The sequence below is a fragment of the Paraburkholderia sp. 31.1 genome, from assembly GCF_014397645.1.
Lineage (GTDB): Bacteria > Pseudomonadota > Gammaproteobacteria > Burkholderiales > Burkholderiaceae > Paraburkholderia > Paraburkholderia tuberum.
Genome location: NZ_VZQN01000029.1, coordinates 57,672 through 108,429, shown reverse-complemented (window position 1 = coordinate 108,429; position 50,758 = coordinate 57,672). Strand labels below are relative to the sequence as shown.

Genomic DNA, 50,758 nt, shown 5'->3' with positions numbered 1-50,758 from the left:
TTGAGCAGATCGCGCGGAAAAGCGCGCCCGGTCTGACGACGGTAGTGGTGCTCGACAACGCCTCGATCCATCACAACATCGATCAGGAAACAATCGACCGATGGTTTCTCGAACATCGCATGGTGCTCTTCTATCTGCCGCCCTACAGCCCCGAACTGAATCTCATCGAAATCCTCTGGAAGCACGCCAAGCATCACTGGCGCCGCTTCGTCACTTGGACCAAGGAAACCATCGATGCCGAGGTCAAAAAACTGCTCGACGGATTCGGCTCAGATTTTCAAATCAGATTTTCGTGAACACTTAAAGCAGATCAGGTTCGCACCGCCGGCAACCTGGCCGGTCGCCGACACCGGATCGTAGCCAGGCGTGTCCATGAACACGAGACCGCGCGCCCTAACCGGCTGGGCGTATTCGTACACCTCGACCAGGTTCGTGGAGCCTGCCTTTGCGATGCCGCCCAACGATTTCTCGAGGACGGTCGTCAAACCGCCGGCCTTATTGCCCGCCGACGGATTGTTGTTGATCTGCGCCCCTTGCCGCTGCGCGTATGCTTCCCACCACCTGATGCGATCGACCAGTTTCTGTCCCACTTGGGGCGTTACCGCGCGGCGGGTCAATAAGTGCTCGGCGCCATAAATCTCCGGCGTCTCCGAGAGAATCGCGGTACCGCCGTGCCGCACGAGCAAATCGACGGCTGCACCCAGCACAGGATTGGCCGTGACGCCCGAATATCCGTCCGACCCACCGCATTGAAGGCCAATGGTGAGATGACTTGCCGAAACCGTTTCCCGCTTAACGTCATTCGCGTCGGGCAACATCTGCCGAACCAGTTCGATACCTTTTGCAATAGTCAGGGTCGTGCCACCGGTGTCCTGAATCGTGAAGGTTCGCAAGCGGTCGTGTTCCCTGAGCCCCTGGGTTTCGAGCAGCCGCGAAATCTGATTCGTTTCACAGCCCAGGCCGATAACCAGCACGCCCGCGAAGTTGGGATGGCACGCATAGCCGCCAAGTGTGCGCTGGAGGATCGCGAGGCCGTCGCCTTCGGAGTCAATAGCGCAACCCGAACCATGGGTGAGCGCGACGACGCCATCGACGTTCGGAAACGCGGCCAACGCTTCAGGATGAATGTCACGGCGGAAATAGTCGGAAATGGCTCGCGCGACCGTGGCGGAGCAGTTCACCGAGGTAAGGATGCCGATGTAATTGCGCGTTGCCACGCGGCCGTCTTCACGCACAATGCCGCGAAATGTCGCCGATTCAGTTGATGGGACAGCGGCACGTACGCCCTGACTGAATGCGTAGTCACGGGCGAATTCGCCCATCGCGAGATTATGGGTGTGAACGTGCTGCCCCGCGCGGATCGGCTGACTCGCAAAGCCGATGATCTGGCCATAACGGTGCACCGCTTCACCTTCACCGATGTCGCGTGTCGCCACTTTGTGACCGGGCGGGATCAATCCCGAGACCGTCACCGCTTCCTCATCCAGCACCGTGCCGGACATGAGCTGATCGAGGGCGATGACGACATCGTCAGCGGGATTGAGTCGAATGACGCGACCCGGTCTGACCGCGGTCGATGCGACAGACTTGCCCGCAACAGGGGACGACATGGAACTACTCCTTCGTTTCTCAATGCGTAACGACGGTTTCAGGATCGGCTGCACGACGTCGCATTACGCGCGGTGCAGCCGTGTTCAAACGACGTTTCAGCCAGCGCTCCACGGCGTCTTGCAGCGCGTGTACTCGAGTTGATAGAGCGTGGAGTCCGGCGCAACCGCGGCGGCCCCTGGCAAAGCAGTGAGCCCGGCAAGGAAAGCGTCCACTGTTGTGCGGACATAGTCGGCACGGCATCCTTCGATCATCACGATCCATGTCGGCACCTGGGTGCCTTCCGAACGCGCCTTCTTCTCAGCAGTTTCGACCTTGCTGACGGCCTCATCGGCCAGACACAGGTGCACGCCCGTGATCCCGGGCCGGTCGGCGAGCGGCGGCAAGACCCGTTGACGCAATCCCTTCACGACATCGGCCCGCGCCGCGGAAGGCACGTCGAAGCGCACCGTCATGAGATTGACTCCCTGCCCAACACCTTCCGAATACGCCACATGGCAGATCGAGCGGGCCACGCTGCGAAACGAGGCGACGACCTGCTTCGTCCACGGCGTCGGCGAATTGAGCCGAAGCAGGTAGTCCTGCGCGCCGAGCACCTCCACGGTGTCGGCTTCATACAGATTGAAGTACTCGGGGCCCGCATCCAGCGCAATGTAGCGCCGCCCGCGCCTGAACCCCGGAATCCCGGCGCGTTCCGGCATGTGCTCGCGGTTGTGCCACTCGTAGAATTCATCCTTCGCTTCCGGCAGCAGGTCATGCCAGATTGCGACGACGCCCGTTCCAGCAAGGCTCATATCTCCTCCTTCTACAGATCGAATCGTTTTATCGTGCCAACGGATATTCGCCACGGCCCCATGCCGTGCCAAGCGAATCCGCATACCGCACGACCTTCTGGCTCTGCTCGCCGAGTCCGCTGCCGCCGAGGGTCATGGTGTCGCCCGCTTTCAGAAAGACGGGCGGCTTCTGACCGAGGCCGACACCGGGAGGCGTCCCGGTAATAATGACGTCGCCAGCCATCAGTGGCATGAAGCGGCTGAGATACGCCACGATATGCGCGACGTTAAAGATCATCGTGCGTGTGTTGCCCGTCTGACGACGTGTGCCGTTGACGTCGAGCCACAGGTCGAGCACCTGCGGGTCGGGCACTTCATCGCGCGTTACGAGCCACGGGCCGAGCGGCGCAAAAGAGAAGCCGCTTTTGCCCTTGGTCCACTGGCCTTCGCGTTCGAGCTGATACGCGCGTTCGGAAACGTCATTGGCAAGGCAGTAACCCGCCACATGATCGAGCGCGGTGGCTTCATCGATCTGCCAGGCGGGTTTGCCGATCACCACGCCCAGTTCAACCTCCCAATCCAGCTTTTGCGCGTCTGCCGCCAAGATAACGGGATCGTTCGGACCGCTGATCGAACCCGTATGCTTGTTGAACACGACAGGTTCCCGCGGGATGGGCGTATCGGTTTCAGCGGCATGGTCGGTGTAGTTCAGACCAATGCACACGAGGTTACGGACATTGCCGATACAGGCGCCCAGGCGCGTGCCCGCTTCCACGACGGGCAGGCGATTCAGATCGAGTTCGCTCAGCTTCGCAAGGGCCGCAGCCGAAACAGTCGTTCCGTCGATGTCGTCGACGATGCCGGTCAGATCGCGGATCGCGCCGCTTGAATCGATGACACCGGGATGCTCCTGACCAGGCTGGCCGAAACGGACGAGACGCATTTGAAGACTCCTATCAAGACAAAAAAAGTATCGGCAACGTGCCGAGATCACCGAAGCCGATATGCAACTCACTGCCGATCGGCAACTCGAGCACGCCCGCGTAAGAGCCCGTGATCACCGCCTGGCCGGCATGCAATCCAAGGCCGCGGACGCGGAGAAAATTGACGAGCCACACGATCGGCGCGAGCACGCTGCGATCAGGGTGGCAGCCAGAAAAACTGACCGTGTCGTGTCCGGCGCGAGTCACACTGACGGTGAATTGGACCGGGAGATCGGCCGGCGTCGCGCCCTCGCGCAATTGAACGCGCGGCCCCATGACAAGACCGGCGTTGAACAGACCGTCTGCCAGCAATTCAGGAAACGTCAGCGATTCTGGATGCGCATAGCGACTGCCCAGCAGTTCGAGCGCGAGGTGAACATTCCCGAGAGCGTCGAGCACCTCGGCTTCGCCATAGGCTTCGCGCCGTGGCGGCAGATCGCGAGCCAGCAAACAGGCCAGTTCGGGTTCTGCCCTTACAGAAGACTGCGCAAGCCCGGCGCGAGTGCAGCATTGGGCGCCTCGATGGATAACGGCGTCATAGATTGGCGCAGCGATGAGTTTGCCCCCCGGCGGCAGCGCGCATTTCCAGGCGCCGGCCTGCCAACCGAGCTGATCGCCCACCTGTTGCTGGATCGCGAAACCCTCATCCAGATTTTGGGGACGCAGTTCGACGGGAAGGCGCTCCGCGAACGTGCCTCGCTGGCGCGCCGTGACGAGAAGGCGTGCTGCCTGCTCATCCAGCGCGGCGAGTCGCCCGACAGCCTGATCTGCATCCGGCGTGCTCATGCCGCCTCACTCGCATGCGCACCGACGCTCTGGCGCGGCCATACGGCACCCAGCTTCGCGGACGCTTGCTGCAATAGCGCGTAAAAGGCCTCGTAACGCTCCGGCTGAACCCGTGTGACCGGCCCGGCAATGCTCATGGTGCCGACCACCGCACCGTCAGGCAGCGCACGCACCAGCACCGCCAATGCGACGACACCCGGCTCGGCCTCTTCGACGACAAGGCCATAGCCACGCTGCCTGGTCCGCTCCAACTCCGGAATCAGCTGCTCGACGCTGGTAATGGCCTTCGGCGTCCATGCGCCCGCGGCGGACGCTTTTCCGAGTCCACCACGCAGGGCGTATTCGATCGCCTGGTCGTTCGGCATTCCAGCCAGCCACGCCTTGCCAACCGATGTGGCATGCAAGACGATGGGACTATGCATGGACGGCGAATACATCAGGCCCGGTGCCGCGCCCTGGGACGCTGCCAGCCACGCGAGTGTTCCTTCGTTGACCACCGTCAGCCGGACCAGCTCGCGGCACTGACCCGCGACCTCATCGAGGATCGGCTGCACCAGACCCGGCAGACCAAGCCCATGCAGGTACCGCTGACCGAGCAGGGACAGCTTCAAGGTCAGACGGTACTGGGAGGTCTGTTCATCCTGTTCCGCCCAGCCCTGCTCGCACAGTTGCGCGAGTACGCGATGCGCGGGGCCCTTCTCCAGCCCGAGTTCGGCGGCGATATCGGAGATGCGCATCCAGCGCGCCTCACGTGCGAGCAACTCGATCGCCTGCAGCGACCGGTCAACTGCTCCCTTGACAACTCTCATAATTGACGTAACATGATTCTTAATGGAACGGTGTTACAACAATAGACAAACAGCACCGGAAAGTCAATCACGATGGAGACAAGCATGAATCGGAACACCCGGGTTAAGCCTCACGGCAAGCGCCAGTCGAAGATCGCCGCGGCCAGCGGCTGGATCGGCTCGGCGCTGGAGTACTACGACTTCTTCATTTACGCGACTGCGGCGTCGCTGGTGTTCCCGCAGCTCTTCTTTCCGTCTGATAATCCAACGGTCGCCATCATCGCCTCACTGGCAACCTTCGGTGTCGGCTATATCGCCCGCCCGGTGGGCGCCGTCGTCCTCGGCCACTGGGGCGACCGCCACGGCCGCAAGACGGTGCTGCTCCTCTGCATGTTCCTCATGGGCTTTTCAACGATGGCCGTCGGGGTCCTGCCAACCTATAAGCAGGTCGGCATCTGGGCGCCGGTGCTGCTCGTGGTTCTTCGCCTCATCCAGGGCTTCGCGGTCGCCGGGGAGCTCTCCGGCGCCAGTTCAATGATTCTCGAGCACGCACCGTTCGGCCGGCGCGGCTACTTCGCGAGCTTTACCCTCCAGGGGGTGCAGGCCGGACAGCTCATGGCGGCAGCGATCTTCCTGCCTCTCGCGCATTTCATGCCCAGGGACCAGTTCACCTCCTGGGGCTGGCGGATTCCGTTCCTGCTCAGCATTGTCGTTCTCATCGCGGGCTACGTCATTCGCCGCAAAGTCGATGAGACCCCGGCGTTCGCCGAGGAGCGCGTGCACGGCGAAATTCCCGCCTCGCCAGTCGTCGAAGTGCTCCGGCAGAGCTGGGACGATGTCGTGCGCGTGGTTTGCATGGCGCTTACCGCCGTAATCGCCCTTGTCGCCGCGGTCTTCGGCACCGCCTACGCGGTTCAGCCGGCGTACGGCATCGGCTTCCCTCCCGGCATGTATCTGTGGATCCCTGTTCTGGGCAATATCTGCGCAGTGATCCTGATTCCCTTCGTCGGCAACCTCTCAGACAGGATTGGTCGCAGGCCGCCAGTCCTTGTCGGCACCCTCAGCGCCGGACTGCTCTCGTTCGTGTATCTGTACGCTATCAGCATCCATAACGTGTGGCTGGCGATGGTTCTCTCGGTGCTCATGTGGGGCATCGCCTATCAGGGCTTCAACGGCGTATTCCCGAGCCTGTTCTCCGAACTGTTCCACACGCGCGTGCGCGTGTCCGGGATGGCCATTGGACAGAACGTCGGGACGACGCTTTCCGCGCTGCTCCCGGCATTCTTCGTCGCGGTCGCGCCCCCCGGCTCCGCCAATATTCCACTGAAGATCGGAGCCCTGACATTCGGCATCTGTGTCGTGGCCGCGATCGCCGCCTTTACCACGCGCGAGACGTACCGGGTCCGGCTCCACGATCTCGGCGACCGCAACGCGGTCCCTGTACCCAAAGGCGAATACGATCGTCTGCGCGCCGAGATGTTGCGTGAGGCGACCGGAACAGCCGGCTCACAGGATCTGACGAACCAACTGCGCTCGTAGCCGAAAGCAAGGGCCATATCGGCAGCGACCGCCCGGCGCAACTTACGCTGTTCGGACGAGCCGGGCAGGAACACGCGGCCGCGGCACTCGCCAATATCTGATGCCACACAGGAGAAAGACACATGCACAACCAAGGTACGCCACGTTACGATGGCCCGCGCGAACTCGCGCAATCCCTGACTCCGTTCGCACGTGTGAGCGCATCCGCAGCGGTCTGGAACAAGGAAGGGCTGCGCGCGGACTCCGAGTATCGCGACCTCGGACTCGCCGCGGTGACCAACGGTCGCATCGGCGCCAAGCACATTCGCGCACTGACCCCGTTCACCGACGCCACGGGCTGGCATTGGCACGACATGACTGCGCACTATCTGTATGTGCTGCGCGGATCGGTGACGTTCCGTTTCGCCGGCGTCGAGGGCGATGTGACTCTCAACGCCGGGGACGACCTCTCGCAACCCGCCGGCGTTCCGCACAATGTGATCTGGCGCTCCGATGACCTTGAAGTCATCGAGATTAACGAGCCCGCTGTCTACGGAACATGGGATCTCGCCGAAGCCCCGGCACCCTGGAAGTGAGCAGTAAGCTATGACTGCACCTTCCGTCAACATCGGACATGAGGCCGCAATGCATCCACATATCACGGGAAGAACGCGACTTTACGGGTTAGTGGGCGATCCGCTGACGGCAGCCAGGTCGCCGCAACTGCTGAACCAGCTTTTTATCGAACAGCGCGCGGACGCGGTCTGCGTTCCGTTTTGGGTCAAGGCGGAAGACCTGTCCGCATTCGTCGCCGGCGCACGAGCGTTACGCAATCTTTCCGGCCTGCTGGTCACAATGCCTCATAAGCAACGGATGCTGGATTTTGTCGACGAACTCCATCCCACTGCTTCCAGGGTCGGCGCACTCAACGTGATACGTTGCAACGAAGATGGACGCTGGGTCGGCGCCATATTCGATGGCGTGGGCTGTGTGCTTGGCATGCAATGGGAAGGCAATCATCCGGCGAATAAGTCCGTTCTTCTCGTCGGTGCCGGAGGCGCGGGCAGGGCTATCGCATTTGCAGTCGCGGCGGCGGGCGCCCGAACGTTAACCATATCCGACGTCGACGAGCAGCGGGCTGGCGAGCTCGCGGAATCCGTTGCTGCCGAAACCGGTTGCATCACGCATTCCGGACCTCCCGACCCGCACGGTTTCGAAGTCGTGATCAATGCCACACCGCTCGGCATGAACGCGAATGACGCCATGCCGGTAAATCCCGAGCGGCTCGCACCCGGCACCATCGTCGTAGACATCATCAATGCGCCAGAGCCGACGCAGCTTCGCCGCGCCGCGCATGCGCGCGGCTGTCGTACCCAGGACGGGGGGCCGATGCATGAAGGGCAGGCAGTGCATGCCCTACGCTTCCTTGGGTTCGATTACCACCCTGCTGGCAGGTCAGCACCAGACGACGGCGTGCTTTTCGCGCCTGCAACGAACGCAAGTCGTTAATGCCCTAACGCCTCTGGGAAAGCGCCCGGAATCGACAGTTTTACCAGTTTGAATGGAGGGAAGATGCGATGAACAGTTTCAACGTTTCCACATTGGTATGTGCGGCCAGCTTTAATGCGCGCATCGCGCAAGCACGGAGTCGATTCGTCGACGGTGCGAAGGGAGAACACGCATGAAAGTCGCATTGCTGGAGGCCAGCCATTGGCATGTCCCACTCTATCTCGATGCGCTCGAGGCGCCCGGTATCCAGGTGGTAGCCGTTTCAGATGCGGAGCAAGTAAAAGGACAGGCAATTGCCGCGCGCTTTGGGAGCACGTTGTACTCGTCGGCGTATGAATTGCTCGAACGCGAGGATGTCGATTTCGCGTTTGTGTTTGGGCGGCATTCCGAAATGCCGACGCTCGCGGAGGCGGTGATCGAACGAAAAATTCCGTTCGCGCTGGAGAAACCCTGCGGCGTAAACATGTCGCAGGTCACGCGGCTGCGCAAACTGACCGAGGAAGCCAATCTTTATTGCGCCGTACCGTTGATCTTCCGGATGAGCGAGTTGCTCGGCGCACTGGAAGATGCGGAGGATTGCATACCGTCGGACTTTAACTACATGTCTTTCCGTTTCATTGTAGGTGCGCCTGGTCGTTACGAAGCTGCAGGCGCAGGTTGGGCACTCGATCCTGTGTTTTCCGGAGGCGGATCCACGATCAATGTCGCAACCCACTTCATCGATCTCTTCAGATTACTGACCGGCAAAGAAGTCGCGCGAGTCTCCGCCACCATGAACTCCCGAACGCATCGAGGCGCCGTCGAGGACTACTCGTTGCTGACAATGCAAACCGAAGACGGCGTGATCGGGCTCGTGGAGACCGGATACAGCTTTCCCAGTACTCAAGACGAGCAGCGCGAATTCTCCTTCACCCTTTCATCCGATCGCATGTACGCAAAATCGGGCCCCGACCGGATCGAGATTCGGGACCGGAACAATCTTGCCGCCGGCACTCGTAGTCGCCGTCTCCAGTTAGAGACCGACATTTACTATCCACTGTTCGTCAAGCGAGTGCTTGGTGAATGCCGCACAGGTGCAAGGCCGATCGCGTCCTTGCGCGACGCCGAGGCGATGATGCAGGTCATGGATGCGGCCTACGCTTCTGCTCGGCAGGGGGGTGCGCTTCAGACTCTTGAACCGATTTCCGGGTAATCCAGGCCATCGGATTGCGTCGCACGCCTATGCCGCTAACGAGATATTGCAATTTGGCCGATTATCCTGCACCGAAGGAAGGCGACTGGATCGCGCGAGACTTCCGTTTCCACACCGGGGAGGTGATGCCGGAGGTGCGGCTACACTACCGAACCATCGGCGACCCGTCCGGCGAGCCGGTCCTGGTCCTGCACGGCACGACGGGCACAGGCGCCAGCATGCTGACGCCCGCGTTCGCGGGAGAGCTGTTCGGGCCCGGACAGCCGCTTGATGCCAACAATTATTTCATCGTCCTCCCGGACGGAATTGGAGCCGGCGGATCGTCCAGGCCGTCGGACGGGCTGCGCACGCGGTTCCCGGCTTACAACTACGACGACATGGTGCTCGCGCAGTACAGGCTCCTGACCGAGGGCCTGGGCATCAGGCACTTGCGCCTGCTGATCGGCAACTCGATGGGCGGCATGCACGCGTGGATCTGGGCGGTGCGATATCCGGACTTCATGGACGCGCTGGTGCCAATGGCGTCGCAACCGACCGAGATGTCGGGCCGCAACTGGATGCTGCGCCGCATGCTCACCGAGATGGTCCGCGACGACCCGGAGTACCTGGATGGCAATTACGCCAGCCCGCCCCGCTCCTTACGCATTGCCAGCGCGTTCTTCGCGCTGGCCACCAACGGCGGAACGCTGGCCTACCAGAAAGCAGCTCCGACAATGGAGTTGGCCGACAATTTCTTGGACACCCTGTTGGCCCAGCCTTTCACGTTGGATGCCAACGACTTCTTATATCAATGGGGTGCCTCGCGCGGCTATAACCCGGCACCCGGCCTGGAGCAGATCCGGGCTATGGTGCTCGCCATCAACGCGGCCGATGACGAACGCTATCCGCCCGAGACCGGTCTGATGGAGCACGCGATGCAGCATGTGCGCCACGGCCGGCTGCTTTTGATCCCTGCCAGCGAGGATACGTGCGGCCACGGTACCAACGGCCTGGCGCGTTTTTACAAAGCCGAGTTGCAGGAACTGCTGCAATCAGCCCCACGCCGCGCCTCCAGGTGATGCTGACCGGACAATACGGCGCCCCTTCGTCCGGCGCCTCGCTATTGAGCTGGACCTACACAACATGTCTTTCGAGCAACGACCATGTTCCGTTCGGCGATGGGCTGTTGCTGTCGCCGTGCGGCAGCGGGATGTGACGCATACGCTGCCCTCGCGTCCGCCTTGAGCGTCCGCCCGATGGTGTTGTCGCTGCGGTGCTCGTTTCTGCCGCTCGTGGATCAAGCGAACTGGCGCCAAGGCCCGTTGCGCCACAGAGGCGCAGCGGGACGAATGGAAGCGTCCCGCGAATGGATTTACGCCGGAGGGATTCCAGCATCTCGCGTTCAGGTTCATCGTTGGCCCGATAGCTCGGTATGAGCGCGGCGGGTGCAGTTGGATGCTGGATAAACGGCACGCAGGTGGAGGGTCCACGTTGAATGTCGGGGTTCATTTCATTGACCTGATCTCATCCCTCACAAACAGCCCCATCACCCACGTCTCGGCGCAGATGCGAACGTATCGACCTGATGTGACCGTCGAGGAGCAAGCCGTGTTCACGTGCCGAAACGCTGCGGGACAAATCGGCGTGGTTGAAACGGGTTACCTGTTTCCATCAACAGCGGAGGATCAGCGAGACTTCGCGTTTTCCATCTCGCATACCTCCTCCTACGTCCGGGGTTATGCCGACCAGCTTTACATCAAAGCGCGGGGCCAACAGCAAGGGCGCGCCACGAAGGTGGAGTACAACACGGACGAGTTTTATTCGGTGTTCTTAAAGCGCAGCTGGGCCGATCTGGCGAATGGTTGTCCTCCCGTTGCAGGGTTGCGGGAGGCCGAGCATGCGATCGCTGTCGTCGAGGCAGGATACCGCTCTGTAGCCAACGGCGGCGCACCAGAACCGGTCGACAATGCCTTCCAGGACCGTTGCCGCCTAACGGCTCTACCCGCCGCTACGCCTTGCGACGAGTTGTTGTGCGAGTCAAATTTCAACGCAGACCTTAACTCCGCCGCCAAGGGGCCGCTCTTCGCCGCTTGCGGAAGACCGCACCACGCGCGCCCGCCCTCGCCTCTCGACATTTGCCGATCCTGAACCTCTCGACGGATGCGATTGTTCTGGTTGGCAAGACGGTTGTTCACTTCGACGCGCCGGGGATGGTTGGCGGCCCATTGCCCCGCTTGCGCAGTCGATGCGATGGCGAGTGTCGCGGCCATTGCGACGACGACACTGCCAATCAAGGTTTTGCGGCGCGCGGCAATCGAAACTCGCGAAGCGATCGCTGCATTCGTCGTGGCGCGCGAAGTAGTATTCTCGCAATGCACGCGGTCGACCGATCATCTGACTTGAGGAGCCGGGCCAATGGAAAGCATCGACACACTCGTCGTGGCGGCATTCGCTTTTGTCGCCAGCCACTTTCTCCTGTCCCATCCGCTGCGGGCGGGTATGGTCCGGGCAATCGGCGAACGGGGTGCCATGGGCGTCTATTCGCTGATTGCGATACTGACGTTCGGCTGGATGGTCGTGGCTTACGACAGGACGCCCGTCTCCGCGCCGCTATGGCCGGCAGGCAACGCGCTGTGGGCAGTTGTGACCGTGCTCATGCTGATCGCATCGATCCTTCTGATGGGCTCCCTGATCCGCAACCCGGCGTTGCCCACCGGCGGCCGGCCCATCGCGTTTCCCGACGCGGCGCGCGGCGTGTACGCAGTGACCCGTCACCCGATGATGTGGTCGTTCGCGCTTTGGGGACTGTGCCATATCGCCGTGTTCCCGGTCACCCGGAACATCGTGCTTGCCGGGGCGATCATCATCCTCGCGCTGGTCGGTGCCGCGCTACAGGACCGCAAGAAACGGCGGCTGCAACCCGATCTGTGGCCCGCATGGGAATCGAAGACGAGCTATCTGCCGTTCGCGGCGATCGCCGCCGGCCGCGCGCGGCTGGGCGGGTTCGGCATGCACGCGCTGGTGGGCGGCGTCGTTTTCTGGCTCGTCGCGACGTGGGCTCATATCCCGCTCTCCGGTTGGCCGGCGGGCATCTGGCGCTGGCTCTAGCCGCACGGTTCCACGAGATTTGTTCTCGTGGCGCAAGACTCTTTGTCCACGGTGTGTGTTCGAATTCGCGGCGGATGCGCCTACAGTGCCCTCCATCGGGTCCATCGATTCGAACGGCCAGCAGGCCAGATCAATCACACTGTGAGACAAACCATGAGCACTTCCAAAGTCGTCATCGTCACCGGCGCATCGCAAGGCATCGGCGCTGAAACCGTCAAAGCCTTCCGCGCGCAGGGTCATCGCGTCGTCGCCACGGCTCGTTCCATCGCACCGGCCGTCGAGGCCGACTATGTCGCCGTGGCGGGCGACATCGGCGACGCCGCTACCGCCCGCCGCGTCGTCGACGCTGCCATCGAGCACTTCGGACGCGTCGATACGCTCGTCAACAACGCGGGCATCTTCATCGCGAAGCCGTTCACGCAGTACACCGCCGAAGACTACGCGGCGATCCTGAACGTCAACCTGAACGGCTTCTTTTACATTACCCAGTACGCGATCGACGCGATGCAGAAGCACGGCAGCGGTCACGTGGTCAGCATTACCACGACGCTCGCCGAAAAGGCGAACAGCAAGGTTCCGTCGGTGCTCGCGTCGTTGACGAAGGGCGGCCTGAATGCCGCGACGCGTTCGCTCGCCATCGAATATGCGCGCGCCGGTATCCGCGCCAACGCGGTGTCGCCCGGCATCATCAAGTCGCCGATGCATCCCGCCGAATCACACGCGACGCTCGCCGGGATGCATCCGGTCGGGCGCATGGGCGACATGAGCGACATCGTCAATGCGATCCTCTATCTCCACTCGGCACCGTTCGTGACCGGCGAGATCCTGCATGTGGACGGCGGCCAGAGCGCAGGCCAGTAAGTGGTCTGGCGTCACCCGCACTCGCCCGGCAAGCCGACCCACACCGCACCCATGACGCGATTCATCGTCAGTGCGGGTGTCCGCACATTGCGCGCATGATCTGATTCGCGCGCTCGACGCCCCTCTCAAGGAGCCCACCATGTCCGTCCAACAGAAACTCGCAGAACTCGGTCTCGAACTGCCCTCTCCTGCGCAACCGCTGGGCAGCTATACGGCTGTCAGCGAAGCCGGAAACCTGCTTTTCATCTCGGGACAGGTGCCGCTGTCCGACGGCAAAATGTTCTATTCGGGGCGTGTCGGCGAGAACCTGACGCTCGAAGAGGGCCGCAAGGCTGCCCAACTCGCCGCGCTCAACGTACTCGCGCAGATCTCGCATCATCTCGGCGGTTTCGAGCGCCTGCATCACATCGTTCGCGTCGAGGGGCACGTCAGTTCCGCCGATGGATTCTACGGGCAGCCCGCCGTGGTCGACGGCGCTTCGGATCTGTTCGCTGCCGTGCTCGGCGACAAAGCGGGACATGCGCGTTCAGCGTTCTCGCATAGCCAGGGTCCCGCCGACGCCGCTGTCGTGATCGTCGTCATCGCCGAAATCCTGCCCGCCTGATCGACGCGCGCCAGGCGTGACGCACGCCCTTCCCGCTTGGCGGCGCGGGCCTCGAAACGCCTCCAAACGTGCTTGCCGCCAGCCTCCCGCTGATCGCGAGACGGGATGAAAGGCCCGGTGATCATCTCCGCATAGCTTTGTCCCGGCCCGACCATGGGAAACACATCGGCGTTCTGGTCGATCATGACTTCGAGGAACGCCGGTCCGGCGAATTCAATGAACGCCCTGAGTTTCTGTTCCAGTTCAGCGAGCGATTCGTCGGCGCGGCGGTCGGTTACGACGAAGCGGCTTCGGATGGCGGCGGCAATCGCGCCGCGGCCCATGCCTGGCGTCAGCGATCCGCCCGCCGCGATCCGCGCGCGGGCGTCGTTGGAGTCACCACTCCTTGACGGCCACCTCGTAGTTGTCGTCGTAGAACGCGACGAGAAATTCCTCGGGCATCAGCCACGAGTCGACGCTCACGCTTTGCGTGCCAACGTCGACCGCGACTTTCGCGTCGGGATCGACCGACTTCATCGCATGCTCGAGCCTGGTAACATCATCTGCACGGATTTCAGTTTTCATCGAGAACTTCATGTTTCACCTCACCAGTCATCTACGTTCGAACCAGGCGGCGGCTCGCGATCAATCCGGGCTCGCCTGGACCTCGACCACCGTCCCACGAGGCGTGCCGATCCAGTGAATCGCGGCGGCGAGACTGCCGAGCGCGATACCGAACGCGACGATGCCCGTCCAGCCATAGCGTGTCATCAACCAGCCGCTGACCGTCGCGCCGACAGCACCGCCGAAAAAGGTGGCCGTCATATAAAGACTATTGATACGGCCCTGCGCTTTCGGATCGACCGCGAACGCGCGCGTCTGGTTCGATACGAGACCGGACTGCACGCCGATATCGAGCACGATCACGCCCACGATCAACAGCGTCAGCGAGCTCGCCGCGCCCGACAGCAGCAGATACGCGAGCGTGACGATGCCGATGCTAGCGCCGATCACCTTGCGGAACCCGACCCGATCGGTCGCATTGCCGCCCAGTGAAGCGGCGAACGCGCCGGCCGCGCCGATCACGCCGAAGCCGCCGGCCCATGCGCTGCCGAGATGCCACGGTCCGCTCGCGAGAAGCGCGGCGAGATTGACCCAGAACCCGTTGAAGCAGGCCCACAGCAGGGCCTGGATCAGCATCGATTCGCGGATCGGCCGATTGTCCCGCGCGAGCGGCCACAGCGAAGCGAGCAGGCGCCCATAGGAGAGATTCGTCGACGGCACGCCGCGCGGCAGCAGCGCCGCGGCCGCGATCCAGACCGGCACCATGAAGGCCGCTTCGGCGACGTACACCGCGCGCCATCCATACGCCGTACCGATCACGCCGGCGATGGTACGGCCGCTCAGGATGCCGACCATGATCCCGCTCACGACGGTGCCGACGTTGCGCCCGCGCTCGCTCGGCAACGACATCACGGCGGCGAACGGCACCAGCTGCTGCGGAACGCAGCTCACGATGCCGAGGCCGAACGACGCCGCGACGAGCGCCCAGATGCCGGGCGCGACGGCCCCCGCGACGCCGAACGCGCAGGCGAGCGCGATCTGGATCAGCACCAGCTTGCGGCGATCGAACCGGTCGCCGAGCGGCAGCAGCAACGCGAGCCCGCTCGAAAAACCGAGCAGTGCCGCGGCGGCGACGAGATCGACCGTCGTCACGTCGACGCGCAGACCCGCGGCGATCAGCGGAAGGATCGGCTGCGTGCAGTAAATGTTGGTGATCACCGCGCCGGCGATGATCGCCATCATGACGATCTTGCCGCGCGATGCGAATGCGGGCGTGGCGGCACTATCGGCTGAATGGGTTGAATCGCGCATGACAAGCTCCTTGTTGTTCGTTCGCTCCGGTATTCGCAGCGACATGCCGCGATCCGGTTCCAGTATTGAACGGCGGGCGGCACATTGCCCGTTATCCGCCGTAGGTCGACTCCCATCCCCCTCCCAGCGCTTTACAGAGCGTGATCAGATTGGTCGCGGCGGTGGCTTTGCTCTTCTGCAGATTGCTCTGCGCTTCGAGCAATTGCCGCTGCACGTTCAGCACGTCGAGATAGTCGAGCGCGCCCGCCTTGTAGCGTTCCCGCGCAACGGCCAGCGCGCGCTCGTTCATGCTGACGGCCGTGGCGAGCCGATCGCGGCGGCGTTGTTCGGCGTCGTAGGTGACGAGCGAATCGTCGACTTCCCGCCACGCGCGCAGCACCGTCTGCCGGTAGACGATGGCGGCTTCCTGTTGTTGTGCTTCACGCAGTTGCAGCGTGCCCTTCAGACGGCCTCCCTCGAATATCGGCAACGTAATCGAAGGCCCGACGACGAACTGCCCGGACGCCCAGCTGGCGAGATTCGACAGTTGAAGACTCTGAAACCCCGCGCTGCCGTTCAGCGTGATGCGTGGATAGAAATCGGCCTTCGCGACGCCGACGGTCGCGGTTGCCGCATGCAGGTCCGCCTCCGCCTTGCGGATATCGGGCCGGCGCTGCACGAGCTCGGACGGGAAGCCGATCGGCACCTGCGCGGGCAGCACCGGCACCTCGCGCGGTTCGGCAAGCGTCTGCCGCAGCGCACCGGGTTCCTGCCCGAGCAGCAGCCCGATCGCGTTGATCGTGGTCTCGCAGTGCGACTCCAGCGTCGGAATCAGGCTTTCGATGTTTTCCACCTGTGCGGCAGCGTTCGACACGTCGAGATCGGTCGTGACGCCTTCATGCGCGCGAACCCGCGTGAGCTTCAGCACATCGTTGGCGATGTCGAGGTTCTGTCTCGCGATCTGCAGCAGATCCTGCGTGTCGCGCAGTTCGATATAGTCGCGCGCCAGTTCCGCGCGCGCTCTCAACAGCACCGCGTTGCGGTCCTCGTATGAGGCCTGGGACAGCGCGCTCGCCGCTTCGACGCTGCGTCGCACGTGCCCCCACAGATCGATCTCCCACGACGCATCGAACCCGGCCTGATACAGGTTATAGGCGGGCGAGCCCGCCGAGCCGGGCAACGGAGCCACGCCCAGCGGCGCGCTGCCGGAAGCCGATTGCGGTTGGCTTTGCGTCGGCGTGACGCCGAGCAGCGACAGGATGCCGTTCTGGCTGCCGCGTTCGCGGTTGTACGAGGCGGCGCCGTCGAGCGTCGGGTATTCGGCGGCGCCGGCAACGCGCCGCTCGGCCCGGCTTTGCAGCAAACGCGCGGAGGCCGCGGCCACGTCGAGGTTGGCGTCGGCCAGCTGCTTTTCCAGCTGGTTCAGTACCGGATCGTTGAACAGCGTCCACCAATCCGGACCGAACTGGGATTCCACCGCCCGGCTCGGCGACTGCGCGGTTTGCGTACGCTCGAAGACCTGCGGCGTGGCCGTCTGTGGACGTTCGAAATTCGGACCCACCGTGCATGCCGTCAGCGCGACACAGGTCAGAAGCGCCGCGACGATCGCGCGCGCAGAGTAGTTGCTCGTGTTCATTCTCTTTGCGCTCCCTCGGCCGTCGCTTCGCCGCTGTGGCCCACCACGACGTCCGCTTCGACCGAGAGCCCCACGCTCAATGCCGCTGCACTCGCCTGGCCGCGATCGATCGTGATCTTGACGGGCACCCGCTGCACGACCTTCGTGAAGTTGCCGGTGGCGTTGTCGGGCGCGATCGGCGCAAAGCTCACGCCGGTCGCCGGCGCGAGGCTATCGACACGGCCGCGGATCACGATGCCGGGCAGGCTATCCACCGTCACGCGTACGCCTTCGCCCGGTCGCATATTGGTGATCTGGCTCTCCTGGAAGTTGGCGACCACGTACGCGTCCGACAGCGGCACGATCGCCAGGACTGGCGCGCCGGGCGTCACGAATGCGCCGACCCGCGCCGAACGGCGGCCGACCTTGCCGTCGACGGGTGCGCGGATCTCCGTGTACGACAGGTTGAGCTTCGCCTGCTCGAGCGCCGCCTCGGCGTGTTCCAGCGCGCCCGCGGCCTTGTCGCGCTGCGTGCGCAGCACGTCCAGATTCTGCTCGGTGGCCAGCAACGCCGCCTGGTCGTGCGACTGCTGCGCAAGCTGCTGCGCGAGCGTGCTCGAAGCGCGTTGTTGTTCCTGCGCCGTCCCCGCGCCGGCGTCGGACAGGTTCTGGTAGCGCGACGCGTTGGCCCGCGCAAAACCGATCGATGCGTCGTCGGCGCGCAGCGTCGCGCGCGCCTGCTCCACCAGCGACGGCTGACGCGCAATTTCCGCATCGAAGTTCGCCACCGATGCCTTCGCCGCGACCACTTCCGCCTCGGCGCTCATCAACGCCGCGCGAAAGTCGCGGTCATCGATGCGCACGAGCAGTTGGCCCGCTTTCACGTCCTCATTGTCATTGACCAGTACGTCCGTGATCTGACCCGGGATGCGCGGCGCGACGAGCGTGAAGTCCGCGGTGACGTAGGCGTCGTTGGTGGACTCGGTATTCGGGCTCGCGAGCAGCCTCGTGCCGCCCCATGCAGCGAGGCCGACGACGCCGATGACCGCGGCAGCACGAAAGATCTTCAATGGGGATGGCATAGTCGATGACATCGGAATCGTTCCTCAATGCGAAGCAGGCGGCGTCGTGCTCCACGGCGGATAGATGCGCACCGGCAGCACTGGAACCAGCAGAAGAAGCGCAACGGCGACACACGCCATCACGCGGTACAGATCGGCGGAAGTCAGAACGACCGCCTGTTCGTGGATCCGGTGCGCGAGCTGACCCAGACCGTAGTTCGCGTCGACGCCCTGATTCGCTATCAGTGGGCGGTTGCCCAGCTGGTCGACCAGCATGCTCGAATGGAAATGCTCGCGCGCCGTCCCCACACCTTCGATGAGCCCGCTTGCCACCGCCGCGGAAAACGTCTTCAGGGAATTGAACATCGCCGAAGCAAACGGACCCTCGGTGGGCGGCAGCCCCGTCGTCACGCCCATCAGGATCGACATGATCACCATCGGCTGCGCGACGATCTGCAACGATTGCAGCAGGTAGAAATTGTCGCGAATCCACTCGGTCGTGATGAAGCTTCCCATCGCGCAGGTCACGAACATCAGCGCGAGACCCGTGGCGATTACCCAGCGGTGATCGGCGCGGCGCGTGTTCAGCAAAGCGGCCGTCAGCGGCAGCGTGATCAACAGCGGCACGGCCAGAAACAACGACAGCGGCGCGGTCTGCAGCGGGCGGTACGTATGGACTATCGCGAGATACTGGGCCGGTATTGCCGCCATGCCCACCAGCAGGATCACGGTGCCGAGCAAGGTCGATAGTCCATGCGTGAAATTCCTGCGCGCAAGCAGTTGAAGCTTGAAAAACGGCACCGGCTGACACCATTCGTTGACGAGAAATGCAACGAGCAGCGGCACCCCCGCGCCGAACATCACGCAAATGAACCCCGAATCGAACCAGTCGAGACGATCGCCCTGCAAAAGACCGGTCACCAGCATCGCGACGGCGGGAAATCCGGTCACGAAGCCGATCCAGTCGAACGAGCGAAACCGCTCGAGCTTCATCGGGTCCGCGGGAAGCCCCCGCTGAATCGCGATGCAGCACAGCACGCCGAGCGGAACGATCTGCCAGAACGCCATGCGCCAGCTGACGAACTCCGTCCACACCGCGGCGAGCGGCGTGCCCAGGGCCGGCCCGAAGGTCGCTGTCAGCGCATAGCCGGCGAGGCCATACAGCTTGAGATTGGGCGGCAGATAGCGCAGCGCCACGATGATCAGCATCGGCGGAAGACATCCGCCCGCGATTCCCTGAAGAATGCGCAGCACGTAAAGCGTCGGCAGATTGGGAGCGAACGGGCACAGCAAGCCGAAGAACATCGTCGCGAGTACGGCGCCGATCGTGAACCGCTTCAGCGTGAACGTGATGCCGAACCACGGCGCAAACACCATCGTCGCGACGTTCGCTGCTTCGAACAGCGAAGTGAGCCAGGTGCCGTCGTCATGTCCGATCAGGAACGCGCCCTGGATATCGGCCAGCGCGGCCGCGGTGACCTGCTCGTTCAGGATCGCCAGCAACGACGCGAACAGCATGCCGACGAGCCCGAGCGCAATACGCCTGGTAAAGGCCAACTGCGCAGGAGCCGTCCGGGGCGGCGCCGCTACCACGCGTACAGGACCGCTCTCCAGCGATCGCGGGAGACTCGGCGCTTCCGTTTCAGTCGTCATAGGTTTCAACCCGCTCTGGTTTAGTTAGCTGTACTGCCCGACGCGGACAGTCAGCTGTCGGCTCACCGCTCTTCGTTGCTGTTCACCGATTGCTTAATTGTCAGAGATCGGGCCGATTTCTTAAAGCTTCGGCGAGGCGGGTTTTGGGCCATCCAGTACGGAAAATTGGCCAGGCCGTGCTGTGTCGACCGGCTGTGCGCCGCTCGCGCGGCATGGGCGGAAAAGCGTGCGTCGTGACGAACCATGGTGGTTCGTCACGGGCCATGCGATTCAGGCGCTGGTTTGAGTCAAGCGGAACGCTGATGCGCGACCAGCCGTTACAGGCTGCGTGGAACCGACCCGCATGGGCTCGGGCAAAAGCGTGAGACGCGGCTTAGCGCGCCGCAAAAGGCAGCAACGCCCGCCTATGGCGGCAATTGCCGTCTAGTCGGGAAGCGCCAGTTTCGCAGCCAACCGGAGCTCACGGTAGGCGCTCACGAGTGCATCGAGGCTGAACGATCGGTTCAGTCCGCTTGGGTTTGGCAGGACCCATGCGCGCGCACCGGCGAAATCACGGGCTTGCAAGCCCCATTCGATATCACGCTGGCCGGACATTTCGGCGAGCGCCACCTTGCCAAGAAACGCGATGAAGCGCGGCGCGTAGTGTCGAATCTTCAGTTCGAACTGCGCCGCGGCGGCTTGAATCTCCGCCTTCGACAGTTGGTCCGCACGAGCCGTGGGACGTAAGACCGCCGTGGTAAGACCGTATCCACGATTCAACAGTTGCCGGTCGTTCTCGGGGCGAAACTCCTCGTCCGTGAAACCGGCGAGATGGAGAACTCTCCAGAACCGGTTGCCCCTGCCTTCAAAGTGGTGCCCTGTCGACGCCGCGCGTAATCCCGGGTTGATGCCGCAGAAGAGGATCGACAAGCCGGACTGAATGATGTCGGGAAGCAATTGCGCCGAATCGTCGTTGGTCAACGACGACACGTCCGCCAGCGCCGCGGTGGGCTCACTGTTGTGCACTCGCCTCCCCTCTGAATCGCATCCGATATTGCTTCGGCGTGACGTTGAGCCGCCGCGAGAATGTCGTGCGCATATGCGTGGCGTTGTGAAAGCCGCATTTGAACGCGACCGTCTTCAGCGGAGCATCGGTATCCTCGAGCAGTTTTCTCGCCGTATCGACGCGCACCTGCTCGACGAATACCGAGGGCGTCACCTTCGCGTGCTTCGCGAATACCCGCGACAATGTACGGCGGCTCACCGAGGCCGCGCTCGCGAGCTCCTCGATCGACAGCGTCCCGGTAATATGCTCGCTCACATATCGATAGACCTTGTGGAGGATCGGATCTTCGTCCTTGCCCGCGCCGATATAGGGGCTGTACTGCGACTGACCGCCTTCGCGCTGGATATACACGACCAGACGCTTCGCGACCCGCACCGCGAGCTCGTGCCCCCAGTCCTCGGCGACGAGCGCCAGACACAGATCGATGCCCGCGGTCACGCCGGCTGAAGTGAAAAGCCGACCGTCGCGAACGAAGATCCTGTCCGGCCGCACGTTGGCTTGCGGAAATTCATTGGACAGCCGATTCGCGTCCGACCAGTGCGTCGTGACTTCCTTGCCATCGAGCAGCCCCGCATGCGCGAGCACGAATGCACCATTGCATACGGAGCCGAAGCGGCTCGCGCTGCGCGCCTGATTCTGCAACCAGGTCAGGAATTCATTCGAAGGCTGCGCATCGGGCAACTGAGGTCCGCCCGCGACCAGCAGCAGGTCCCATTGAATGTCACGGTCGGCATAGCCAAACGAAACCGCCAGTTGCATGCCATTCGAGCAGGTCACGGTGCCCGCTTCGCGTCCGACCAGCGAGACCTCGTAGCGCTGATGCTCGGGAAGAAACGTGTTCGCCTCGGCGAACACATCGAGTGGGCCTGCTACATCCAGCGCCTGCACACCATCGAATACAACAATGGCGACTTTCATGCCGTGACCTTCATGGTGGAAACTATGTTTGCGATGCCGTGGCGCAGCTTACCGCATCATCGGCCGCTGATGCCGTCAGCGCCCGGAAAAACTATTGTGTCTGGGCGTAACAAATCTCTCGCCGCAACGATGCCCGACACGAGGTAAGCCAGCACTGCGCGCGTGGCCCAAAACTTCGACTAGTTGGCAGACGAACGCACCATCCGCGCATTTCCGCCACAGCATCGATTAACTAGACTGTCTACACGACTGCGACTGGGGATATCACCCGGGCGTGCCGGGAGGTCTCCCGCCAAGGACGGCGCTTGTGACGCGCGTCGATGCCTGGCTGTTCGGTGGGTGGCTACAAGCAACGATAGTCGTCACTCCATATGTTGCGGCCGGCTCACGGCCGCACAGCGAGCAAGGGCAGATTCATCATGTTGAAGGAACGTCAGAGCTCTTTCCTGTTCGGGGGCAACGCCCCCTACGTCGAAGAGCAATATGAACTTTACCTGGCTGACCCGAATGCGGTCACAGCCGAGTGGCGGACGTGGTTCGACGCGTTGCGCGACACCCCCGCCATCGATGGCAGCGATCGTGACGACCAGCCGCACGCACCGGTGATCTCCAGCTTCGTCGAGCTGGCTAAACGAACGCTGCGTGCCGTCGTCGCGGCCAGCAACGAAGCCGGTAGCGAGCCCGATAAGCAGGCCAATAAGCAACCCAATAAGCAGGCCAACAAGGAGGCCGCCGACGCGCTGGGCCTCGCGAGAAAGCAGGTGGCGGTGCAAACGCTGATTGCCGCGTTCCGGATGATCGGCACGCGCGTGGCCGATCTCGACCCGCTGGCGTGGACGCCGCCACGCTCCTACGCCGAATTGACGCCGGCCTACTACGGCCTGACGGCCGCCGACATGTCGACCACGTTCAGCACCGCCGACACGTTTCTCTTCGAGGACGACGCGACGCTGAAGGATATCGTTGCCGCGCTCGAGCAAACGTACACCGGCACACTCGGCGCCGAGTTCATGCACCTCGCCGACGCGCAGCAGCGGCGCTGGTGGCAGCTACGGCTCGAATCCTCGCGCGCCACGCCGTCGCTGCAGGCCGCTGAGAAACTGCGGCTGCTGGAGCGTTTGAGCGCAGCCGAAGGGCTCGAAAAACACCTGCACGCGCGCTATGTCGGACAAACGCGCTTCTCGCTCGAAGGCGGCGAGTCGTTGATCGTGCTGCTCGACGAACTGGTCCGGTATGGCGCGTCGAAGAAGCTGCGCGCGCTCGTGATGGGCATGGCGCACCGCGGGCGCCTGAATGTGCTCGTGAATGTCGTCGGCAAGCCGCTGCGCGCGCTGTTCGACGAATTCGACGGCAAGGACGCCGAAAAACTGACGGCCGGCGATGTCAAGTATCACAAGGGCTTTGCCAGTTCGGTCGAGACCGACGCCGGACCGGTCGAGGTGACGCTCGCGTTCAACCCGTCGCATCTGGAAGTCGTCAACCCGGTCGTGCAAGGCATGGCGCGCGCGAAGGCGGATCTCGCCGGCAGCGCCGACGGCGACGACGTGCTGCCGGTCGAAATCCACGGCGACGCGGCGATGAGTGGACAGGGCGTGGTCATGGAAACGCTGAGCCTTTCCTACACGCGCGGACACGGCACGGGCGGCACCGTCCACGTCGTCGTCAACAACCAGATCGGTTTTACGACTTCCGATCCGCGCGACACGCGTTCGTCGTTCTATACGACGGACGTCGCGAAGATGATCGAGGCGCCGATCCTGCACGTCAATGGCGACGACCCTGAAGCGGTCGCGATGGCGGCGCGGCTCGCCCTCGACTATCGCAGCAAGTTCAAGCGCAGCGTCGTCATCGACCTCGTCTGCTTTCGCAGGTACGGGCATCAGGAACAGGACACGCCCGGCATCACACAACCGCTGATGTATCGCTCGATCGCGGGTCATCCGGGCGTGAGGACACGCTACGCGAACCGGCTGATCCAGCAAGGCGTGCTGAAGGCCGACGAGGCGCAACGCTACGTCAGCGCGCGTCGCGAACTTCTCGAGCGCGCGCACGAGACCGTGGGTTCCTATGCTTCGCCGCTACACGAGGAAGCCGGCGAGCGCTCGCGCTCAGCCGCGCAAACCGGCCCGGCCCGCCACCTCGCCCCGTCGGCCGACGATCTGCGCGGCCTCGCGCAGCGGATCTCGACCGTCCGCGCGGACCTGACGCTGCATGCGCTCGTCAGGAAGATGATGAACGGGCGTCAGGAGATGGCATCCGGAAAACGCCTGCTCGACTGGGGCATGGGCGAACATCTGGCATTCGCATCGTTACTCGCGGCCGGGGTCGGTATCCGACTGAGCGGGCAGGACAGCGCACGCGGGACGTTCAATCACCGGCACGCAGTTCTGCACGATCAGACACGGATAAATCGTCCCGATGGGGTCTATGTTCCACTCGATCATATCGGCGCAACCCAAGGCCGGTTCACCGTGACGAACTCGATTCTCTCCGAGGCCGCCGTGCTGGCATTCGAGTATGGCTATTCGACGGTGAATCGCAATGCGCTGGTGATCTGGGAAGCGCAATTCGGTGATTTCGCCAATGGCGCGCAGGTCGTGATCGACCAGTTCATCGCGGCGGGCGCGGCCAAGTGGGGACAACACAGCGGCCTGACGCTATTCCTGCCTCACGGGCAGGAAGGCCAGGGCCCCGAGCACGCGTCGGCGAGGCTCGAGCGCTACCTGCAATTGAGTGCGCAAAACAATATGCGGGTTGCGGAACCGACCACGCCCGCGCAACTGTTCCATTTGCTGCTGATGCAGGCCCGCGCCTTCGAACGGCGCCCGCTCGTCGTGATGACGCCCAAGTCGCTGCTGCGCCACCCGGAGGCGACCAGCACGTTCGACGAGTTGAGTCACGGCGAATTCCGCGAGGTTCTGCCGGACACCCAGATCGACGCGTCGCGCGCGACTGATGTGGAGCGTGTGATCGTGACGAGCGGCAAGGTCTACTTCGAATTGCTCGCGCATCGCCGCAGCGCCGGTATGACCGACACCCCGATCATCCGCGTCGAGCAGCTCTATCCGTTTCCGGCGCAACAACTGGCCGCCGAGCTCGCTATCCGAACCTGAAGAGCGTGGTCTGGTGCCAGGAGCAAGCGCGCAATCAGGGCGCATGGAGTTTCGTCGAGCCGCTGCTACGCGAGATTCTGCCTGCCGGCACGACGCTGCTGTACGCGGGACCTGATGCTTGCGCATCGACCGCGCCGGGATCGCATGCGGCGCATGTGGCGACACAATCCGCGCTCGTGTCGCGAGCGTTCACCGGCTGAGTGCGCATGCGTGTCGCGATGATGCTCTATGCGGGATTTCAGCTGCTCGAGGTCAGTGGTCCGATGGATGTGTTTCATCAGGCCAACCGCCTGTATGGCGGCGTCCTCTATGAGGCGCATCTGATCGGGCCGTCGCCGGGGCCGGTGTTTTCGTCGAACGGGACGGCCGTGGGTACGACCGAGTGCCTGTTCGATACGCGCCCGCCCTTCGATATTGTCGTGGTGCCTGGCTCCCCGGTGGTCGGTTCTGCCCGTGAGCATCGCAAACTCGTGGACTGGTTGAGCGATGCGGGACCAAGGACCCACAGGCTCGCCTGCATTTCGAACGGCGCGTTTCTGCTTGCAAGAGCCGGTCTCGCCGATCGCCGCTGGCTGACCACGCATTGGCGCGACGCTGACCGCCTCGCGGCCGAATATCCGCTGGTCCATGTGATGTCGAATCCTGGCTGCCTGAAGGATGGCAACCTGTACTCGTCGGGCGGCGCGAGTGCGGGCATCCATCTCGCCCTGTCGCTGGTGCGGGAAGACCTCGGCGAACATGCCGCGGGAACGATCGCCACGGCGTTGCTGACGCCGCCGGCACGAAGCGCCGGGCACACACGGAGTAATTGATGATCGACACAAACCTGATTCACAAGGCTCTCGCGAATCCGCTGCGGCGCGACATCCTCGCGTGGTTGAGAGCCCCCGCCGAGACCTTTCCGAACGGCTATCTCAACCATGGCCGCGGCGTACCCGTGCACGTCATCCAGGCGCGCAGCGGTCTGGCCCAGTCGACGGTATCAATGCATATCGCCGTGCTCGTCGAAGCGGGACTTCTGGTTCCGAAGCGAGTCGGCCAATGGATTTTCCTGTCGCGCAATGAAGAAGCGATACGGACATTTACGGAACAGGTTCGCGTGCATTTGTAATGGACAAGCTCAACATGATGCGGATATTCGTCCGCATCACCGAAGAAGGAAGCTTCACGGCAGCGGCCTCGCGCCTGAACATTCCGACAGCCAACGCGTCGCGGGCGGTCGCGCAACTCGAGACGCATTTGCGCACACGTCTGCTGCACCGAAGTACCCGGCGCCTCGCGCTGACCGAGGCGGCCGAGCGATATCTGGACCGCTGCCAACAGATACTCACCTCTGTCGACGAGGCCGAAGCCGAGGCAGCCAATGCGCAAGTCAGACCCTCGGGGCGGCTGCGCGTGCATGCGTCGCCAGGCTTTGGCACGACCTATCTGGTGCCGGCAGCGGTCCGGTATCAGGAGCGCTATCCTGCCGTGTCGGTCGAGCTGACGTTATCGTCAGGCACGCCGGATCTTCTCGACGATGGCTACGACCTGATGCTTCGATTGAGTGCGACGCAGCTGCCCGACTCGGGGCTCGTTTCGCATCGGCTCGGAGAGGTCCACAGCGTGCTCTGTGCAGCGCCCGCTTATCTGCACGCGCGCGGTACGCCGCACACGGTACAGGACATTCGGGGTCACACTTGCCTACAGCTCGTTATGTCGATTTTCCCGCGCGATCGCTGGCATCTGGACGGACCCAACGGCCGTGAAACGGTCGAGCTTCCGAAGGCGGCGGTCGAAATCAACCTTCCTGACGCGCTCGGTGTCGCGCTGCGCGAAGGGGTGGGTATCGGAGCGCTGCCGATGTCGAGGGCGCTGCCCTTGCTCGACAGCGGCGCACTGGTGCGCGTGCTGCCGCAGTATCGGCTGCAGAAACTGAAGGCCTTCACGGTCCATGCGTCGCGCCAGTATCTGGACGCCAAAATCAGGACTTTCGTGGATTTCCTGCGCGAGGCCGTACCGACGGCATTGGCCGAGGACGAGGCGGCGCTCGGCCGTTGAGCCCCGCCTCGGTGACCTGCCGCTTCACGCTGTGTCGCGACAGGCTGCGCTCGACGCGCTTCAACCCGCATTTGCCTTGTGCTCGTGCGACGCCACGCGTTGCGATTGCGATTGCGATTGCGATTGCGATTGCGATTGCGATGGCGATGGCGATGGCGATGGCGATGGCGATGGCGATGGCGATGGCGATGGCGGTTGCGCGGCCATCGCGCGGGAGACCATTTCGTTTTGCTTGATGATCTTGTCGATCTCGGCGTCGGCCTGCGCATCGTAGTGCGCGAAAACATCGGTGCGATAACGCGTGTTCTGCGCCGCGCCCAACTGCGAACCGGATTCGTCGCGCGTGTCGGCGTCGACCGCCATCGACAGGCCGATACGCAGCGGATGCGCGGCCAGCTCGGCCGGGTCGAGCGCGATGCGAACCGGCAGCCGCTGCACGATCTTGATCCAGTTGCCGGTGGCGTTCTGCGCCGGCAGCGTCGCGAACGCGCTGCCGGTGCCGGCCGAAAAGCCCTCGATACGCCCGTGATATCGCGCGCCGCTACCGTAGACGTCCGATGTCAGCGTGACCCGCTGGCCGATCCGCATGTGCTTGAGCTGCACTTCCTTGAAGTTCGCGTCGACCCATACGCCGTCGAGCGGCACGATCGCCATCAGCGGCGTGCCGGGCGCGACCCGCTGGCCGACCTGCACCCGGCGCTGCGCGACGTAGCCGGTCACCGGCGCCGGCAAGGTATCGCGCGCATAGGCGAGCCACGCGGTCCGCACTTTCGCGGCGGCGGCCTGCACGTCCGGATGCTGCTCGACCGTGGTGCGATCGGTCAGCGCGTGGTTGGCTTCGCCCTGCTGGCGCGCGGCGTCGAGCGCTGCCCGCGCGACGCTGACCGCGTCGCGGGCGTGCGCGATGTCTTCGGCGGACACGGCGCCCGTGTCCGCGACGGCCTCGCGACGATGCAGGTCGTCGCGGGCGCGGCCCAGATCCGCTTCGCGCTGAGCGACGTTCGCCGCGTAGAAGTCGTTGTTGACATACAGGCCGCTCACGCGTCGCACGGTCTGGCCGAGCTGCGCTTCGGCATCGGCGAGCGCAAGTTTCGCATCGGCCGGATCGAGCGTGACGACGGGGTCGCCCTGCTTCACGATCTGCGTGTCGTCGGTGTTGACGGCGATCACCGTGCCGGTGACCTGCGGCGTCAGTTGCACGAGATTACCGCTGACGTACGCGTCGTCGGTCTCCTGGTGATAACGGCCCTCGGTGAAGTAGTACGCGCCGTAAGCCGCGCTCATGACCACGACCGCAGCGCCGAGCAGCGCGATCAGGCGTTTGCGGCGTGCCGGGGGCGTGGCCTTGTTGTCGCCTTGGGGCGTGGCGGACGCTTGCGCGCCGGTCTTCTGTTCGTCTTCCTGATCCGCCAGTTCGCGGTCGGTCGTGATCGAATCGCTCATTGCAGTTCTCCTGATAGGGTTCGCGACGTGCCGTTCAACGTGCGGCAACCGCGGGATTGGCTTGACTGGTGGGGACGGCGGCAACGTCGGCGTGATGGACGGTGCTCGCCGACGTATCGACATAGCCGCCGCCCAACACCGACGCGAGCTCGATCTGCTGGTCGCGGCGGTCCATCTTCAGATTTGCGATCGCCTCGTCGGCGTTCAGCGCGGTGACGTCGGCATTGAGCACGGTCAGCTGGTTGGTCAGGCCGGCCTTGTATTGCGTGGTCGCCAGTCGATCGGCATCGCTCGCGGCCTGCTGCGCGGCTTGCGCATCGCCGAGCTGCGCGTCGCTCGAGCGGATCTGCGCGACCTGCGTGGCCACGCCGCTCAGCGCGCCGATCAGCGTCTGGTTGTAGGTCGCGACCGCATAGTCGAACTCGGCGTAACGGCCCTTCAACTGCGCGCGCAGCTCACCCGCATCGAAGATCGGCAGATGGATCGCCGGGCCCACCGAGGCGGTGCGGCTCGCGGCGCTTAACAGGCGGCCGAAGCCGAACGCGTCGAAACCGATCGCGGCGCTCAGGTTGATGTCGGGATAGAACTCGGCCTTCGCTTCCTTCACCTCGTGCGTGATCGCATCGACGCGCCAGCGCGCCGCGACGATGTCGGGCCGGCGGCCCAGCAGATCGGCCGGCAGGTTGTCCGGCAGACGCACGTCGTCGCCGACGCCGAGCGTCGGCCGCGTGATCGCGAGTCCACGGTCGGGACCCTTGCCAAGCAGCGCCGCCAGTTGATACCGGGTGGTCAGGATGCTGCCGTCGAGCGCGCTGACGCGCGCACGGCTCGTGAACAGATTCGCCTCGGCCGTCTTGCGCTCCACTTCGGTATCGAGGCCGTTTGCGATGCGGCTCGCGGTGATGCGGTCGATCTGCTCGCGCCGCGCGACTTCCTGCTGCGCGATGTCGCGCAATGCGTAGAGCCGCGCCAGCTCGTTGTAAGTGCGGGCGATCGAGGTGTCGAGCGTGAGCCTGACGACTTCCACGTCGGCCTCGCTCGCGGACGCCTCCGAGACAGCCGCGCGCAGCGCCTCGCGGTTCTTGCCCCACAGGTCGAGATCGTAAGAAGCGCTCAGCAGCCCCTTGTTCTCCGTCTGCCATGAGCCGGCGTACGGCGGCGGAATCAACGCGGTGCTGCTGTACTGCTGGCGCGTCAGCGTGTACGACGCATCGACGCGCGGCAGCGTGTTCGCCTTCGCCGTTTCGCTATAGGCTTGCGCCTGCTCGACTCGCGCGCGCGCCTCGCCGAGCGTCGGGCTGCCTTGCAGCGCCTCGGCGATCAACGCTTTCAGTTGCGCGTCGCCGAACTGGTCGACCCAGTCGGCGGATGGCCAGTGCCCCTGCTCCTGCGGAAGGCTCTGCGCCGTTTCCAGCTGTTGTGGTTGATCGATCTGCTTGTCGCTGTGGATGCCCGCATAGTTTGCACATGCTGCCAGCACTGCGAAGGAGATCACCGAAACACCGAGCTTCAGCGAACGGGCGACGGTGTTTGCCCTGGAAGTCTGCGTTTTCATTTTCTGACAAATCAGATTAATTGGTGAAAAAAGCGCGGCACACGGCCGCGCCGTTCAATCGCCTGTGAACTTGCGAAGCAGGCGGTCCAGCTCGGCAAACTCGGCCTTCGTGAATTTGCGCAAGCGGGCGTTCAACACATGCGGTGCGACTTCCGGAATCCGCGCGGCGACTTTCTGCCCCTCCGCGGTCAAGGTCAGATTGACCACGCGGCGATCTTGCGGGTCGCGCGATCGTACCAGCAGCCCCTTCGATTCCAGCTTGTCCAGCATCCGCGTCATCAGGCCGGTGTCGATTCCGAGCAGCTTCGACAGCTCGAAAGGCGTGGTTGCCACACCCTGCTTCAGCGAAAGCAGGATGCCCATTTGCTGGCCGTTGATTTCGAGGTCCTTGAGCGCCGCGTCCATTTCCGCGACGACGACGTTACGGGCCTTGACGAGCCTGAAGCCGATACTGTTCGTAAGCATGAAGTTCTTCGTCGTGTAATGGTCCATGGCGGTGTCCTCCTCGTTGATTTGAACAATATCTGCATTGTCAGATAATGTCAAGAAGAGGATTGTGTGTTTCATTTTCCGCCCGAACCAGGTTGCCAAATTGGATTCAATGCCCGCCGGCGGCTGCCGCGCCCGCGGCACCACCCTTGGCCGGCTTCGTCACCCAGATCAGCGGGATGATGACGACAAAGATCACCGCCGAGATCCAGAAGATGTCGTTCAGGCCGAGCATCGTCGCCTGCGCGTTCAGCGAGGCTTCGTAAAAGGCCGTGGCCTTGGGAACGCCCGCGTCCAGCGCCGCCTGCAAGTGCGCGATCGCGCCGGTAAAGCCAGGATCGTCCACGCTCGTTTGTTCGGCAAGGCGCGCATGGTGCAGGATCGTACGGTCGTTCCACGCGGTGCTCATCAGCGACGTGCCCACCGCTCCCGCGAAAATGCGCACGAAGTTGGACAGACCCGCCGCCGCCGGAATCTCCTCCGGCTTCAGACCCGACAGGATGATCGCGGTGAGCGGCGTGAAGAACAGCGCGGTTGGAATGCCTTGCAGCAGCGTTGGCAACACCAGTGTCCAGGCGTCGACGCCGGTCGTGTAGTTCGAGCGCATGAAGAACACGCCGGCGAATCCGACGAACGCAAGCGTGGCAAGCACCCGCATGTCCGAACGAGGCATGATCTTGCCCATCACCGGGGCGAGGATCACGGCAAAAATGCCGAGCGGCGCGGTCACGAGCCCCGCGTCCACCGCCCGGTAGCCGAGAAAGCCCTGAATCCACTGCGGCAGGATCACGAGATTGGCGAAGAAGATGGCATAGGCGACCGAAATCGCAATCGTGCCGCCGAGAAAGTTACGTCTGGCGAAAAGCCGCAGGTTGACGATCGGTTTCTCCTCGGTCAATTCCCAGATCAGGAAGAACAGGAAGCTCACCACGGCGACGATCGTCAGCGCCCAGATCACCGGCGAGCTGAACCAGTCGAGGTCGCGGCCCTTGTCGAGCATGATCTGCAGCGGTGCGACCCATGCGATCAGCGAGATCAGGCCGACCTTGTCGATCGGGAGCTTGCGGGCCGGCGTCTCGCGGTCGCGGTAGATCGCCCAGATCGCGCCCGCGGCGAACAGGCCGACCGGCACGTTGATGTAGAAGATCCACGACCAGCTGTAGCTGTCGGTGATCCAGCCGCCGAGTGCCGGGCCCGCAATCGGCCCGACCGTCGCCGTCATTGCCCACAGCGCCAGCGCGTTCGAGCTTTTTTCCTTCGGAAACGAGCCGAGCAGCAATGCCTGAGAAAGCGGCACCAGCGGCCCCGCCACCGCGCCCTGCACGACACGGGCGGCGAGCAGCACCATCAGGTTCGGAGCGAGGCCGCACGCCGCCGATGACAGCACGAACAGCAGGATCGCCCCGACGAACAGCCTGACCTGGCCGATGCGCTGCGTGAGCCACCCTGTCAACGGAATCGACACCGCGTTGGCCGCGGCAAACAGCGTGATGACCCATGTGCCTTCGTCGATCGACACACCGAGGTTGCCGGACAGCGTAGGAATCGCGACGTTGGCGATCGACGAATCCAGCACATTCATGAAGGTGGCGAGCGCCACCGCAAACGTGCCGAGAGCAAATTTTGCGCCAGTCAGTTGGGCCGGCGCGCCCGGGTTGGCCGATGGATTCATGTCACGTCCTCGTCTCGGTTCGAAGCGCCCGTCAGTCGCGGGCGATTATCTGCAATGTCAGATAAATGGTTAAAAAAATGCCGCCTCAGCGGTCGAGCAGTCTTGAAAGCAGCAGGCTCAACGCGTCGAAATCGGACTTCGAGAAATGCGAAAGCCGCTCGCTCCATGCTCCCTGGATAACCCGTGTGTTCCGGGCGGCGACGGTCTGCCCTTCCTGCGTCAACGACACATCCACGAGACGACGATCCCTGCCGTTGCGGGCGCGCTCGATCAATCCGCTGTTTTCGAGCTTGTCCAGCACGCGGGTCATCCGGGCCGGGTGGACACCCGCCAATTTCGACAGTGCGGCCGGTGTTTTCACGCTGCCGCGCGCCAGCGTGAGCAGAACGCCGCGCTCCTGCAGATTCAGTCCTGCATCCGCGAGCCCCGCCCTGAGTTCGCTTGCAATCAGCTGACGCGCCTGACCCAGCACGGACGCCAGCTTCTGCGTGCGCTCAAAGTCTTCGTTGATCGAATCATCCATCGATCGCCTCCTCGATATCTGACTTCAATATATTTGACTATGCAGATTTATGCAAGCGGATTTCCTCGCGGTATGCACTACATGGTGTAAAAACTGAATTGAACCGCCGGCGAATATCGCCGCGATTGCTTGGGGCTAAATTCTTTCCGGCACGGATTCGGGCGCTGCTCGCTCTCCCTTCAGGAGGACGGAACGATGACTGACAAACCGCTTACGCTGGGTATCGATCACGTCGGACTCACCGTCCGCGATCTGAACCTCACGCGCGACTTCTTCGTGAAGTGTCTGGGCTGGCAGCAGGTGGGAGAGAGGCCTGCCTATCCGGCTGCGTTCGTGTCGGACGGACACGTGGTGGTGACGCTCTGGCAGGTCACCGATTCCAGCCGCTTCGTCGAATTCGATCGCAAGGTCCATGTCGGACTGCATCATCTTGCGCTGCGCGTGGGCAGCGAGGCAGCACTGCAGGACATCTTCGCGCGCGTGTCCGCCTGGCCGGGCGTCAAAGTCGAATTCGCGCCCGAAGACCTCGGCGGCGGGCCCAAACGCCACACGATGGTGTACGAGCCGGGCGGCATCAGACTCGAATTCGATCACGACCCGCGAACGCAGGCATCGTGAACGCGGATGCGCGCGACAGACCGACCGGCACCGACAGGACCACTGCCGCTACGCGCCATCACTCACCGCTTGTTCCTGCGGCTCACAACTGTTTGTCCGCGCCTTGTGTGCAAAAGCGGAGCACGACCTCATAAATTAGTAGCGATCGGAGCCATCAGTCCGATCACAGATTGCTGATCCAACCTACTTCGAGGTTCACTATGAATCAGTCTCCCAAAGTCATCGTGGTCACCGGTGCATCGCAAGGCATCGGCGCCGAAACCGTCAAGGCATTTCGCAAGCTCGGCCATAACGTGGTCGCGACATCGCGCGGCATCAAGCCGTCCGACGATCCCAACCTCGTCACCGTGGCCGGTGACATCGCCGATCCGGACACGGCTCGACGGGTGATCGAGACGGCCGTGGCGCGCTTCGGTCGTGTCGACACGCTCGTCAACAATGCGGGCATTTTCGTGGCCAAGCCGTTCACCCAATACACCGCGGAAGATTACGCGACGATCACCGGCATCAATCTCGCGGGCTTCTTCCACATCACGCAGCTCGCGATCGCCGAGATGGAGAAGCATGGGCGCGGGCACGTGGTCAGCATCACGACGAGCCTCGTGGATCACGCGATTGACGGCGTACCGTCCGTGTTGACCTCGCTGACCAAGGGGGGCCTCGCCGCCGCGACCCGCTCGCTCGCGATCGAGTATGCGAAGCGCGGAATTCGCGCCAACGCGGTTTCGCCCGGCATCATCAAGTCACCGATGCACGCGCCCGAAACGCATGCGGCGCTTGGCGCATTGCATCCAGTAGGTCATATGGGCGAGATGAGCGACATCGTGAATGCGATCCTCTATCTCGACTCGGCGCCGTTCGTGACCGGCGAGATCCTGCATGTGGACGGCGGCCAGAGCGCCGGCCACTGAGCGGGCCATGCGATGAAGCGGCGCGCGCCGCTCAATGCGCGCGCGTGCTCGGCGCGGGCGTCGCGGGTTTGGCCAACTGCTCGACGAGAAATTCGACGAAAGCCCGCACGCGCGAGGTCAGGTAGCGCGCGTGCGGATAAAGCAGGATGAATGGCCGCGTGCGTCCGCCCGCTTCGCGCAACACTTCCACGAGCCGACCTTCGCGCAGGTCGTCCTCCACGACGAAGCGATACGTCTGAAACAGGCCCGCGCTGGCACGCGCGAGCGTCACGCCGGCGAGCGCGTCGCCCGAGGTTCCATAGCTGCCCTGCGTCAGCACGTCGCCATCTTCAGGCGAACCCTCGAAGGTCCAGGCGAGATGGCGCCCGCTGCTCGGCAGTTCGAACTGGATGCACTCGTGCGCCCGCAGGTCCTCGACGGTTTTCGGCACGCCCGCGCGCTTCAGATAGGCGGGCGCCGCCACCACGACCATTTCCGCGTCTTCGAGCTTGCGCGCGACGAGATTTGAATCGGCCAGTGCGCGACCGCGTATCGCGAGATCGAAACCTTGTTCCGCAAAGTCGATGTTGCGATTGCTCAGGTGCGTCTCGACCTGGACTTGCGGATAGCGCTCGCGAAACGCCGGCAATAGCGGCAACACGCGATAGTGTCCATACGGCGTCGGCATGCTGATGCGCAGCACGCCGGCCGGCGTGGTCTGCTCGCCCGTTACTTCGCGCTCGGCATCCATCAGTTGCGACAGCGCTTGCCGGCACCGCTCGAAGTAGCGCCGCCCCGCGTCGGTCAGACGGATCTGGCGCGTAGTGCGCACGAACAGGCGCACGCCGAGCCGTTCCTCGAGCCGCGCCACCGAGCGGCTCACCGCCGCCGGTGTGACACTCGCGGCGTTGGCCGCCAGCGTGAAGCTACCCAGCTCCGCCGCGAGACAGAAGAGTTCGATGCTGCCCAGCAGGAGATCGTCGAATTTGCGTTGCATGCCTGTCCGCCTTTGTTTTGTTGGCTTGAGAACCCGTCGATCGCGGCCGCGCTGGACCGAATGCATGGGTGCGGAACCGAGGCTGGAAGCTAATCGGACATCGGCCCGCGCATGCCCCACGCGTGCCGATGTGTTCCATCTGTGCGCTGGTATTGAAGCTGGACTGCTAGTTCCACACCGATTGCAACCGCTCGATACTTTCTCGCGTTTCGCGTTCCAGTTGCGCCATCAGTTCGCCGGCCGGCAACGAGCGCGCAAGCGGCGCGGCCTGGCCCGCCCATTGCGCGCCGTAGCCGAATTCACCCTTGGCCTTGGCGGCTGCATTGAGCGCCTTGCCCGCGTCATAGGTGATCGGATAGGACGGCGTACGCGGGGCTTGCGGGTCCTCGCCGAGCGCGGTGAAGCGATTGACGATGCTGCGCGCGAGCCGCCCCGAAATGACCGACGTGAACGTCGTCGAGCGTGCTGCATCGCTGAGCAACGCGCGGCGATAGCCGTCGTCGATCGAGGTTTCCGGGCACGCGACGAACGCCGTGCCCAATTGCGCAGCCTGCGCGCCCAGCGCGAGCGCGGCCGCGATGCCGGCGCCGTCCATGATGCCGCCCGCCGCAATCACGGGCAGGTCGAACTGGCTCGCGAGCAGGCGTGTCAGCGCGAACGTGCCGAGGCGTTCGTCGCGCCCGGTCGTGTCGAACACGCCGCGATGACCGCCCGCTTCGATGCCCTGCGCGACGATCGCATCGACACCCGCCTCGACGGCCGCCGCCGCTTCGTCGAGATTGGTCGCGCTCGCCAGCAAACGGATGCCCACGTGCTTCAGTTGCGCGATCACCGCATCGGGCGGCAAACCGAAATGGAAGCTCACGACGGTTGGCTTCTCCGCGAGCAGCATCGCCTGCATCGCGGTGTCGACGACGAAGCTCGTGTAGATCTCGGAGAGCGCTTGCGGCGGCGTCGCGCCGTATTGCCGGAACACCGGTTCGAGCCAGTCGAGCCATGCACGTTCGACGGCCGCATCGGATGTCGCCGGGCGATGGCAGAACACGTTGATGTTGAACGGCTTCGTCGTTAGCTCGCGAGTCTGATGGATCGCGCGGCGCGCGTTCTCCGCGTTCATCGCGGCAACGCCGAGCGAGCCGAGGCCGCCCGCGTTCGACACCGCGGCGGCCAGCGCCGGCGTGGTGACGCCGGCCATGGGCGCCTGAATGATCGGCTTGTCGATGCCGAGCGTGCGCAGTAACGCGCGATTATCCGCTTGTGTGCTCATGTTCCCTTCCCACCGGATGCGTTAAACGATTCGATGTGCCTGCCAGCTTGCCAGCATGTCAGGCCCCAGCGCGGCGGTGCGCCCAGCGCGCGAGGCCGCCGCAAGCGATCAGCAGCGCGCCGGTCACGAAGAACACCGCGTGCAGCCCGAGATGAACGCCGATCACGCCGCCGATCACCGGTCCCACCACCTGGCCGCTGAATTGCGCCGATTGCAGATAACCGAGCATGCGGCCGGTCCTGCTTTCATCCACCGATTGCCGCGCCAGCTTGCCGATCGAGGGCAACAGGCCCGCGAGCGTCATACCCATCAGCACGCGCAAAGCCGCGAGCTGCCACCAGTGCGTGACGAAGGCTTGCGGCACCATCGCCAGCCCCGTGAGCACGAGGCAGACAACGATCACGCGCCAGCTCCCGAACCGGTCGGCCAGCGCGCCGAGGCGCGCGGCCGTCAGCATGCTTCCGAGCGCCGAGCATGCCATAACCACGCCGGCCACGCGCGCAAGATGCGTGGCATTCACGCCAAGGCCGCCGATATACACGGTGATGATCGGCTCGATCGACATGTTGGCGAGCAGCACCATCATCGCGGTCACGAGGAGCGCGGCCACCACCGCGTAATTGGTGCGTCGGGCGGGCGCGTCGGCGGTGCCGCGCGCATGAGCTTTCGCGTCGCTATCCGGGTGAAACTCTTCCTTCACCACGAAGATGGTGAGCAGCGCCGCCGCCGCGATCATCGCGCCGCCCGCGAAGAACGTGCCGCGAATGCCGATCCAGTCTGGCAGCACGCCGCCGATGAGCGGCCCGACCAGATTGCCCGCGAGCGCGCCCGTCGAAAGTATGCCGAGCGCCCAACCCGCGCGCTCGCGCGGCGCCTGGGTGCCCACCATCACCGTGGAAGCCGATGCATAGCCGCCCACCAGACCTGCGATCAGACGCAGCGCGACCAGTTCGTAGACATTGTGCGCCACGCCGATCAAAGACATCACCAGGGCCATACCGATCGCCGCGCGAACAAGCATGGGTTTGCGGCCGAAACGGTCGGCCAGACGCCCCCACAGTGGCGCGGTAAGAGCGGTGCCGAGGAAGGTCGCGCCGAAGGCGATGCCCGACCACTGGATCACCGCGGACGGCGAGCTGACGCCGAGTTGCCGCACGTAAAACGGCAGGAACGGCAGCAGCATGCTGAGGCTCACGAGCGTCGTGAACGAGCCGATCACGCAGACGACCAGATTGCGCCGCCAGTACTGGAGGTTGCGCTCGGCGTAGCCGCGTGGCCGCGCGTCGTGCTGCAGGTGCGTCGGCACGAGCGCCGCCGGTGAAGAGGAAACCGTGGCATTCATTTCACGCTCCGTGCGGAAAACAGATCGACGGCGAGTGCGAGCAGAAGCGCCACCGCGCCAATCGCGTAGAGCACCAGATAATTGCCGCCGCTTGTAGAGAACACGAACGAAAGACCGTAGGCCGCCAGCGCCTGCATCACGGCGAAGCTCGTCGTTGCGCGGCTCCATGCGCCCTTGACGGCGGACGGATGGTGCGCGAGCAACTCGTTCACGCGGCCGAGCGCCAGCGGCACGATACCCGGCGTGAATGCGCCCACGACAAAGGCGGAGACCATCAGCCCCGCCGACCCGAACAAGCCCGCGGCGGGAATCGCGACCGCAACGGCCTGCACCAGATACGCGACGCGCAGCGCGCGGCCGAAACCCGCGCGATCGGCGAGATGCCCCGCCGCGAGCGGCCCGACGATCGCGCCGAGGCCGTACAGCACCCAGAATTCGGCGCCCGCATCGACGCCGCGGCCAAGCCCGCGCGCGACGAAATCGACGAGGAACAGCATGTGCGGCACGAGCCCCACCGCGTTCAGACCATACTCGGCATAGAGCGCGCGCAGGCCGGCACGAGGATAGGCCGGCGCTGTTTCGAAGCGCGAACGCGCAGCGGCGTGCGCGGGTGCGGTGTGCTCGGGCCAGCCGTTCCACGCGACGGCGGTCAGCGCGAGCGAAACGGCCGCGAGCCCGAGCCAGGTCCACGTGAGCCCCTGACGCAACAGAATCGGCACGATCGTGCCCGAGGCCGCGATGCCGAGCCCGATCCCCGTGAAGATGCCACCGCTCGCGAAGCCCCGGCGCGCCGCCGGCACGTGCGCGAGGATCGTGGGTGCGGCGAGCACCATCAACGCGCCGCCCGAGAGCCCCGAGGCCAGGCGCCAGATGAAAAACCACAGGAACGACACGGGCACCGCGCAGGCCACGAAGGCGATGGTCGCGAGCAGCATCATCGCGCGCAGCACGCTGGCGGGTTTCGCCACGCGTACCATCGCGCCCGCCAGCAGTGCGCCGGCCAGATAGCCGCCGAGGTTCGCCGCGCCGAGATAGGCCGCGCTCGAGGCGGGAAACCAGTGCGCGCCGATGATAGCCGGCAAAAGCGGCGTATAGGCAAAGCGCGCGAGACCGATGCCGATCAGGCTCGCGCTGGCCCCGGCGAGCGTGCCCCGCCAGACGTTGTAGCCGGCCGGAGCGGCCGGATTCGAGATGGCTTGCTGCATGACGACTCCCATGGACCGGTGCTGTTAAGCACCCGATGAATATGGGAGCCAGTCTAGAACGACTCGCATCTCGGGAGAATCACCGCACTGCGTAAGTCATTCTTCCGCGCGGCGATCGAATCAGCGTCGATCGGCGTCGGTGATTTGCTGGGCCCGCTCGAAATACTCGCGCAGCAGCGGCGTGGCGAAATCGACGAAACCGCGCACCTTCGGCACCGCAAGGCGCCCGTGCGGCGTCACCAGATTGACGGGCAACGGCGTATGCTCGCTGTCGCGCAGCACGATTTTCAGCGCGCCGGCCTTGACCTGCTCGGCCACGTGATAGGAGAAAAGCCGCGTGACGCCATGCCCGGCCACGGCCGAAGACAGCGCAGCGCGAATCGTGTTGACGATGAAGCGCGGCGTGAACCGCACGACCTGCGGCAGCGCCGTTTGACGGGCCGCCGGAAAGCTCCACGAATCGAGCCCGAAATGCGTCATCGAGATGATCGGATGGCTGGCCAGATCGGCGGGGACATCGATGGCCGGGTGCGTGGCGAGATAGTCGGGCGAAGCGACCACCACCCGCCTCACCTCGCCCAGCGGAATGGCGACGAGCGTGGAGTCCTGTAGATGAGCGATGCGCAACGCCACGTCGATGCCCTCGTCGACGAGGCTCACGGGCCGGTCGAGCAGGTGCAGGCGGATCGACGCCTGGGGATGGCGATCGAGAAACGAATCGACAATCGGGCGCAGCACCTCCTCGCCCACCGCCACCGCCGCCGTCACGCCTAGCAGTCCGCGCGGCGCGGAGCGCTCGTCGGCTGCAAGCAGGTCCGCCTCCTCCAGATCCGCGAGGATGCGCCGGCACGCCAGCGCATAGCGCTCGCCCGCCTCGCTGAGCCGGATCGTGCGCGTGGTGCGGTGTAGCAGCGGCGTGCCCGTATGCGTCTCCAGAAACGCGATGGCCCGGCTCACCGCTGCGGGCGAGCGGCCCAGCCGACGGCCTGCGCCCGCCAGACTGCCCTCGTCGAGCGTGGCGACGAATACCTTCATGGCGTCGATACGGTCCATTGCGTGTTTGGTCTTGAGATCGGGCCTTGGTGGCGCCGCGGTCTTTCAGGGCGGTGAATTCCGGCACGATCTTAGCGGAATCAGTGCTTGTGCAATGCGTGCGCGATCAGCCTGTCAGAGCGGGTGCAGCACCGTTTGCGCGATGCCGGCCGCCACACACAGCACGACGACCGCAAGCGGCGGCACTTTCCAGCGCAGCAACAGCAAAAAGCCGATGCACGCCACGGCGAAATCCGTCGCCGACAGGACCGCGCTCGTCCACACCGGCGAATAAAGCGCGGCGGCCAGCAGGCCGACCACCGCGGCATTGACGCCGGCAAGCGCCGCCGCCATCGCCGCACGCGCGCGCAGCGCCTGCCACCACGGCAATGCGGCGAGAACGAGCAGCAGACCCGGCAGAAAGATGCCCACTGTCGCCAGCAGTGCGCCGCTCCAGTGTCTGGGTGGCAGCGCCATCATCCAGCCGAGAAACGCCGCGAACGTGAACAGCGGTCCGGGTACGGCCTGGGCCGCGCCATAGCCGGCCAGGAAGTCGTTGGGCGCGACCCATCCGGTCGCGACGGTTGCCCGCTGCAACAACGGCAGCACCACGTGGCCGCCTCCGAACACGAGCGCGCCGGAGCGATAGAACGCATCGAATACGCGGATGCCTTGCGAGGTCCCGCTTGCCGCCCATAGCGGCAACGCGAACAGCAATGCGCAGAAGACCACTAGCGCGACGATGCCTGCCGTGCGCGACACCTGAAAATCGCCGGCCCGCAGAGCAATGGCGCGTGGCGCCTGCACCGCCGTGGTCCGGCACAGCGCGACACCGAGCACGGCGCCGGCGCCGATCACGATCAGTTGGGCGTAGACGGTGCCAGGCACGCTGAGCAATCCGAGCGATGCGAGCGCGATCGCCGCGCGGCGGCGATCCGGACACAGACGCCGCGCCATGTCCCAGACGGCCTGCGCGACGACGGCCACCGCGACGAGCTTCAGGCCGTGAATCACGCCCGTGCCGAGCGCGCCGCCCAGGTCCGGCGCGATCGCGGCAAAGGCCAGCATCACGAGTACCGACGGCAGCGTGAAGCCGCACCAGGCCGCTAGCCCCCCACCCCACCCGGCCCGCAGCAGCCCGATCGAAAACCCCGCCTGGCTGCTCGCGGGTCCCGGCAGAAATTGGCAAAGGCCGATCAGGTCGGTGAAGGCTTCATCGTCGAGCCAGCGGCGCCGCTCGACGAACTCGCGCCGGAAGTAGCCGATGTGAGCGATCGGACCGCCGAAACTGGTCAGCCCGAGTTTCAGAAAGACGATGAAAACCTCGATCACGCGCGTGAGCCGTGAGCGGCGCGGCGACGACAAATCAGTATCCATGGATGTGCGGGTTCGAGCGCTGCCGATGTCGAGAGCCGGCGGGCAAGGCGCCGTCGGCGGGCCTCGTGTTTGACGACGCACAGTATAGAGGCCTACGGCGCGACCACGCGCCGCACCCGCGCTTGATCTGGGTCAATCGTGCCCCTTGCTTCCCGCCACACACTGGTCGCGACATCCGGAACACTGTTCGAGTCATGCGCGCAGCCGCGCCGCCGATCGTTGGATATCGGCAGTCGCGGTGTGCCCTTCCCATATCACTCATTCAAGCCAGCGAGGAGACTATGTCCACTGTCGCCATCAACCATCAAGCGCCGGAAACGGCGGCCCCGCCGCTTCTGACGGACACGGCCATCGACGGCATGGCCGCCTACGAAGCGCTCGTCAACGAAGCGCGCAGCGACCGGACCGGCTTCTGGGCGCGGCTCGCGCGCGAGCATCTGAGCTGGCACCGGCCCTTCACCAAGGTACTCGACGAATCGAACGCACCGTTCTTCAAATGGTTCGACGACGGTCTGTTGAACGCGTCGTACAACTGCCTCGATCGTCATCTGCACGACGGCAATGCCAACAAGACCGCGATCATTTTCGAGGCCGACGACGGCAGCGTGACGACCATCACCTACCGGCAACTGCATGCGCGCGTGTGCCGCCTCGCGAACGCGCTGCGCGCGCGCGGCATCGCGTGTGGGGACCGCGTGATGATCTATCTGCCGATGTCGATCGAAGGCGTCGTCGCGATGCAGGCCTGCGCGCGCATCGGCGCGCTGCATTCGGTCGTGTTCGGCGGCTTCTCGGCGAAGTCGCTGCATGAACGGATGGTCGATGTCGGCGCCGTCGCCGTCATTACCGCCGACGAGCAGATGCGCGGCGGCAAGAACCTGCCGTTGAAATCCGTTGTCGACGAAGCGCTGAAGATGGCAGGCACCGACGGCATCCATACCGTGATCGTCTATCGGCGCACGGGCGGCTCGATCCTGTGGGACGAACCGCGCGACTGCTGGCTGCACGAACTCGAAGCGGCCCAACCCGACACCTGCGAGCCCGAATGGGTCGGTGCCGAGCATCCGCTGTTCGTGCTGTACACGTCCGGTTCGACCGGCACGCCGAAGGGCGTGCAGCACAGTACGGCGGGCTATCTGCTATGGGCCGCCGTCACGATGAAGTGGACCTTCGACCTCCGCGCGGACGACGTGTACTGGTGCACGGCCGACATCGGCTGGATCACGGGACACAGCTACATCTGCTATGGCCCGACCGCGGTCGGCGCGACCCAGGTGATTTTCGAGGGCGTGCCGACGTGGCCGGACGCGGGACGGTTCTGGGAGATGATCGCGCGGCACAAGGTCAGCATCTTCTATACGGCGCCCACCGCGATCCGCTCGCTAATCAAGGCCGCCGAGACGGACAGCGGCGTGCATCCGCGCCGCTTCGACCTCGACTCGTTGCGTTTGCTCGGCACCGTCGGCGAGCCGATCAATCCGAGCGCGTGGGAGTGGTTTGCGCGCGAAGTGGGCGGCGGGCGCTGTCCGGTGCTCGACACCTTCTGGCAAACCGAAACGGGCGGCCACATGATCACGCCGCTGCCGGGCGCAACACCGCTCGTCGCGGGATCGTGCACGTTGCCGCTGCCTGGCATCGAGGTGGCGATCGTCGACGAAACCGGCTGCGAACTGCCGAACGGCCAGGGCGGGCTGTTGGTCGTCAAGGAGCCGTGGCCGTCGATGCTGCGCGCGATCTGGCGCAATCCCCAGCGCTTCCGCAGCGGCTACTACCCCGCGGACCTGGGCGGCAAGCTCTATCTGGCCGGCGACGGCGCGATCCGCGATCCGCAGACCGGCTACTTCACGATCACCGGCCGCATCGACGACGTGCTGAACGTGTCCGGCCACCGCATGGGCACGATGGAAATCGAATCGGCGCTCGCCGCGCATCCGCTGGTCGCGGAGGCCGCGGTCGTCGGCAGGCCCGACGAGACCATCGGCGAAGCCATCGTCGCGTTCGTCGTGCTCAAGGGCCCACGCCCGCAAGGCACCGAAGCAAGGCAGCTCGCCGACCAGCTGCGCGCGTGGGTCGGCAAGGAAATCGGGCCGATCGCCAAGCCGAAGGAAATCCGCTTCGGCGACAGCATGCCGAAGACGCGCTCCGGCAAGGTCGTGCGGCGTCTGCTGCGTTCGGTCGCGAAGGGAGAAACGCTCGCGCAGGACATGTCGACCGTCGAAAACCCCGCCGTGCTGCGGCAGTTCGGCCACCACGAGTAAGCCCCCCCGGATCGATTCAGGAGACTTCACGATGAAACCCACCGCACCCAACCCCGCATCGCTCGGCCTTGCGGCTTTCGCGCTGACCACCTGGCTGCTCAGCATGATCAACGCAGGCTGGTTCAGCGGCGGCTCGCTCGGTCTCGTGCTCGCCGTCGCGTTCGCGTTCGGCGGCAGCATGCAGATCGTTGCCGGACTGATGGAGATTCCGCGCGGCAACACGTTCGGCGCCACCGCGTTTCTGAGCTATGGGGCGTTCTGGTGGTCGTTCGGGCTGTTTGCGTTGTTCCTGCACGAGCAGGTGCCGGCCGCGTTCGTCGGCTGGTATCTGCTGTTGTGGGGCGTCTTCACGTTCTATATGTGGATCGCGACGTTCCGCTCATCGCGCGCGCTGCAGTGCGTGTTCGTCGCGCTGTGGGCAACCTTCTTTCTGCTCGCGGCCGGCGAATGGCTCGGTTCGGCCACACTGCGGCACGCGGGAGGCTATGGCGGACTGCTGACCGCGCTGCTGGCGTTCTATCTGTCGGCGGCGGAGATCATCAACGAGTCGTTGGGCCGCACCGTGCTGCCAGTCGGCGCGAAACCCGGGCTCGTCAAAATGGAAACGGTCGGCGCCGCGGTGGTGACGCGTTTTGCGGAGTGACTGATTGCGCGCATTCAGCGCTTCACGAAGCCCGTCGCGAATCCGGCATGCGCGGCGGGTTTTGTCGTCTGGCCGTGCTCATTCAGGCGCGCAGTTCGCGCTCGATCGTGCAACGGGGCGCCATCCCATGCCCCTTGGCTTTGCCACGTCCCCGGGACGGATACCACTTGTGGCACGCACACGTCCCAGCATGATGCCGATCACCGTTTCGATCTGCCTCGCCTAAGCGGTACGGCTTTCGTTCTCACCGAGCTTGCTGGTCATCGGGGTTCCCTGCCGCTTGCGTCGCGCCCGCGCGTTCGTGCGTCGCCCGTTCGACGAGCGCGCGAATGCGCCCGCTCAGACTGTCGCGCAGCGTGTCGTCGAGCGCGTTGCGCAGCCAAGCCGCGGGGGCCGCGTCAGTGTGCGCGTCGTCCACCGAGCTGAGCTTGTCGCGCACCCACGTCGTCACCTCCTGCGCGACGCCGTCGAACACGCCAGCGGCGAGCGCCGCGAGCAGCGCGATCTGATCGGCGACGCGCAACGCGTTGAAACGCGGCTGCGTGAGCAGCGCGCGAATCCGCTTGCCCCGCTCGATCTGCGCGTTGACGCGTGCGTCCGCGAGACCGCCGAAGCGGCTGAACATCTCCAGTTCGAGAAACTGCGCGTAGTCGAGCCGCAAGCGGCCCGCGACGTCGCGCAGCGCCGCATGCTGCGCCTTGCCGCCGACCCGGCTCACGCTCAGGCCGACATCCACGGCGGGCCGCTGGTTCGCGGCGAACAGCGCGGCGTCGAGCACGATCTGTCCGTCCGTGATCGAGATCAGGTTGGTCGGAATGTAGGCCGACAGATTGCCGGCGTCGGTCTCGGCGATCGGCAGCGCGGTCAGCGAACCGCCGCCGAGCGCGGGCGACAGTTTCGCCGCGCGTTCCAACAGTCTCGCGTGCAGATAGAAAATATCACCGGGATACGCCTCGCGTCCGGGCGGCTCGCGCGTGAGCAGCGCGAGTTCGCGATGCGTCGCCGCGTGCTTGGTCAGGTCGTCGATCACGATCAACGCGTGCTGGCCGCGATCGCGAAAGAACTCGGCGATCGACACACCCGCGAACGGCGCGATCCATTGCAGTCCGGGCGGCGCGGCCGCCGAGGCGACGACGAAGATGCAGCGCTCGAACGCGCCATGCTCGCGCACGGCGTCGATCACCCGCTGTACCGCCGTCGCGCGCTGCCCGACGGCGACATACACGCAGATCACGTCGCTGTGCTTCTGATTGACGATCGCCTCGACGGCGAGCGAGGTCTTGCCCGTCGCGCGATCGCCGATGATCAGTTCGCGCTGCCCTCGCCCGATCGCGAACAGCGCGTCGACGACGAGCACGCCCGTCTGCAGCGGCTCGCTGACGAAGTCCCGCTCGATGATCGCGGGCGCCGCGCGCTCGACAGGCAAACGCGTGACGGCACCGAGTGCCTCGCCGTCATCGAGCGGCCGACCGAGCGGATCGACGACGCGGCCGAGCAGCGCGTCGCCGACCGGCACGTCGAGCACGCTGCCGGTCCCCACGACGCGCATGCCGGCCCGCACCGCGTCGCCGCTATCGAGCAGCACGACGCTCGCGCTCGCCACGTCGAGCGAATGAATGAAGCCGCGCACGCCGCATTCGAGTTCGACGACCTCGTCGAGCGCGGCGTCGGGCAGACCCGACACGAACGCGATGCCATCGGCGATCTGTTCGACGCGGCCGATGCTCGCCGCCCGCGGTTCGAGCGCGACGCGCGCGAGCGCGGCGCGTTTGCGCGCGAGCCACGCGTCGGCGGTGTCAGCGCGCGTGGCCATCGTCGCGAAGCAGTTCACCGTGAATCTGGTCGAGCTGATCGCGCCAGCTATTGCGCACCACGGCGTGCGCGCCCGACAGTTCGAGCCCCGCGAGCAGCGTGCGGTCGATGTCGGTATCGAACTCGAGGCGCTGTGCGAAGGCGGCCGCGAGCGCCGTTTCGCACGCGGCGCGCTCGTCCGGCGTCAACGCGCGCGGCGCGCTAACATGCAGCGGCACGTCCCCGGCAAGCGCGGCGCGCGCGCCGGGCGACAGCCGGCGCACGCCGTCCGCGAGTCCGTCGATGAACCCGGCAACGCGCAGGTCCTCGGGCGAGCGGTCGAGCAACTGGTCGAGCAGCTTGCCCGCGATGTCGACGGCGAGCTGCGCGGCCGCCGCCGACGCGGCTTCGGCCTGGGCCGCGCGCTCGCGCTGCCGGTCCGCGGCCGCCTGGGCGCGCAGCCGCTCGGCCTCGTCGTGCGCGGCGTCGAGCAGCGCCGCGTGCTGTGTGCGCGCGTCGGCCTCGATCGTCGCGAACGCCTGCGCGCGCTGCGCGGCGAGTTGCTCTCCTTCGGCCCGCAGCGCCTCGCGTTCGGCCTGCGCCGCGAGCTTCGCGGCGTTCGCGTCGCCGGTCAGCGCATTCGCGCTCGCCTGTCGCTCCGCGATGATCTTCGCGACCGGACGGAACAGGAAGCGCGCGAGCAGCCAGACCAGAATCAGCGCGTTGAGCGTCTGCAGCGCGAGCGTCGACCAGTCGATTTTCATCGCATGCCCTACTTGACGAACGGATTGGCGAACAGCAACAGCAGCGCGACCACGAGGCAATAGATCGCCATCGTCTCGATCATCGCGAGCCCGACGAACAGCGTGCGCGACAGCGTGCCCGCCGCATCGGGCTGACGCGCGATCGCGTCCATCGCGGCGGCGACCGCGCGGCCCTCGGCGAGCGCGGGCCCGATCGCGCCGAACGCCACGGCGAGCGCGGCGGCGGCGATGCTGACGATTTCGATGAGGTTCATGCCGGTCCTTTCTGATTGTCGTGAACGGCGGCGCGCGACTCGCCGACGGCGGCGCCGATGAATACCATCGCGAGCACCGCGAAAATGTAGGCCTGCACCGCGCCGGTCAGCAGATCGAGCGCCATCAACGGAATCGGCACGAGCAGCCCGGCCAGCGACAGCACGATGCCGACCACGAAGACGCCGCTCATCACGTTGCCGAACAGGCGCACCACCAGCGAAAACGTGCGCGTGATCTGCTCGACGACGTTCAGCGGAATCATCACCCAGGCCGGTTCGGCGAACGTCGCGAGATAGCCGCGCCAGCCGCGCGAGCGCACGCCGCACACGAGCGTCGCGGCGAGCACGACGAGCGCGAGCGAGGCATCCGTTTCCAGGTGCGCGGTGGGCGGCTCGACGCCCGGAATCAGCGACGACCAGTTCGCGATCAGCACGAACAGGAACAACGTGCCGATCAGCGCGCGATACGGCGCGGGCTCGGTCTGCATCGTGTCGCGGATTTGCGCGTCGAGCGTGCCGACCAGCAGTTCGAGCGCGGTCTGCGTGCGCGACGGCATGATGGACAGCTTGCGCGTGAGCCACAGCGAGACGACCGTCATGACCGCCATGATCACCCACGTGACGACCACGGGCGTGGTGATCACGAGCGGACCGAGGCGTACGAGCGGCTCGGTGACGAGCGGCGAATGAATCACGACGTCGCTCGCCGCATGCCGAGCGCCACACCGCGCGCCCACAGGAAACCGCCGATGCCGCCGAGCAACGCGAACGCGCCCGCTTTCGCCAGCAGGACGAATAAGGCGGCCGTCAGCGCGAGCCGCGCCAGTTGCAGCGCGAAGGCGCGCAGCACGCGTCCTCGCGCGAAGTACGCGACGTTCCAGCGCAGCGTCGCGAAGTGCAGCGCACCGCTCAGCAAGCCGACCGCCATTCCCGTGGCGGCAAGCGCGAGCGTGTCGGTGAAATGAAACGTGGTGGCGTCAATCACGACCTCTCCTTTGCTGTCGATGCATCCAGCGCCATGCGGACCATAGTCCGATGCCCGCGCCGATCATCAGAAGCGGCGCCGCAAAAAACACCCGCGTACCGGCGATGCGATCGAGCCAGCGCCCGAGCGCGAGGCAAAGCAGGATCGGCAGCACGATCGTCCAGCCGAGAATGCCGATCTGCCCGAGTCGTGCGCCCAGCGACGGCTCCGGATTCGCGCGCCCGGTCCGCTCGCGGCTCGCCGCGCGCTGCGCGGCTTGCGCGACGCGATCAGCGGGTTCGCCAGGTTCGTCGCGTTGGCCATCCGTTTTCCCGTTTGCCTTGCCGGCAGCAGGCCGCATCGTCATCCCGGTTCTCCACGTGTGGCTTGCGGGCGCAGATAGCGCAGCATCTGGCGCACGGCCTGCGCGTGCAGACGCGTCTGCTCCACGCGCGCGCGCCGCATCGCGTCGAGCTGCGCGGCACGCGCGCGGCGCACGTCCGCCTCGAGCGCTTCGAGCGAGTCGCCCTGCACCGCTTCGCGGCACGCAAGCGAGACGGCCGTGCCGTGCGACACGATCAGCACGCCACCATCGACGGCACAGTAATGCTCGCCGCCATCCGCCGTGCGCCAGCGCACCACCGATGCGCTCAACAGCGTGACCATGTCCGCATGCCCCACGCGCACGCCAAAAGCTCCGCTTTCATCCTCGGCGCGCAACGACACGACCGGCAAGCCATCGACCATGACGCGCGCCGGTGTCGCGATCGTCAGAGACAGGCCATGCTGGGGCATCGCACACTCCTCGTCACGCCGCGACGGCGCTCGCGGCCGCCGACCTGCCGCGGGCTTCGTTGTCGCGCGCCTCGTCCAGCGCGCCGACCATGTACAGCGATCGCTCCTGCCAGTCGTCGCACTCCCCGGCGAGAATCGCCTTGCAGCCGACGATCGTCCCGGCGAGCGCGACCGTTCTGCCGGGCTGTCCGGAGAACGCCTCGGTGACCGCGAACGGCTGCGTCAGAAAGCGCTGCAGACGGCGCGCGCGCTGCACGGCGCGCCGGTCGTCGATGCCGAGTTCCTCGATACCGAGCAACGCGATCACGTCCTGCAGCTCACGCTGATGTTCGAGTAGGCGTCGCACCTCGTTGGCGAGCGCCGCGTGCTCCGCGCCGACGACAAGCGGATCGAGCAGGATCGACGACGACGCGAGCGGATCGATCGCCGGATACATGCCCTCGGCGGCGAGCGCGCGCGACAGCACGATCATGCTGTCGACGTGCGAGGCGATCGTCGTCACGGCGGGGTCGGTGAAGTCGTCGGCGGGTACGTAGACGGCCTCGATCGCCGTGACCGCAGCGTTGCCCACCGACACGATCCGCTCCTGCAACGCTGCTACCTCGCTCGCGAGCGTCGGCTGATAGCCGACCCGCGACGGCATGCGCCCGAGCAGCCCCGATACTTCCGCCCCCGCCTGCACGAAGCGAAACACGTTGTCCATCAGCAGCAGCACGTTCTGGCCGCGCTCGTCGCGAAAGTACTCGGCGATCGTCAGCGCGGTGAGCGGTACCCGCCAGCGCGCGCCAGGCGGTTCGTTCATCTGTCCGTAGACGAGCACGGCGCGCGGCAACACGCCCGAGTCGCGCATGTCCGACAGCATTTCGTGCCCCTCGCGGGAACGCTCGCCGACGCCGGCGAACACCGACATGCCGCCGTAGCGCGCGGCCATCGCGTGAATCAGCTCCATCACGAGCACCGTCTTGCCGACGCCCGCGCCGCCGAACATCGCGGCCTTGCCGCCATGCGCGAGCGGCGTCAGCAGGTCGACGAACTTGATGCCGGTCTCGAACAGCCGCGTGGCGCCGCGCTGCGCCGCGAGCGGCGGCGGGGCGCGATGGATCGGCCTGCGTTCCACGGTCTCGGGCGCGGGCTCGCCGCCGTCGCGCATCACACCGGCGACGTCGAGCAGTCTGCCGAGCACCGCGTCGCCGACCGGCACCTCGATGGGGCCCGCGCCGACCCGCACGACGGCGCCGCGCGCGAGGCCCGCGGTGGCCTGCAACGCCAGCGCGCGCACCGTGCGCTCGCTGGTGTGCGCCTGCGCTTCCGCGAGGATCGAGGTCCCGTCCGGCCGCGTGATCCACAGCGCGGTATCGACTGGCGGCAGTTCGTGCGTGTCGAACTGGACATCGACGACCGCGCCGCGCACGGTGCTCACGCGCCCGCTTGCGGCGACCGTAGTCGTAGGCGGCGCGGTGTTTTGACGGGCTGCGCTCTCTGCAATTGGCACGTGGCGCTCCAACGATCAGTTGCAAACCCCTTCACGCTGACGAAACGTCCAGCATCAAATCGGGACCGTCTATGACGCTTCGATCAACACCTTCAGCGCGCGCGTGCTCGACGCGCGGGAGAACGTTTCGTAAGCCGAAAGAATATCGTCGAGCCGGAAGCGATGCGTGATCAGACGCGTGGGATCGATCCGCCCCGCCTTGACTGTCTTCATCAGCATCGGTGTACTGACGGTATCGACGAGTCGCGTCGTGATCGCGATGTTGCGATCCCACAGTTTTTCCAGATGCAGATCGCACTTGACGCCGTGCACGCCGATGTTCGCGATCGTTCCACCCGGCGCGACCAGCTGCTGGCAAAGCTCGAACGTCGGCGCAATGCCGACCGCCTCGATCACGCAG

The 50,758-nt window shown here is 65.0% G+C and carries 48 protein-coding genes and 3 pseudogenes (1 of these 51 running past the window's edge); 18 read left to right on the top strand and 33 right to left on the bottom strand.

All coding sequences use genetic code 11. From position 1 onward, the window contains the following. The first annotated feature begins 44 nt into the window (after positions 1-44). Positions 45-296 carry a transposase gene (locus tag F6X37_RS38010; protein WP_410451389.1) on the top strand — a complete coding sequence of 84 codons (252 nt, stop codon included), beginning with the start codon at positions 45-47 and terminating at the stop codon, positions 294-296. Here the strand turns inward: F6X37_RS38010 and F6X37_RS22595 are convergent. The 5 genes and pseudogenes from F6X37_RS22595 to F6X37_RS22575 all read right to left on the bottom strand — a co-directional run. Beyond that, positions 285-1,610 (bottom strand): annotated as a pseudogene (locus F6X37_RS22595) (UxaA family hydrolase); the annotation flags it as partial. The gene F6X37_RS38010 and the pseudogene F6X37_RS22595 sit on opposite strands and share 12 nt — an antisense overlap. Before the next feature lie 96 nt (positions 1,611-1,706). Continuing rightward, complete coding sequence (locus F6X37_RS22590) at positions 1,707-2,456, bottom strand: hypothetical protein (RefSeq protein WP_316251991.1); 750 nt, start codon at positions 2,454-2,456, stop codon at positions 1,707-1,709. Beyond that, entirely contained in the window at positions 2,431-3,324 is an 894-nt protein-coding gene (locus F6X37_RS22585) for a fumarylacetoacetate hydrolase family protein (protein WP_187612813.1), read from the bottom strand. The genes F6X37_RS22590 and F6X37_RS22585 overlap by 26 nt, the downstream gene beginning before the upstream one ends. Before the next feature lie 13 nt (positions 3,325-3,337). Further along, positions 3,338-4,150 (bottom strand): 2-keto-4-pentenoate hydratase, encoded by an 813-nt coding sequence (locus tag F6X37_RS22580; protein ID WP_187612812.1) that lies wholly within the window; start codon positions 4,148-4,150, stop codon positions 3,338-3,340. Continuing rightward, entirely contained in the window at positions 4,147-4,959 is an 813-nt protein-coding gene (locus tag F6X37_RS22575) for an IclR family transcriptional regulator (RefSeq protein ID WP_184067543.1), read from the bottom strand. Before F6X37_RS22575 ends, F6X37_RS22580 begins: the two co-directional genes overlap by 4 nt. An 84-nt stretch (positions 4,960-5,043) precedes the next feature. Between F6X37_RS22575 and F6X37_RS22570 the strand changes: the two genes are divergently transcribed. The 9 genes from F6X37_RS22570 (at position 5,044) to F6X37_RS22530 (ending at position 13,709) form a co-directional block, all read left to right on the top strand. Then, complete coding sequence (locus F6X37_RS22570) at positions 5,044-6,477, top strand: MFS transporter (RefSeq protein ID WP_184067546.1); 1,434 nt, start codon at positions 5,044-5,046, stop codon at positions 6,475-6,477. A gap of 122 nt (positions 6,478-6,599) precedes the next feature. Continuing rightward, the gene (locus F6X37_RS22565) at positions 6,600-7,052 is read left to right on the top strand and encodes a cupin domain-containing protein (RefSeq protein WP_090805074.1); all 453 of its coding nucleotides are present in this window, start codon (positions 6,600-6,602) and stop codon (positions 7,050-7,052) included. A 10-nt stretch (positions 7,053-7,062) separates the two neighbouring features. Next, complete coding sequence (locus F6X37_RS22560; protein ID WP_262419986.1) at positions 7,063-7,965, top strand: shikimate dehydrogenase family protein; 903 nt, start codon at positions 7,063-7,065, stop codon at positions 7,963-7,965. Between the two features lie 172 nt (positions 7,966-8,137). Then, positions 8,138-9,157 (top strand): Gfo/Idh/MocA family protein, encoded by a 1,020-nt coding sequence (locus F6X37_RS22555; RefSeq protein ID WP_184003693.1) that lies wholly within the window; start codon positions 8,138-8,140, stop codon positions 9,155-9,157. Positions 9,158-9,186: 29 nt separating this feature from the next. Continuing rightward, a complete protein-coding gene (locus tag F6X37_RS22550) occupies positions 9,187-10,215 on the top strand; it encodes an alpha/beta fold hydrolase (protein WP_187612811.1) in 1,029 nt (342 codons plus the stop codon). A 376-nt stretch (positions 10,216-10,591) separates the two neighbouring features. Then, a complete protein-coding gene (locus F6X37_RS22545) occupies positions 10,592-11,284 on the top strand; it encodes a Gfo/Idh/MocA family oxidoreductase (RefSeq protein ID WP_222944909.1) in 693 nt (230 codons plus the stop codon). A 267-nt stretch (positions 11,285-11,551) separates the two neighbouring features. Further along, the gene (locus F6X37_RS22540; protein WP_187612809.1) at positions 11,552-12,244 is read left to right on the top strand and encodes an NnrU family protein; all 693 of its coding nucleotides are present in this window, start codon (positions 11,552-11,554) and stop codon (positions 12,242-12,244) included. A gap of 153 nt (positions 12,245-12,397) precedes the next feature. Beyond that, positions 12,398-13,105 carry an SDR family NAD(P)-dependent oxidoreductase gene (locus tag F6X37_RS22535; protein ID WP_187612808.1) on the top strand — a complete coding sequence of 236 codons (708 nt, stop codon included), beginning with the start codon at positions 12,398-12,400 and terminating at the stop codon, positions 13,103-13,105. 139 nt (positions 13,106-13,244) lie between these two features. Next, the gene (locus F6X37_RS22530; protein ID WP_187612807.1) at positions 13,245-13,709 is read left to right on the top strand and encodes a RidA family protein; all 465 of its coding nucleotides are present in this window, start codon (positions 13,245-13,247) and stop codon (positions 13,707-13,709) included. A gap of 68 nt (positions 13,710-13,777) precedes the next feature. On the opposite strand, the pseudogene F6X37_RS38005 reads toward F6X37_RS22530, so the two are convergent. The 8 genes and pseudogenes from F6X37_RS38005 to F6X37_RS22490 all read right to left on the bottom strand — a co-directional run. After that, positions 13,778-13,963: pseudogene (locus F6X37_RS38005) on the bottom strand (acetolactate synthase, large subunit, biosynthetic type); the annotation flags it as partial. 121 nt (positions 13,964-14,084) lie between these two features. Further along, positions 14,085-14,285, bottom strand: coding sequence for a copper chaperone (locus F6X37_RS22520; protein ID WP_184067569.1), 201 nt, complete (start codon positions 14,283-14,285; stop codon positions 14,085-14,087). Positions 14,286-14,333: 48 nt separating this feature from the next. Further along, positions 14,334-15,563 (bottom strand): MFS transporter, encoded by a 1,230-nt coding sequence (locus F6X37_RS22515; RefSeq protein ID WP_187612805.1) that lies wholly within the window; start codon positions 15,561-15,563, stop codon positions 14,334-14,336. 91 nt (positions 15,564-15,654) lie between these two features. Then, on the bottom strand, positions 15,655-17,178 hold the full coding sequence (locus F6X37_RS22510) for an efflux transporter outer membrane subunit (protein WP_187612804.1): 1,524 nt from the start codon (positions 17,176-17,178) through the stop codon (positions 15,655-15,657). Beyond that, positions 17,175-18,251, bottom strand: a complete 1,077-nt coding sequence (locus tag F6X37_RS22505; protein ID WP_187612803.1) for an HlyD family secretion protein — start codon at positions 18,249-18,251, stop codon at positions 17,175-17,177. Before F6X37_RS22505 ends, F6X37_RS22510 begins: the two co-directional genes overlap by 4 nt. A gap of 12 nt (positions 18,252-18,263) precedes the next feature. After that, positions 18,264-19,736: an MFS transporter gene (locus F6X37_RS22500; RefSeq protein WP_262419989.1), complete on the bottom strand. Its 1,473-nt coding sequence runs from the start codon at positions 19,734-19,736 to the stop codon at positions 18,264-18,266. Between the two features lie 558 nt (positions 19,737-20,294). Continuing rightward, positions 20,295-20,831: a G/U mismatch-specific DNA glycosylase gene (mug, locus tag F6X37_RS22495; protein ID WP_222944908.1), complete on the bottom strand. Its 537-nt coding sequence runs from the start codon at positions 20,829-20,831 to the stop codon at positions 20,295-20,297. Between the two features lie 31 nt (positions 20,832-20,862). Next, positions 20,863-21,834, bottom strand: a complete 972-nt coding sequence (locus F6X37_RS22490) for a GlxA family transcriptional regulator (RefSeq protein ID WP_187612800.1) — start codon at positions 21,832-21,834, stop codon at positions 20,863-20,865. Between the two features lie 419 nt (positions 21,835-22,253). On the opposite strand from F6X37_RS22490, the pseudogene F6X37_RS22485 reads away from it, so the two are divergent. The 4 genes and pseudogenes from F6X37_RS22485 (at position 22,254) to F6X37_RS22470 (ending at position 26,987) form a co-directional block, all read left to right on the top strand. Continuing rightward, positions 22,254-25,147: pseudogene (locus F6X37_RS22485) on the top strand (2-oxoglutarate dehydrogenase E1 component). Between the two features lie 6 nt (positions 25,148-25,153). Further along, on the top strand, positions 25,154-25,759 hold the full coding sequence (locus tag F6X37_RS22480) for a GlxA family transcriptional regulator (protein WP_184067593.1): 606 nt from the start codon (positions 25,154-25,156) through the stop codon (positions 25,757-25,759). Further along, positions 25,759-26,058 (top strand): ArsR/SmtB family transcription factor, encoded by a 300-nt coding sequence (locus F6X37_RS22475; RefSeq protein ID WP_184067597.1) that lies wholly within the window; start codon positions 25,759-25,761, stop codon positions 26,056-26,058. Before F6X37_RS22480 ends, F6X37_RS22475 begins: the two co-directional genes overlap by 1 nt. Further along, positions 26,058-26,987 (top strand): LysR family transcriptional regulator, encoded by a 930-nt coding sequence (locus F6X37_RS22470; RefSeq protein WP_187612799.1) that lies wholly within the window; start codon positions 26,058-26,060, stop codon positions 26,985-26,987. The genes F6X37_RS22475 and F6X37_RS22470 overlap by 1 nt, the downstream gene beginning before the upstream one ends. Before the next feature lie 60 nt (positions 26,988-27,047). Here the strand turns inward: F6X37_RS22470 and F6X37_RS22465 are convergent, their stop codons facing one another. From F6X37_RS22465 to F6X37_RS22445, 5 genes are all read right to left on the bottom strand, one after another. After that, the gene (locus F6X37_RS22465; RefSeq protein ID WP_187612798.1) at positions 27,048-28,430 is read right to left on the bottom strand and encodes an HlyD family efflux transporter periplasmic adaptor subunit; all 1,383 of its coding nucleotides are present in this window, start codon (positions 28,428-28,430) and stop codon (positions 27,048-27,050) included. Positions 28,431-28,464: 34 nt separating this feature from the next. Further along, positions 28,465-29,985: an efflux transporter outer membrane subunit gene (locus F6X37_RS22460; RefSeq protein WP_187612797.1), complete on the bottom strand. Its 1,521-nt coding sequence runs from the start codon at positions 29,983-29,985 to the stop codon at positions 28,465-28,467. A 54-nt stretch (positions 29,986-30,039) separates the two neighbouring features. Next, positions 30,040-30,477: a MarR family winged helix-turn-helix transcriptional regulator gene (locus F6X37_RS22455; RefSeq protein ID WP_184067764.1), complete on the bottom strand. Its 438-nt coding sequence runs from the start codon at positions 30,475-30,477 to the stop codon at positions 30,040-30,042. A gap of 106 nt (positions 30,478-30,583) precedes the next feature. Then, positions 30,584-32,146 carry a DHA2 family efflux MFS transporter permease subunit gene (locus F6X37_RS22450; RefSeq protein ID WP_187612796.1) on the bottom strand — a complete coding sequence of 521 codons (1,563 nt, stop codon included), beginning with the start codon at positions 32,144-32,146 and terminating at the stop codon, positions 30,584-30,586. A gap of 85 nt (positions 32,147-32,231) precedes the next feature. After that, the gene (locus F6X37_RS22445) at positions 32,232-32,669 is read right to left on the bottom strand and encodes a MarR family winged helix-turn-helix transcriptional regulator (protein WP_187612795.1); all 438 of its coding nucleotides are present in this window, start codon (positions 32,667-32,669) and stop codon (positions 32,232-32,234) included. A 195-nt stretch (positions 32,670-32,864) separates the two neighbouring features. Here F6X37_RS22445 and F6X37_RS22440 point away from each other — a divergent pair, with 195 nt between their 5' ends. Further along, the gene (locus F6X37_RS22440) at positions 32,865-33,287 is read left to right on the top strand and encodes a VOC family protein (protein WP_187612794.1); all 423 of its coding nucleotides are present in this window, start codon (positions 32,865-32,867) and stop codon (positions 33,285-33,287) included. Positions 33,288-33,487: 200 nt separating this feature from the next. After that, positions 33,488-34,198, top strand: coding sequence for an SDR family NAD(P)-dependent oxidoreductase (locus tag F6X37_RS22435; protein WP_187612793.1), 711 nt, complete (start codon positions 33,488-33,490; stop codon positions 34,196-34,198). Between the two features lie 31 nt (positions 34,199-34,229). Here F6X37_RS22435 and F6X37_RS22430 read toward each other — a convergent pair whose 3' ends face one another. From F6X37_RS22430 to chrA, 6 genes are all read right to left on the bottom strand, one after another. Further along, positions 34,230-35,174, bottom strand: coding sequence for a LysR family transcriptional regulator (locus F6X37_RS22430; protein WP_187612792.1), 945 nt, complete (start codon positions 35,172-35,174; stop codon positions 34,230-34,232). A 166-nt stretch (positions 35,175-35,340) separates the two neighbouring features. Beyond that, positions 35,341-36,441: an NAD(P)H-dependent flavin oxidoreductase gene (locus F6X37_RS22425; protein WP_187612791.1), complete on the bottom strand. Its 1,101-nt coding sequence runs from the start codon at positions 36,439-36,441 to the stop codon at positions 35,341-35,343. Between the two features lie 58 nt (positions 36,442-36,499). Then, positions 36,500-37,783 (bottom strand): MFS transporter, encoded by a 1,284-nt coding sequence (locus tag F6X37_RS22420; RefSeq protein ID WP_187612790.1) that lies wholly within the window; start codon positions 37,781-37,783, stop codon positions 36,500-36,502. Continuing rightward, the gene (locus F6X37_RS22415) at positions 37,780-38,988 is read right to left on the bottom strand and encodes a YbfB/YjiJ family MFS transporter (RefSeq protein ID WP_187612789.1); all 1,209 of its coding nucleotides are present in this window, start codon (positions 38,986-38,988) and stop codon (positions 37,780-37,782) included. The genes F6X37_RS22420 and F6X37_RS22415 overlap by 4 nt, the downstream gene beginning before the upstream one ends. Before the next feature lie 120 nt (positions 38,989-39,108). Beyond that, the gene (locus tag F6X37_RS22410) at positions 39,109-40,041 is read right to left on the bottom strand and encodes a LysR family transcriptional regulator (protein WP_187612788.1); all 933 of its coding nucleotides are present in this window, start codon (positions 40,039-40,041) and stop codon (positions 39,109-39,111) included. Positions 40,042-40,155: 114 nt separating this feature from the next. Beyond that, complete coding sequence (chrA, locus tag F6X37_RS22405) at positions 40,156-41,397, bottom strand: chromate efflux transporter (protein ID WP_187612787.1); 1,242 nt, start codon at positions 41,395-41,397, stop codon at positions 40,156-40,158. A gap of 359 nt (positions 41,398-41,756) precedes the next feature. Between chrA and acs the strand changes: the two genes are divergently transcribed. Together acs and F6X37_RS22395 are read left to right on the top strand one after the other, a co-directional pair. Further along, on the top strand, positions 41,757-43,655 hold the full coding sequence (acs, locus tag F6X37_RS22400) for an acetate--CoA ligase (protein ID WP_262419988.1): 1,899 nt from the start codon (positions 41,757-41,759) through the stop codon (positions 43,653-43,655). 31 nt (positions 43,656-43,686) lie between these two features. Then, positions 43,687-44,298 (top strand): acetate uptake transporter, encoded by a 612-nt coding sequence (locus F6X37_RS22395; protein WP_187612785.1) that lies wholly within the window; start codon positions 43,687-43,689, stop codon positions 44,296-44,298. A gap of 244 nt (positions 44,299-44,542) precedes the next feature. On the opposite strand, the gene F6X37_RS22390 is transcribed toward F6X37_RS22395, so the two are convergent. The 9 genes from F6X37_RS22390 to F6X37_RS22350 form a co-directional block, all read right to left on the bottom strand. Next, positions 44,543-46,111, bottom strand: a complete 1,569-nt coding sequence (locus F6X37_RS22390; protein ID WP_187612784.1) for a F0F1 ATP synthase subunit alpha — start codon at positions 46,109-46,111, stop codon at positions 44,543-44,545. Next, positions 46,095-46,853, bottom strand: a complete 759-nt coding sequence (locus F6X37_RS22385) for a F0F1 ATP synthase subunit delta (protein WP_187612783.1) — start codon at positions 46,851-46,853, stop codon at positions 46,095-46,097. Before F6X37_RS22385 ends, F6X37_RS22390 begins: the two co-directional genes overlap by 17 nt. 8 nt (positions 46,854-46,861) lie before the next feature. Beyond that, positions 46,862-47,107 (bottom strand): F0F1 ATP synthase subunit C, encoded by a 246-nt coding sequence (locus tag F6X37_RS22380; protein ID WP_090805166.1) that lies wholly within the window; start codon positions 47,105-47,107, stop codon positions 46,862-46,864. Next, the gene (locus F6X37_RS22375) at positions 47,104-47,802 is read right to left on the bottom strand and encodes a F0F1 ATP synthase subunit A (protein WP_187612782.1); all 699 of its coding nucleotides are present in this window, start codon (positions 47,800-47,802) and stop codon (positions 47,104-47,106) included. Before F6X37_RS22375 ends, F6X37_RS22380 begins: the two co-directional genes overlap by 4 nt. Continuing rightward, on the bottom strand, positions 47,799-48,092 hold the full coding sequence (locus tag F6X37_RS22370; RefSeq protein WP_311540827.1) for an ATP synthase subunit I: 294 nt from the start codon (positions 48,090-48,092) through the stop codon (positions 47,799-47,801). The genes F6X37_RS22375 and F6X37_RS22370 overlap by 4 nt, the downstream gene beginning before the upstream one ends. Further along, the gene (locus F6X37_RS22365) at positions 48,085-48,438 is read right to left on the bottom strand and encodes an AtpZ/AtpI family protein (protein ID WP_410451388.1); all 354 of its coding nucleotides are present in this window, start codon (positions 48,436-48,438) and stop codon (positions 48,085-48,087) included. Before F6X37_RS22365 ends, F6X37_RS22370 begins: the two co-directional genes overlap by 8 nt. After that, positions 48,435-48,866: a F0F1 ATP synthase subunit epsilon gene (locus F6X37_RS22360; protein WP_187612781.1), complete on the bottom strand. Its 432-nt coding sequence runs from the start codon at positions 48,864-48,866 to the stop codon at positions 48,435-48,437. The genes F6X37_RS22365 and F6X37_RS22360 overlap by 4 nt, the downstream gene beginning before the upstream one ends. 13 nt (positions 48,867-48,879) lie before the next feature. Then, positions 48,880-50,358 (bottom strand): F0F1 ATP synthase subunit beta, encoded by a 1,479-nt coding sequence (atpD, locus tag F6X37_RS22355; RefSeq protein WP_410451387.1) that lies wholly within the window; start codon positions 50,356-50,358, stop codon positions 48,880-48,882. Between the two features lie 69 nt (positions 50,359-50,427). After that, positions 50,428-50,758: the 3' end of a zinc-dependent alcohol dehydrogenase family protein gene (locus F6X37_RS22350; RefSeq protein WP_187612780.1), read on the bottom strand. It continues 710 nt past the right edge of the window; 331 of the gene's 1,041 nt are visible here — the last part of the coding sequence; its start codon lies beyond the right edge, outside the window; its stop codon occupies positions 50,428-50,430.

Coding starts and splice junctions, on each gene's coding strand:
- F6X37_RS22585 (WP_187612813.1), bottom strand. CDS start 3,324: ATGCGTCTCGTCCGTTTCGGCCAGCCTGGTCAGGAGCATCCCGGTGTC.
- F6X37_RS22580 (WP_187612812.1), bottom strand. CDS start 4,150: ATGAGCACGCCGGATGCAGATCAGGCTGTCGGGCGACTCGCCGCGCTG.
- F6X37_RS22575 (WP_184067543.1), bottom strand. CDS start 4,959: ATGAGAGTTGTCAAGGGAGCAGTTGACCGGTCGCTGCAGGCGATCGAG.
- F6X37_RS22570 (WP_184067546.1), top strand. CDS start 5,044: ATGAATCGGAACACCCGGGTTAAGCCTCACGGCAAGCGCCAGTCGAAG.
- F6X37_RS22565 (WP_090805074.1), top strand. CDS start 6,600: ATGCACAACCAAGGTACGCCACGTTACGATGGCCCGCGCGAACTCGCG.
- F6X37_RS22560 (WP_262419986.1), top strand. CDS start 7,063: ATGACTGCACCTTCCGTCAACATCGGACATGAGGCCGCAATGCATCCA.
- F6X37_RS22555 (WP_184003693.1), top strand. CDS start 8,138: ATGAAAGTCGCATTGCTGGAGGCCAGCCATTGGCATGTCCCACTCTAT.
- F6X37_RS22550 (WP_187612811.1), top strand. CDS start 9,187: ATGCCGCTAACGAGATATTGCAATTTGGCCGATTATCCTGCACCGAAG.
- F6X37_RS22545 (WP_222944909.1), top strand. CDS start 10,592: ATGCTGGATAAACGGCACGCAGGTGGAGGGTCCACGTTGAATGTCGGG.
- F6X37_RS22540 (WP_187612809.1), top strand. CDS start 11,552: ATGGAAAGCATCGACACACTCGTCGTGGCGGCATTCGCTTTTGTCGCC.
- F6X37_RS22535 (WP_187612808.1), top strand. CDS start 12,398: ATGAGCACTTCCAAAGTCGTCATCGTCACCGGCGCATCGCAAGGCATC.
- F6X37_RS22530 (WP_187612807.1), top strand. CDS start 13,245: ATGTCCGTCCAACAGAAACTCGCAGAACTCGGTCTCGAACTGCCCTCT.
- F6X37_RS22520 (WP_184067569.1), bottom strand. CDS start 14,285: ATGAAGTTCTCGATGAAAACTGAAATCCGTGCAGATGATGTTACCAGG.
- F6X37_RS22515 (WP_187612805.1), bottom strand. CDS start 15,563: ATGCGCGATTCAACCCATTCAGCCGATAGTGCCGCCACGCCCGCATTC.
- F6X37_RS22510 (WP_187612804.1), bottom strand. CDS start 17,178: ATGAACACGAGCAACTACTCTGCGCGCGCGATCGTCGCGGCGCTTCTG.
- F6X37_RS22505 (WP_187612803.1), bottom strand. CDS start 18,251: ATGTCATCGACTATGCCATCCCCATTGAAGATCTTTCGTGCTGCCGCG.
- F6X37_RS22500 (WP_262419989.1), bottom strand. CDS start 19,736: ATGCTGTTCGCGTCGTTGCTGGCGATCCTGAACGAGCAGGTCACCGCG.
- F6X37_RS22490 (WP_187612800.1), bottom strand. CDS start 21,834: ATGAAAGTCGCCATTGTTGTATTCGATGGTGTGCAGGCGCTGGATGTA.
- F6X37_RS22480 (WP_184067593.1), top strand. CDS start 25,154: ATGCGTGTCGCGATGATGCTCTATGCGGGATTTCAGCTGCTCGAGGTC.
- F6X37_RS22475 (WP_184067597.1), top strand. CDS start 25,759: ATGATCGACACAAACCTGATTCACAAGGCTCTCGCGAATCCGCTGCGG.
- F6X37_RS22470 (WP_187612799.1), top strand. CDS start 26,058: ATGGACAAGCTCAACATGATGCGGATATTCGTCCGCATCACCGAAGAA.
- F6X37_RS22465 (WP_187612798.1), bottom strand. CDS start 28,430: ATGAGCGATTCGATCACGACCGACCGCGAACTGGCGGATCAGGAAGAC.
- F6X37_RS22460 (WP_187612797.1), bottom strand. CDS start 29,985: ATGAAAACGCAGACTTCCAGGGCAAACACCGTCGCCCGTTCGCTGAAG.
- F6X37_RS22455 (WP_184067764.1), bottom strand. CDS start 30,477: ATGGACCATTACACGACGAAGAACTTCATGCTTACGAACAGTATCGGC.
- F6X37_RS22450 (WP_187612796.1), bottom strand. CDS start 32,146: ATGAATCCATCGGCCAACCCGGGCGCGCCGGCCCAACTGACTGGCGCA.
- F6X37_RS22445 (WP_187612795.1), bottom strand. CDS start 32,669: ATGGATGATTCGATCAACGAAGACTTTGAGCGCACGCAGAAGCTGGCG.
- F6X37_RS22440 (WP_187612794.1), top strand. CDS start 32,865: ATGACTGACAAACCGCTTACGCTGGGTATCGATCACGTCGGACTCACC.
- F6X37_RS22435 (WP_187612793.1), top strand. CDS start 33,488: ATGAATCAGTCTCCCAAAGTCATCGTGGTCACCGGTGCATCGCAAGGC.
- F6X37_RS22430 (WP_187612792.1), bottom strand. CDS start 35,174: ATGCAACGCAAATTCGACGATCTCCTGCTGGGCAGCATCGAACTCTTC.
- F6X37_RS22425 (WP_187612791.1), bottom strand. CDS start 36,441: ATGAGCACACAAGCGGATAATCGCGCGTTACTGCGCACGCTCGGCATC.
- F6X37_RS22420 (WP_187612790.1), bottom strand. CDS start 37,783: ATGAATGCCACGGTTTCCTCTTCACCGGCGGCGCTCGTGCCGACGCAC.
- F6X37_RS22415 (WP_187612789.1), bottom strand. CDS start 38,988: ATGCAGCAAGCCATCTCGAATCCGGCCGCTCCGGCCGGCTACAACGTC.
- F6X37_RS22410 (WP_187612788.1), bottom strand. CDS start 40,041: ATGGACCGTATCGACGCCATGAAGGTATTCGTCGCCACGCTCGACGAG.
- chrA (WP_187612787.1), bottom strand. CDS start 41,397: ATGGATACTGATTTGTCGTCGCCGCGCCGCTCACGGCTCACGCGCGTG.
- acs (WP_262419988.1), top strand. CDS start 41,757: ATGGCCGCCTACGAAGCGCTCGTCAACGAAGCGCGCAGCGACCGGACC.
- F6X37_RS22395 (WP_187612785.1), top strand. CDS start 43,687: ATGAAACCCACCGCACCCAACCCCGCATCGCTCGGCCTTGCGGCTTTC.
- F6X37_RS22390 (WP_187612784.1), bottom strand. CDS start 46,111: ATGGCCACGCGCGCTGACACCGCCGACGCGTGGCTCGCGCGCAAACGC.
- F6X37_RS22385 (WP_187612783.1), bottom strand. CDS start 46,853: ATGAAAATCGACTGGTCGACGCTCGCGCTGCAGACGCTCAACGCGCTG.
- F6X37_RS22380 (WP_090805166.1), bottom strand. CDS start 47,107: ATGAACCTCATCGAAATCGTCAGCATCGCCGCCGCCGCGCTCGCCGTG.
- F6X37_RS22365 (WP_410451388.1), bottom strand. CDS start 48,438: ATGACGATGCGGCCTGCTGCCGGCAAGGCAAACGGGAAAACGGATGGC.
- F6X37_RS22360 (WP_187612781.1), bottom strand. CDS start 48,866: ATGCCCCAGCATGGCCTGTCTCTGACGATCGCGACACCGGCGCGCGTC.